The following is a 57671-nucleotide window of genomic DNA, read 5'->3' as shown; positions in this document are numbered from 1 at the left end:
GAAAGCAGATGTTGTGAGTTATTACGAAAAAGTTTTGCCCCGTATGCTGCCCTACGTAAGCCATAGAATTTTAACGACATTGCGTTGTCCCAAGGGTGTTTCTCAAACATGTTTTTATAAAAAGCATCCAACAACAGAGAGTAAAGGCATTGTTAATGTCCCCATTACCAATGGAAAAGGGGAAACGGAAGAATATTTTTATGTAGAGAGTGGGTTTGGAATTTTATCTGAGGTTCAAATGGGAACATTGGAATTTCATACTTGGGGAAGCTCCATAGAAACCCTAGAAAAGCCTGATATGATGGTGTTTGATTTGGATCCCGATGAGGATATGGAATTGGGGCAGGTGCGTCAAGGGGTACTGGATGTTAAAAGCATCCTAAACGAGCTTTCTTTAGATGCATATCTTAAGACAAGTGGCGGAAAGGGCTATCATGTGGTTGTGCCTTTGAAACCTAGTGTTAGTTGGGATACCTTTCATGATTTTGCAAAGGGAGTAGCTGTAGTGATGGAACAAAAATGGCCAGAGCGTTATACAAGCAATGTTAGAAGGGCGAATCGAAAGGGAAAAATATTTATTGACTGGATTCGAAACGGTAGAGGTGCTACCAGCGTAGCTCCCTATTCTTTAAGAGGAAGACAGGGCGCAAAGGTGTCTATGCCCATCTCATGGCAGGAGCTGCATACTATTGCTCCCGATGGCATTGATATGAAACAGGCGATCTTGAGGATTGGGGGGGAAGATCCTTGGCAAGGTTATTTTGAAAATCAACAGATGCTAAAGTCATAAGTATATTCGATTTTTTTCTATGAATGGAATGTTTCGTAAACTAAATCGTAAATGGGTAAGCTTCCTTTACAGAATGCTAAGGCGAGTTGGTTTTGTGACAGATTTCCTTATAGGATATTGCAATCATCTATTTTGGCTGTGGAAAAATCTCTACAGCTTTTTCATTGCAAACAATCTGAGCTTCCACTGAATTCGAATAAAGAAAAGTTCTGGAACAATTAATTTTGATAAAACATTAAGGTCTTGTTATTAATGAAAGAAGAAAAATCATTGCGCTATTTCAATAAAAAGAGTATGATATGAAAAATTTGGAGATATGATGTTGATATAAAAGGAAGTGGTAAAAAGCAAATAGGAATTGTTTGAAACAGCATAGGATCAAGAGGTTAAGGGAGAGATAGCACATGAATATTATAGATTATGCAGAATCGCAAATGGAGGATTTTAAAACCACACCGTTCAATTTGGTGGATAGCCTGATTTTATCTCAATTTGTCTATATCCATTTCAATGAAGTTGTACCAGGAATTGCGGATAAACGAGCGCCGGTAAGAATTGGAGATTTACTCAAAGCGGAACAAATCCCCAAGATGTTGCATAATGTTAGAGATGCAAAAAGCAATCAGCGACTTTTGCTTGCCCTTGGTATGAGCCCAAGGTTTCGAGATATTAGAATGTGTTGTTATTCAGATAGCTTAGATGCAACCATGCAAAAGCAATTTGCGGCTGTTACTTACTTGCTTGATGATGAAACAGCTTATGTTGCCTATCGAGGTACAGATGCTACAATTGTAGGTTGGAAAGAAGACTTTAATATGGCTTTTATTACGCCTGTCCCTGCACAGCAAGAGGGGGTTTCTTACTTGAATGAGGTTGCTGAGCAGTTTCCCCATGCTTTCATGGTTGGTGGACATTCTAAAGGAGGCAACATTGCCGTTTATTCTGCCATGGAATGTCGCCAAGGGGTTCAGGCTCGTATTGTAGGTATTTACAGCCATGATGGCCCTGGATTTAGGGATGAAATATTTATGAGCGAAAAATATGAAAGAATTAAAACAAGGATACACAAAACTTTGCCCCAATCTTCGTTGGTCGGTATGCTTTTGCAACTACAGGAGGATTATGTTGTGGTTGAGAGCAACGAGTTTTGGATTATGCAGCATGATCCTTTTTCATGGGTCATCAATAATGGCGATTTTCAATACACCCAAGGTATTACAGAGGGAGCAGAGCAAATTAATAAGGTGATTAATCAATGGCTCTTATCGCTAGAAGATGAAAAGCGAGAGCTTTTTATATCAACACTGTATAAAGTAATTGAGTCCATGGGGGTTGAGAGTTTCAATGATTTTAACGATGAGTGGCATAAAAAGGTATTTACAGCTATGAGTAGTGTTAGGGGGATTGACCCAGAAACAAAGCGTTTTGTCTTTGAAACCATAATTTCACTTTTTACATTGTATGTTAAGAATTTACGATTTCTTTAAGGAGCACTAGAATTTGTTTTGATACAAAATGTTACATCAAAAATACAATCTTATTTTCTATTATCGGTGGTTAAACCTTTGACTTTCTTGAAAGATAACTTTTCTTCAGTTTTGAATAAGAGACTTCTAAAAATGGTAATAAAAAAAGATAAGACGGTGAGGGATAACCCAAGCCGTCCTAAGAATTATTTGCACATAAGGCATATGCCTTTTAAAGCCATCTGGGTGCTTTGCTTCAACAGTTCCTTATTATCGAAGGAAAGACTCCTTTAATAAGAGTAGGCAATCTTACTTAGATTTATTTGATCTTATCATTTATTATATCTACAATTTGCTGTAATGCACGCTTGGCCTCAGGAATGGGGAATACTGGGAATACATGATTCATTTTAGGATACTCAAAATAATGGATGTGAACATTTTCTTGTTCTGCCAATGCTTTTAATTTTCGGGCATCAGGTAAAAAGATTTCATGGGTACCGATAAACAATGTGATTTTACCAAGTCCACGGATAGGACCATTGATTGGGCTGATCAGATAATTATTTGTTGGTGTATTTCCAGCATAGAGTTTTCCCGAGGCAATCAAAAGCTTTAAATCAAGCATCGGTTCAACTTTCATCAATGATGGTATTTCAGGATGGTCTAAGTTTACATCCAACCATGGAGAAAGAAGAATGATATTGCCGGGCTGAGGGAGACGTTCCTTCAACAGTAATTGTGACAATGCCAAAGAAAGACCACCACCCGCCGAGTCACCCATAATTACAATATCCTTTGGAGATGCCTTTGTTAATAGATCTTTGTAAATTGGGAGAATGCTCTCGAAGGAATCCTGATACTGATGATTTGGAGCTTTGGGATAGATAGGAACTGTTATCGTTCCATTCAGCTTTTTGGTCAGTTTATCTAAAAAACGCCAATGCCAAAACAGCGGTTGTTCAGTATACCCACCACCAGGTATATATAAAATTTGTTTCTCTTTTGATTGAGAAAGAGACTTCATTAAATAAGCATCTATAGAATAAGAATTTAGTTTTATTATGTGATACTTTCGCTGTAATTTGGGTGGCAGGACATATGGGGATTCATTTTCTTTCCTCTTATGCGCCAAAAAGGTATCAGGATCAACCTCTTTTTTAAATAGTTTCAATATACGTTCAACAAAAAAACTTTGCCAACTTCCCATGAAATCAACCTCCTTGCATATTCATTTTACTTCTCTAAAAAACTAGTATTTCCTTGGATGTTTTTTATAATACCACCATCGTATGGCAATTTTCCATCTAAAGAAAGAAAACTACGTAATTTCTTAAAGAATGAACGTTTTTTATAGCATATTTAAAATTGTTCCAAGGACTATTTTTACTTGGAAAAACGCATACTGTCAATACCCTTTCTTGACAGATAAAAACAACTTGTATAATATTGGTTATGGTCATAAAAATTTTAGGGGATTTATTAACGTGAATAAGGAGAAGGGCATTTCTATGAAATCTATTTTATATAATGAAACTTTTACAAGAATATCAGAAGAAAAGCGTAATAAAATTTTACAAACTGCAACCAATGAATTTGCTGAACATGGTTTTGAAAGTGCAAACATAAATACCATAGCGAAAAAATCAGGGATTAGCATTGGGGCAATGTACTCTTATTTCAACAGCAAAGAAAATTTGTTCATAACCATCATACAATATGCCGTTGAAACGCTAAAATCCGTTTTAGATGAGATCATGTTAAGTGATCATGATTTGTTGTTTAAATTAGAGAAAATCATTCAAGCAATACAATTAAATTCAAGAGAAAATGTGCAATTAACAAAATTATATGGACAACTCACAGCTGAAAATAGATCGGATTTAATTTCACAAATTGTATCTGATATGGAAAGTGTTTCGGCTGATATCTATACTAAATTCTTGGAACAAGCGCAAAATGAAAAAATCATTAGGGATGACATAAATGTAAATTTATTTGCTTTCTTTTTAGATAATCTTTTTATCACATTACAATTTTCATATTCATGCGAATATTATAAAAAACGTATGAAAATCTTTGTGGGTGAAGATATCTTCGAAAATGATGATTTAGTTGCTGAGCAGCTTTTAGAGTTTATTAAGAGTGCGTTTTTATTTAATGTCTGACAGAAAAAAGTGATGTTTTCATACACTAATTTTTCTGAAAATCATAAAATCAAAATCATAATTCAAAGTATACGAGCATTATCTATATGAGCGATTAAAGCTGATTACATGAAAAAAGATTTTACAGATTTTAATTATTGCTGTTTTATTGTACAAAAAGATGGGAGTTAGATACTCAATTATCTTAATGTATTGAATTAGAATAGCATTTCGAGTATAACCATATGATTATAAATGGAAAAGAATTGATAAAACGTGTTAGATATTGCAAATGTACTCATGAAAAAAACACTTTGTTATATACAATACTAATGGGAAGCTATTGACATTTTATCCAAAAATGATATAATTTATCTATAAAACGAGCGAGCGCTCGCTCTAAAGCGTAGGAGGTATGTATTATGAACCAGAGCTATGCAATTTCAAAATATCCTGATGTAAAGAAAATTACGAAACAGCTTGATGATTTAATAAAAATGCCTATTTACACTATAACTCCGGAAGCACTGAAACGATATGAAACAGAATACTTCGAAAAAACCTGCGTTCACTCTAAAGAAATGATAGATAAAGCGAAAATCGTTATTCCCGGTGGGGTACAGCATAATCTAGCATTTAATCATCCTTTTCCCCTTGTGTTTACAAAAGCGGAAGGGTGTTACCTTTACGATATAGATGGTAACCGTTATTATGATTTTCTTCAGGCCGGCGGACCAACCGTTCTTGGCAGCAATCCACCGGAAATTAGGGAACAGGTGTTTAAACTTTTAAATGAGTGTGGGCCTTCAACTGGTCTTTTCCATGAGTATGAATACAAATTAGCAAAAAAAATTACGGAATCTATGCCATCAGTAGAAATGTTTCGAATGCTGGGTTCAGGAACAGAGGCTTGTATGGGTGCTATCCGTGTTGCTAGACTTGCCACAAAAAAGAAAAACATTATTAAGATGGGCGGCGCTTATCACGGTTGGAGTGATCAATTGGCATATGGCATACGTATTCCCGGTTCAAAGTGGACCCAGGCTCAAGGAGTTCCAAAGTTTATCTATAAATATACCCAAGAATTCTTCCCAAATAGACTGGATGATTTAGAAAGAAAATTGAGAATTAACCAGCTCCGAGGAGGAACAGCAGCTGTATTAATTGAACCAGTTGGTCCTGAAAGTGGAACCAGACCGGTGGATTTTGACTTCAATAAAGGTGTTGAGCGGTTGTGCAGGAAGTATGGTGCACTTCTGATATTTGATGAAGTGGTAACAGGATTCAGATTGGGTATGGCAGGGGCGCAGGGTTATTTTGGTGTTTCTCCGGACCTTACTATATTCGGAAAGGTTATTGCTGGTGGCTATCCAAGCGCAGGTGGCTTAGGGGGCAAAAAAGAAATCATGAAATATTTGTCTGCGGGAATCAGCGGGGAAGCAAAGCATAAAAAGGCTTTAGTAGGCGGCACAATGGCTGCAAATCCCCTTAGCTGTGTAGCAGGATACTATACCTTATGTGAGATAGAGAGAACAGATGCGGCAAGAAAGGCAGGGGAATTTGCAGATAAACTGATGATTGGTATCAATAACCTTATTAAAAAGTATCGCCTTCCTTTTGTTGCTTTTAATCAGGGCTCAATTTGCCATCTGGAAACTGCGGGAACCATGCATTTTTCCATTGACTGGTCAAGACCTTGGAGGATTCCAGAGGTTTTAAATCAAACATCTCTTCGTAAGCATGAGATGGAGCATGTAGGTGCCGCTTATATGGCGGAAGGGCTGGTTACCCTAGCTGGAAGCCGTCTTTATACCAGTGCTGCTTATACGGATGATATGCTTCCAGATATTTTGGAACGTTTCGAGCATGTATTTTCAAATATATCTCAAAAGATATAAGAGATGGGGTGGCTTTTATGGAATGTCAAGAAGCTAAGGAGTTCGTAGTTAAGGCTGGCATAGAACTTGTTAAATCTGAGCTTATCGCCCGTACATGGGGCAATGTGAGCTGTCGCATTGATGGTGAAACCTTCGTAATTACACCCAGTGGCAGAGAATATCTTTCCTTAACCCCAGATGAAATTGTCGAGGTGAAAATCAAAGATTTAAGCTATGAAGGTACCATCAAACCATCCTCGGAGAAAGGGATACACGCAGAGGTGTATCGGCTGTTTCCGGATGTTAATTTTGTGATACATACCCACCAAGAGAACGCCTCAGCCCTATCAGCAGTAGGGCTTGATGCTATCCCTTTGACTATCAATACTTCAGTATTTTCAAAAGAAATTCTTTGTGCCAAATATGCCCTCCCGGGAACAAAAACCCTTCGGAAAAATGTTTTGGAAGCATTAAAAAAGACAAAGTCCAAAGCAATTATTCTTAAGCATCATGGGGCATTGTGCTTTGGGGAGGATTACGAAAAAACCTTAAAGACGGCTCAGGAACTGGAAGAAATTTGCAAGAATTTCGTGGCTGATAAAAAAGGAAATCAAAAAATTACAAAAGAACAAAAACATGACCGCACCTTGACAAATTCTCAGTTGTTTGTGAAAAAAGAAGCTGTGTTGAACAGACAAGGTGGTTTTATGATTTATAATACAGATCCCGAAGTGATTCGCTATTCCAAGCTTATAAAATCCAAGCCACTAAAGCCATTCTTAGATGATTTTGCACAAATTGTAGGTATAAAGGCTAAGGTTGTAGAGAATAAAACAAAATCCGTTTCAAAAGCACTGCAGCATTCTTCAGCTGTATTTATTAAAGATTTTGGTGCTTTATGCTGGGGAAAAGATGAAAAGGACGCAACAGCAGTCAGTATGATATTGAGAAAAAATTGCAAAACATATTTTACTGCAAAACTCTTTGGCAAACCCACCCCCCTCAATATTCTAGAATGTGCTTTAATGAGATTTGTTTACTTAAAAAAGTATTCAAAGATGTCAGAAAAACCATACTAAGTAATGGGTGGATTTCAAGAAAAGCTTATACCGGTCTCTATAACAATGTTAGCGTTGAAGGCACTTTATCAAAAGGAGTATAAAACGAATGTCAACCTATGTAATTGCTTATGATGTAGGTACAACGGGCATTAAAACCTGTTTATTTGAGATATCAGGTGAAATTACACTGCTGGATAGCGCCATGGCAGGTTATGACTTGTTCGTTCTTGAGAATGGTGGCGTAGAGCAAGACCCCAAGCAGTGGTGGGCTGCCATGTGTCAGACCACAGCTCAGATTATGAAAAAATCAGATATACCCAAAGGATCAATTGCTGGAATTTCTTTCTGTGCCCAGATGCAGGCTTTGGTTTTAGTAGATAAACAAGGGGAACCTGTAAGGCGAGCCATGAGCTACATGGATAGTCGAGCTGAGGGGGAAATGAGAAAAGGGATGATGACGGGGTTGCGCATCTCAGGTTTAAATGCGTATAAGCTGATGCGTGCCGCCCAAATCAGCGGGGCGGCTCCTGCAAGTATTAAAGACCCTATTTGGAAGTATAAATGGGTGGAGAATCATGAACCACAAGTATTTGCTAAAGCATACAAGTGGTTGGATGTTAAAGATTTTCTTGTTTGCAAATCTTGCGGGAAATTTGTTATGTCTGAGGATAGTGCATTTGCCACTTTACTATATGACACAAGAAAAGGGAAAAGAAAATTCAGCGAAGAACTTTGCAAAATGCTGGGCGTGCAAATGAAACATCTTCCTAAGATTTGCAAAAGTACAGATCAAGTAGGTACCATTACGCCAAAAGCGGCAGGAGAGTTGGGATTGATGGCGGGTACCCCTGTGTTTTCCGGTGGAGGAGATGCCTCCCTCATTGGGGTGGGAGCAGGAGCGGTTACGGAGGGTACCACACATATTTATATGGGGACTTCCGGCTGGGTTTCCACGGTTGTGAGAAATCAAAAATTAGATATACAAAACATGATTGGTTCCATAGTTGGTGCGGATCCTCAGTACTTTAATTATTTCGCAGAGCTTGAAACTGCAGGGAAGTGTCTGGAATGGGTGAAAGATCACTTAGCTTTGGATGAAATCGGGCTTTTCTTGGAAAAGAAGAATATTTGGGATGACCCTGAAAGTATTTATGAAGGTTTATATGATTTTATGATGCATAGTGTGAAAGATGTGCCTGCCGGTAGTAATGGAGTTATTTTTACTCCATGGCTGCATGGAAACCGATGTCCCTTTGAAGATCATTACGCCCGAGGAATGTTTTTTAATATAAGTTTGGAAACGGGTAAAACCGAGATGATTCATTCTGTAATTGAGGGTGTTTGCTATCATTTGAGGTGGCAGCTTTCAGCAATTGATAAAACATTCAAAACATCACCGGTCATTCGGTTAGTTGGGGGTGGTGCCTTAGCTCCTCTTACCTGCCAGATATTAGCTAATATACTCAATCGTGAAATTGAGACGGTAAAGAATCCACAAAATATTGGGGCAGTAGGTGCAGCAGCAGTAATGGCTGTGGGGCTTGGTATTATTGATGATATAAAAGAGGTCAATCAGTTAATCACTAAAGATCAAAGTTACACACCTGACAAGAAAAGTGTAGCCGTTTATGACAAAATTTTTCCCGTATTTCAGTCCCTTTACAATAATAATAAAAAAGCATTTAAAAAACTAAACAAAGGGTAGATATAATAAGGTTTTAAAGTTTCCCAATGCCAAACATTACATAGACTTCTCTAATTATATCTATGATAAAGATCGGAGGACACCATGAATACCAAATCTCTCGTCGCACTCCAGCGTAAATATTTTGAAAGTGGAGCAACCCGTTCACTGGAATTTAGAATGAAAGCCCTAAAAAAGCTTCAACGAGCTATAATAAACAACGAAGCTTTTATTGAAGCGGCCATGAAATTGGATTTAAATAAAACACCATTTGAAACATATATGACGGAAACCGGTCTTGTTTTGGAGGAAATTCGATACCATATGAAACATCTTCCGAAGTGGATAAAAAATAAGAGGGTAAAAACACCATTGGCACAATTTCATGCAAAAAGTTTTGTTGCACCTGAGCCCTATGGCGTAACGCTCATTATGTCACCATGGAACTATCCCCTTCAACTCTGTTTGGTACCTCTTATTGGTGCAATATCAGGGGGGAATTGTGTAGTGATTAAACCATCGGCATATGCTCCTGAAACAAGCAAAGTAGTGAAAAAAATTATTAGTGAAACCTTTGCATCAGAGTATATTGCAGTGGTGGAAGGCGGCAGAGAGCAGAATCATACCCTTCTTGAAGAAACCTTTGATTATATATTTTTTACAGGCAGTGTAGAGGTGGGTAAGGTTGTTATGGCTGCTGCATCCAAAAACTTAACACCCGTAACCCTGGAGCTAGGGGGGAAAAGTCCGGTTATTGTAGATGAAACAGCAAACATTAAGCTAGCGGCAAAGCGGATTGCCTTTGGGAAGGTTTTAAATGCAGGGCAGACTTGTGTAGAGCCTGATTATTTATTCATACACAAAAGTGTCAGGGATAGATTTATTCAAGAATTTACCAAAGCCCTAAATGAATTTTTTCCTGATGGTGATCTGTCTGAAATGCCAACGATTATAAATGATAAGCATTTTCAGCGTATTACGCAGTTGATAAAAGGTGAAAAAGCAATCATCGGTGGTGGTTTTGATGAATCACGAAGATTTATTGAACCTACTGTACTAGTAGATATCAAACCTGATTCCCCCATTATGCAAGAGGAAATCTTCGGACCCATTCTGCCATTGATGACGTATACCGACTTGAACGATTGCATCCGCTTTATCCGTGGAAATCCCAAGCCCCTTGCATTCTATTTGTTTACCTCAAGCAAAGCCGTAGAACAAAAAATACTCAATTCATGCTCTTTTGGCGGAGGATGTATTAATGATACCATTATTCATATCGCAAATTCCCGCATGGGTTTTGGTGGAGTTGGATATTCTGGCATGGGTAGTTACCACGGCAAACTCAGTTTTGATACTTTTTCGCATTACAGGAGTATCGTGAAAAAATATACTTGGATTGATTTGCCAGTGCGCTATCATCCTTATAAGGATAGTAATTTCCGTTTGCTCCGCAAATTAATGAAATAATGGATAAACTCTAGTGATATTTAGGTAAGCGGTAATATATAAAGTTGAAGTGTGTAAATAGAAGTTAACACAAAAAGAGGCCTCATTCAGTATAACATTGAATGAGGCTTATATTTTTGCTCAAGTTCATTGTAATTATCGTTTCATGGGTATTCGGCTTTACGGTGAGAGAGGAAGCGTGTTTAGCTTTATAAATATATAGTACACTGATTAAAAATATTGACTTGGAAATTATTAGCGTAATATAATAAATAATAACGAGTGAGTGCTCATTCCATTTTCATTTGTTTTAAAGATCTTTGGAAAATCCGAGGCGTTCAATTTTCACAGAAACCAAAAGGATATAGTCAACACGGTTAATTCTCAAATCAACATTCTCTAGACGAAAGTTTTCATTTTCATACTACAAACTTGAGGAGGTATTACCATGGGAAATGACAGAAAAATATTACTACAAAATGGTTTTATCGTTGACGGAACGGGAGAAAAAGGGTGGATAGGTTCCCTTCTAATTTCAAATGGATATATTAAGGAAATAGCAGAAAGAGAAATGAACATAGATTGTGAAGTGGTTGACTGCACAGGAAAAGTGATTTCTCCCGGGTTTATAGATGTACATTCCCATAATGATTGGTTTCTTCCTCTTGATGATGTTGAAACATTTACAGATCCTTTTGTTCACCAGGGAATAACCACCTCTCTCTGTGGTAATTGTGGCTTTGGTGTGGCGGGTTTCAAGAAAAAGACAAAATACATAGATAAAGTGTGTAATAATCCATTTAAGGCTTCGGGGATTGAAATTAAGTGGTCTACTATGGGAGAGTATTTTGATATACTTTCGAAAAATGGCATCCCAATTAATTTAGCAAACCTAGTGGGCCATGGTACAACAAGGACTTCTATCAAAGGCTATTCTTCCTCTCCTATGACAAAAGATGAAATGAAAGAACTTCTAAAATTGCTTGGAAGAGCTATGGATGACGGCGCCAAAGGCGTATCCATAGGGCTGCAATATGAACCAGGGATATTCTCTACCATGGATGAACTTAGAATGGTAGCAAAGCTGGTGAAAAAGAAGAATAAAGTGCTGACATCCCACGCAAGAGCATCGTCAATTGTATCAGGAACTTATCCCATTAAGCCCTTTGGTAAGGCACATAATATTCTTGCTTTGAAGGATATGATTAATTTGGCAAAAGAAACAGGGGTAAAACTTCAATTCTCCCATCTTATATTTGTGGGAGAAAAAACTTGGAATACTTTTGAAGAGACAATGAAGCTGATAGACAAGGCGATTCTGGATGGAGTTGATATAAAATTTGACATTTATCCATACACTTGCGGAGCCTCAATTCTCTCTGTTGTTTTCCCTGAATGGTTTATGGCAAAGATTCCAGGTGCTTTTGAGAATAAAGGGGATTTAACAAGACTTAAAATCGAGCTGGCAGCGATGAAAAAGATGGTGGGTTTTGGATATGAAGATATCCAGATTGCCTTTATTGATCATCCGGAACTGAAAGAATTCAACGGCAGATTTATTACAGATATAGCAGGGGAATTGAATCTTCCGTTATTTGAGACATTTATGCTTTTTGCAAAGCACAGTAACGGCAAATGCAGGGTAATGCAATATAAGTTTGGTAACCAAAATATCATTGAAGAGCTGATGAAGCACCCTGCTTCTATGTTTATGACGGATGCTTGGGTTGAACGGGAGGGCACCCAAAATCCTGCAAGTTTCGGAAGTTTTCCAAGGTTTTTGCAAATGGCAAATGAAAGGGATATCCTTCCCATTGAAACTGTAATTCACAAAATGACCAAAGCTGTGGCAGATAGATTTGATATTAAAGATCGAGGTGTTTTGAAAAAGGGTAATGCGGCAGACATCACTGTGTTTGATTGGAATGAGGTTCGTGATAACACAAGTTCTGCAAAAATGGATATGCCTCCAAGGGGAATTGAACATGTTTTTATGAATGGCTGCTGGGTATTAAGAGATGGAGAGCCTTATGAAAGGACTCGCGCCGGAGTCATTCTTAAGTAGAAACAAAAAATTAGAACAGGCTTGGGTTAAGGGGAAATTCTACTTAAACCAAGCCTGTTTTTTAATTGTAAATGAAAAGCATATGAGAAAATGTCCAGCTATTATGTATGGATGAGATTTAGGAAAAGGCATAAAGGCGTAAGCCTGATTGTAGAGTTTTCTACATACACAAGTGCTGATTGGGAGGTTTCTAAGGATAATGAAGTATAATCTGAAAATTGAGGTGGGAAACAAGCCACATGTATTTTATTAATAGCGAAAGGTTTTCCAACGAAGGGATTGTTATGTGATTTACAGATACAAATAACTAGACAGTTTTTTTCTGAGCTTATATAATACTATTAAATGGAAAATAATAGATAGAAACTCAATCTCAAAAAATGGGCCCAATTCTTTAAAAGTTACTTGCTTTTAATCATAAAGGGTGCCGTGTTTAATCAGGAAATGAGATGGAGGGAATTATCATCTTTATTGATTGCCCAAGAACTTTTTCTTGAAATGAGTCAAATAAATAATTTTATAATTTTACCTTACTCGAATTTTATGAATTAAGACAATATGGATTGTGATGATTTCCTTTTAAGGAAAATTGATTTGTCAAAATGTGCATTAAATATTATTTAATTTCGTTTGGAGTGTGTATGCATGGATATGGATTTTGTAAATTTAACAACGGAAAACCTAGCTAGTGAGCATTTATGCTGTATTATCCGTAGCAAAAAAAGCCATCCAGGTATTGATGCAAAGAAACAGTGGCTTTCTGAACGACTAAAAGAAGGACATGTCTTTCGGAAACTAAATGCAAAGGCTACTGTTTTTATCGAATATGCGCCTCTCGAAACTGCCTGGGTACCCATAATCGGTGAAAACTACTATTATCTTTATTGCTTATGGGTTACTGGTAGTTACAAAGGAGAAGGGTATGGGGAAATGCTGATGGAATATTGTTTGGCTGATGCCAAAGAAAAGGGCAAATCCGGTGTATGCATGCTTGGGGCAAAAAAACAAAAATCATGGCTTTCTGACCAATCATTTGCAAAGAGGTTTGGATTCGAGGTTGTTGATACAACAGAAAATGAGTATGATTTGCTTGCCCTTTCTTTTGACGGGACAACACCCAAGTTTGCAGAGAGTGCTAAAAAACAAAATATTGAAACTAAAGAGTTGACCATTTATTATGATATGCAGTGTCCCTTTGTGTTTCAAACCATTGAAATGGTAAAACAGTATTGTGAAATACAGGAGGTTCCTGTCTCTATCATTCAGGTGGATACCTTGCAAAAGGCAAAGGAACTGCCATGTGTTTTCAATAATTGGGCAGTATTTTATAAAGGGAGTTTTGAGACAGTGAATTTGTTAGATGTAAACTATTTAAAGAGAATACTGAAAAAATAAGGATGGGCGTTGGCTTTTTCATAATTCCCTTTTTTGCAATACCCCTCGCAAATATTCATGTTGAGTATTGCTATAATTTGCATTGATTTCTTGCCTTAAAGCAATGAAAGGTTTTCGGCAATATATTTGTCTGCATCGATTTCTTTTTCTAAAATGGGGGTTAGACTCTCAACCTTATGAAGGAACTCTTCGTACCAAAGCTAGAAAGCGTCATTTGAATTGATAAATTATATTTCGCAGAAAGGATTCCAAGCAATAAATTGGAAAGGACTATAAATCCCCACCAAAGAATTCGGATTTTCTGGATTTTCTTTCTGTTTTTTTTAAAAATTGTATAACCTCTTTTCGAGATATTCTATATGATAATCTGATTCTTTCTATTTCTTGTAGTGGCTTTTGGATTCTTCGTTCTTTTCAAGCATCGTATCTAATTTGATTATAAAATTTCCTGAATTCTTCCTACTTGACCGTCGTCTAACATAACTTTGATACCATGGGGGTGGGTGGGACTATTCGTCAGTATTTTTTTTACCGTTCCTTCTGTTAGTTTTCCGGTCCTTTGATCAGCCTTCAAAACAATTTTAACTGTTGCACCAATTTTAACATTAGATCTATTTTGTCCGTTCATAGTTTCTCCTTGTATATTAAAATGTTAATGAAATTAATTTTGCCATCTCTTGTTTTACATTAACAATGATTATTTGACTATTGTTTTATTTTCTTATCAGAAAATGTTATTGTAATTGCAACACCCTCGGTGCATTCCAAATTCCATACTGTTTTTATTCGTTCCCCACATTACCCACATAGGGATTTCTTCATTTAAACTTATTTGAGTGGGCTTTGTAATTCGTTGGGATGCAATGGAAATAGAATTTTTTAATTCCATGCCGCCTCTATTAAGACCATATTTTATATAATCTCCTGTTTTATCAAATGTAAATATATCAACGCCTGTTTCTTTGAGATGAATGGCAAGCCTATTGTTCATATCTAATTGGCGTTCACTATTAGACACGCTTCCACCACTCACCCATTTTCCATCTTCGTATATCCTTTTGGGTTTCATTTGAAAATCTAGTTGGTTGTATTATCATTCCAGTTTGATTTTTCATAATGTCACTGCAAGATGGTAATAAAAATGCTACGATCAAAGCAAAGAAAAGCAATCTTTTTTTCATAAATACCACCATTCAGACCCTAAAAAGAATGGTCTTAATCACCTAATAATAATGATACATAGTGAGTATAGCATAATTTTCAATTTTTGCAAAATTTTGAGTTTGAGAAAATCATAGCAAGCAATTGACATTTCAAGGAAATTCCTCTGGTTGAATGTAAATGCCTATTTTGCTATAATATGGATTAATACAGAACAAGAATAGAATTTACACTTTCATTCATATGAATCCATTTTATAATAATAGGGGTATAACCATGGCAAACACGAAAATTCACAATACGAAAAGCTTATATTTTCCCCATAGAACAACCCAAGAAATAAACGAAATTTTGGAATATCCCCTTACAATTGTTGAGGCGCCCATGGGGTATGGAAAGACCACGGCTGTGAGAGAATGCCTTAAAAATTTTGATGGGGACATCAAATGGCAAAGAATTTATGATAGTCTAACCCACGGTTTCTGGGAAGGCTTTTGCAATATGGTTCGTGAGCTTGATGTTGAGTGTGCCAACAACCTTAGTCAATTGGGTTTTCCTGATGATGGTGTTTTATTGCATGAGGCGGTGGGCATCATGGAAGGAATTGCATTCTCTAATACCACAATCCTGGTGATTGATGATTATCACATTTGTGAATGTGTTGAAAGTGATGCCTTTATAAAATATCTGATTGAGCACCAAATACCAAATCTCAAGATTGTATTAATTGTAAGATTCATAAAATTTGAAACCCTTGAGGAATTGAAATTAAAGGGTTATCTAAAATACATAGCAAAGGAAACCTTTGAATTTGATGTAAAAGAGATTCAAGCTTATTATAAGCTATGTGGTATAAACTTAAAGGTGGCTCAAGCTGAACAACTGTATGGTTTGACGGAAGGCTGGATTAGTGCCATCTATCTGCTGTTGCTAAATTATTTGGAGGATGGCAGTTTTACCAGTACGGAAAATATATATAAATTATTGGAAAGCACATTATATAGTTCTTTTTCCCATGAGGTAAAGAGTTTTCTCAACGTAATTTGTTTTTTTGACTATTTCACGCTAGAACAGGCTAGCTTTGCTTGGCAGAAGGAGGGTGCAGATAGGCTCCTTTCGGAAATTATAGGCAAAAATGCTTTAATCCGATTTGATGAAAAGACAAAAATATATCATATCCACAGCCTTTTTATAAAACTGCTAAGAGAGAAGTTCCAATTCCTAGGCGAAACGGAAAAGAAGAATATTTATCAAAATATGGCTCTTTGGTATAGGAGCAAAGGAGACTATTTTTCAGCACTGAAATATTTTTATAAAATTAAAGACTTTGATATGCTGATGGAAGTGTTGGAGTCTGACCGAGGGGACTATGTTTTTCAAAACGGGAAGGACTTATTTATTAAATTTTTTGAGGAATGTCCCTTTGAGATTAGAGAAAAACACCCAGTAGCACTTTTGATTTACGTCATAAATTTATTTATGATCAATGAATTTGAACGGTTTGAAAAGGCATGTATTGAGCTTGCCATGGTGATTGAACAGTCAAAAAGCTTGGATGCCTCAAATCGCAAATTACTAATGGGTGAATTTCAGGTGCTTTTAAGTATTTCAAAATTTAATGATGTACCTCAAATGCTGGAGCATATGGAAATTGCAAATGAATTGCTGGAGCAGCCCATCCGTTTTTTTGATACAAAATTTGGTTGGACCTTTGGCTCACCCTCGGTATTATATATGTTCTATCGCAAAGCAGGCCGCTTGGAGCGGGAGCTAGGGGATGTAAAACAAGTATTGCCCCTTTATTGTAAAATAACATCCGGTCACGGAAGCGGCGGAGCCAGTGTGATGGAAGCAGAGTGGTACTTCAACCGAGGTGATTTTGTAAATGCAGAAATTTTGGCTCATAAGGGTTATTATAAAGCAGTTGAATATGGGCAATATGATATTATGCTTTCTACCTTGTTTTTACGAATGCGAATAGCCTTATTAAAAGGTGATACATTATTTGTTTACGATACTCTGGATAAGATGTATGAGGAAATGAAGCAGGAAAGACAATATGACCATATCCATACCATTGACCTTTGCAAGGGATTCCTGTTGGCTTTTTTGGAGAAAGAACCTCAAATTGCAAGCTGGATAGAAAATGGAGATTTTGAATCTAGTAAACTGTATTATCCGTCAAAGGCATTTTTGAATATTGTTTACGGCAGGGTACTGCTGATACAGAAGGAGTATTATAAATTGTTGGGGATTGCAGACCAATTTATAGGTGTTGCATCGGTATTTCCCAATGCCCTTGGAGAAATTTATACAAGGATTTATGTTGCCGCCGCTTATGAGAAAATATTTAGGCGTGAGGATGGGATAGCGTCTTTAAAAATTGCAATGGAGATGGCATTTCAAGATAAGATATATATTCCTTTTGTGGAAAACTGTGATTACATAAAACCGCTATTGTTATTGCTTAGGGAACAAGACTTTTTTCCGGAGGATATAAACCGCATTTTGGATATTTATCAACCCTATGAAGCGCAAATAGTTCTTAAAAGCGCTGAAACGTCATACGAAAATAAGCGAGAGCTCAGCCAGCGGGAAATGGAGATAGCCTTTTTGGCGGCGGAGGGTTTTACCAATAAAGAAATTGGAGAAAAGCTGTTTATATCTCAAAATACTGTAAAAACCATGTTGAAAAGAGTCTTTGAGAAATTGAATGTCAATTCGAGGGTTGTTTTGAAACAGCATTTTAAAGAAAAAAATAGATAATTTTCTAAATATTCACCCTATGGGGGACAGACGTCGTAAAAAATCCGTTATACAATTTATGTATGATGGATTTTTTGTTTTATGGAGGTGAAAATGTGAGTGGGATAAAAAAAGTAGTTCCCTTAGAGGATTACAAGCTTGAGGTTCAATTGGAAAATGGATGCAGTGTTGTGTTTGAAATGGAAAGCAGGCTAAAAACTTTGAGATTCGGAATTCTAATGGATGAAGAATTATTTAAAAAGGTAACTACAGATGGAGTCTGCATTTTCTGGGGAAATGAAGTTGAAATCTCCATTCATGAGTTATTTCAAATGGTTCAAAAGTGAAAATATTTTTGAAGGAAGGGATATAAAAATGAAAAAAAAGAAATTGCTATCTTGGGTTATGACTGTAGTCATGTTACTCAGTGTTACCCTTGGCACCCAAACGGCTTTTGCATTTCAGCCCACTATTTCATCAAGCTCAACCTTGTATGCAGGGGAGGACGGATTTGATAAGGTGGTGTTAACCCTTGAGAATGATACTTTTCTCTCAACAATTACAAAGGAAGACATATCAGTATCAATTGGAGGAATAGGGGGGAGCTTTGATTTTACACTGGATGATGAGACACATATTACCATTGAGAAAATAAAAAAGGATGTGGAATTGTTAGAGGCTGGTGATGAAGTTGAGATATTCATTAAAGACAGTGGGGTGGGGTCTAATACCATAAGCAATGTCTTATCTTTAGCAGTTCAGCCCACCAGAAATGTGAAGTTGGAAACGGAAAATCCCAAAATGGGAAAGGTGGGTGAGACATATTCTTACACTTTTACGGCAGAAGGCATTGTAAATATTGCTACTTTTAAACTTTTAGAAGGGGAGGTGCCGGATGGGCTAACATTGGGTGAATCTGGAAATTTGACCGGTACTCCTTCAAGAGCAGGTAGTTATACTTTTACAGTCAAGGCAACGGATGCTGATATAATCACCAAATCAGACACCCATGAATATACAATGATCATTGAGTCAGAAGGGGAGGCACCTATCATCAGCACGGACTCTGCGTTATATGAAGGAGAAGAAGATGAGGCTCCTATCATCAGCACAGACTCCGTTTTGTGTGAAGGGGAAGACGAAAATAATTATATGTCAGTATTCATCAACGTGGAAAATAATATTTTTAAAAACCAGCTATTAATACACTTTAGTGCTGAAGATAAGGAAGGCAATAATATTAATAATGGCTTTAGTTTAGGTAGCCGTTTAAAGAAACAGGTAAATCTAAACATATATAGCGTAGATGGAAACAGGTTAAAGGAAGGGGATAAGATATCCATTTATTTCGAAAGTGGTGCTTTTGAAAACACAACTAATAAATCAAATACCATTATACTTACTGTACAACCCACTAGGACTTTAGCATTAGATAAGTCGCCTATGGCTCCAGCAATAGAAGGAAAGTACTATATCCATCAATTCGAAGCTGCGGGGGGAACGGGGGAAAAAAGTTTTAAGGTAAGCAGAGGGGAATTGCCTAGGGGATTGAAACTGAGCAATTCAGGTGAGTTGAGGGGAATTGTTGGTGAAAAAGCAGGACAATTCACCTTTACAGTAATGGTAACAGACGATGCAACGCCTGCAACTACTGATAGCTATGAATATACTTTAATAGTAAAAGACGAAGAAACAGGGGGGGATTATTTACATATAGATGGCAGAATCATAAAATACGTTGGTAGAGAGAAAGATATTGCCATTCCGTCTGAAATTGATGGAAAGCCCATAACTGTCATCGGAAAGAATGCCTTTGAAGATTTTGATATAGAAAATATCATTGTACCAGATGGTATAGAAACGATAGAAAAACAAGCATTTGCGAGTTGTCCACAACTAAAAAGCGTTGTAATAGCCAAAAGTGTTAAATACATAGGTCAAGATGTTATTCGTTGTTCTGGGAATAATTTTATGAAGGTGATTTTTACGGGGAAGCCCCCTATGATGGATTACGATGCTTTTTGGGATTGTAATGAGAATTTTAAAATTTATTATCCCAGCAATGAAACGGGGTACGGCCCTAACTGGCAAGGCTATACTTGTATAGCCTATGATGCAACAGCTACATATAATGTTATTTATGATGGTAATGGAAATAGTGGTGGGGTGCTCCCTAAGGATAATAGAGAATATTATACAGGGGATTCCTTTACAGTACCCCTTTGTGATATAACAAAGTTAGAAAATAGATTTAATGGCTGGAATACGAAGGCAGATGGTACAGGAGAAAATTACGATTCGGGTGATATCGTTACAGTAGCTGCCGAGAATATAACCCTGTATGCTATGTGGGATAATAAAACATACACAATTACCAAGGATCCAACTTTGAAAAACGGTAGCATATCCATTTATGTAAATGGGAAAGAGGCTTCGCAAGCGGCGAAAAACGACAAAGTGAAAATTGTAGTGAGACCCAATCAGGGCTATCGCTATGAACCGATGACCCTTTGTTATTATATTAAAGAAACAGAAATCATCAATAGTATAGATGATTCTTTGATTATGCCTTTGGAACCTACAGAAACAGAATATGAATTTATAATGACTGACAATAATATAACTGTTGATGCCAATTTCGAGCCAGATACTACAAAGTACAGTAAAGTTAATATTGTTGACTATATCTTTATTAAAAGATATTATGGTTCTGGTGGGAATATCTTTATTTCCTCTTCCATAGATGGAAAGAAAGTTTTGGCATTGGTTGGAAGAGTATTTTATAATCAGTACAATTTAACAGGCGTATCTTTACCACAGGGGATTATACAAGTGGATGGACCTGTCTTTTATGGGTGTCATTCCTTGAGGGCAGTGGAACTGCCAGAAAGCTTGGAAGTTATAGAACGGTTTGCTTTTAAAAATTGCGGAAGTCTGGAAAGCATTCGAATTCCTAATATAGTTCATCGCCTTGGAATTGAGGTGTTTAGCCAATGCCCTATGCTTCGTCAAGTTTGCTTTGAAGGGGATGCACCTGAAGAGGTGTTGCAAAACACTTTTAAAGGTGCAAATCCAGACTTGGTGATTTACTACCGAGAGGGCGCTAAGGGATTTAACGTGGCACCATGGACAGATTTCACAACAAAGAGCTATAAGCATTTGGTGAAATATAAAGATAATGGAGCTGAAAGTGGAATTGTCCCTCGGGAGCATATTCTTATTGATGATAGTTTGATACAAATAAAAGAAAATAGCGGTGGATTGGTTAAATCGGGATATAAATTTGATGGCTGGAATACCAAAGCAGACGGAAGTGGCACAGATTACGCCGTGGGTGAATCCATGAAAGTCTCCGAGGATATGGTGCTCTATGCTAAATGGACGCCTAAAAGTAATGGCGGCGGCAGTTCCAGTGGCACAAAAATCCAGCCAACAGCGACAACGAAGGCAACTGGTTCAAGCAATGTAGAAGTAAAGGCTGATCAAAATGGTAAAGCCATAGTGGCGGAAAAACAGATTTTAGATGCTATGGCACAGGCTGAAAAAAACAGTGAAGGTGTTGTAACGATTACAGTAAATACGACAAAAGATATAAAATCGATAGAAACCAAAATTCCTGACACAGCAATTGCTTCGCTTGCAGAAAAAATGTCAAAAGGGATAGGTGTAGTTACACCTGTCGCAGAACTGAATTTTGACCAAGGAGCATTAAAGAGCATAAAGAATGGGGCAATAGGAGATTTAAAAATCTTGGTTGAAAGGGTTGAATCCAATACGCTGTCTCAAGAAGGGAGACAGTTGATTGGGAATAGACCCATCTATCGATTTAGCGTCACTAGGGGAGATAAAGTAATTTCCCAATTTGATGGAACGGTTACTGTATCCATTCCATATATACCTAGCGAAGATGAAGATGTAAATGCATTGGTGATTTATTCTATCAATGAAGACGGTAAGTTGGAAATGGTAAAGGACTGTGTATATGATGCAAAAACAGGGAGGATTATTTTCAAGACAAATCATTTCTCCCAATACGCCGTGGGGAACAATAAGGTTGTTTTTCATGATGTAACGGGTTGGTATAAGGATTCGGTGATGTATCTTGCATCCAGAAATATAATAAAAGGAAAAAACCAAGGTTACTTCATGCCAAATGACAATATAACTAGAGCTGAATTTGTTCAAATTTTAGCGAATATGTCAGGGGCTGATGTAAGTAAATATGGGTATTCTGCTTTTGGTGATGTAGGAGACAAAGATTGGTTTTTCCAAGCTGTTGCATGGGCAAAGGATAATGGCGTTGTAAGTGGAAGTGGCGGCGATTTTAAACCCAACGCTTACATTACCCGTGAGGAAATGGCGGTTATCATAGAGCGTTATGTAACAAAAGTAGCAAACAGACGCTTGGAGGTTATAGATAATTCCAATAAATTTGCTGACGAAGATGAAATCGCTGATTATGCAAAAACAGCCGTGGAGACAATGAAAAATTCAGGCATGATTGCCGGAAAAGAAAATCATACATTTGCGCCTAAAGAAAATGCCACAAGGGCAGAAGGGGCTAAGATGTTGTCCACAGTAATGCAACGTTTCATAAAAGATTAATATATATAACAAAAACAGGCTGACTCAAATATAATTTGGATCAGCCTGTTTTGCTGTGACGGGTAACAGCCTATCACAAAATGAAATAATAATAAATAGGTAGTTAGGAATTGTATAAAAATGCTTAAGACTCGATCAAGATGTTAAGGGTATATGATTGAGATTAAGCTATTTTTAGTTTGATAATTTTATATCTTCTCAAGATTTTCTACGGTTTTTTCGTTGACAACATCACCTGTATTTAAGGTAGTCTTTGCTTCTACCAGCATTATATGAGCCTCTTGTTCTGCCACAGGCATATGCTCGATTCCTCTGGGGATAACGATGCACTCCCCTTCGCTTAGCTGGACATCTTTGTCTCGGAACTTGATTGTTAATACACCTTTTACCACAAAAAACATTTCGTCCTCATTTTCGTGGGTGTGCCAAACAAAGTCACCTTTAAACTTAGCTAGTTTTACGTAAGAATCATTTACTTCACCAATTATTCTCGGGCTCCAATATTCATGAAAGAGCTCCAGTTTTTCTGCAAGATTTATTTTTTCCATTGTAAAAACCTCCAAATAAATAAATTTTAATAAAAATAATGTTATGTTTCTATTGGTAATAGGCAGACGAATTATTATGAACGAGATGAATTTTTATTTTGCAGGAATAAAAATAAACCCAGCCCGATTAGCGTAACTGTTATGCCTATCCCTTGCTGAAGGGAGAGTACCTCGTCTAATATAAAATAAGCAAGAATACAGGTTCCTACAGTTTCACCCAGAATGCTCATAGAAATGGCTGAGGTACTTAACCACTTTAAAAGCCAATTGAAAACCATCTGACCGAAAATTGTGGCAAACAAGGCTAATCCAATAAAGGCTTTCCATGTGGAGGCCGGATAATTAACAAAAGACACATTCTGAGTGAATGCATAGATCGCTAAAAAGATTGTACTGCTAGAATAACCCAATATGGAATAAGGTATGACCGCCAAATTTTTTCTTATGTGTTGGCCAACAAAGAAATAGGCAGTAATGACTCCTGCGGCGATAAAGGCAAGCAGGTCGCCAAATAATGCTTGGATGCTTACCTCGAAATCTCCCCACCCAATGATGAAACAACCAATCAATGAGACGAAACTAGCGGCTATTGCTCCCTTGCTATAGCGTTCTTTAAATAGGAAATAACCTCCCACAAATGAAAAAAGCGGCTGTAATGTGACAATAACCGTTGCGCTTGCAACAGAGGTATAGTTTAGGGATTCAAACCACAAGACATAGTGAATTGATAATAATAGGCCTGATAATAGACCTAAACCCAACTGCTTGCGAGACAAGGAAACCAGAGCCAACCAATTTTCTTTGTTCTGAAATAAAAATGGCGCAAGTATCAATGTGGCAAAGAGAAGCCGATAGAAAGCAGTTATTGAAGATGGTGCATGAGCCAGTCTTACAAAAATGGCTGATGTGGATAAGGCAAAAACCCCTAAAAACAGTATAAAATACTGCATACTTTTTGATTTCATTTTCTTTTGCGATTCCTCCATTCTCTTGTTAATTATAAAATACATGGTATACTATAATGTATAAAAATTATAGTATATTTTTTTGGTGAAAGATAGTCTTTTTTGCCATATCCATTATGTTAAAACAAATGGGGGTAAAAGCTTATTATTATGGATAGGAGAAAGTTATGAATTATAATCGACTGGGACAAACAGTTTTGAATTATCGAAAGAAAAAAGGAATGACAATACGTGAATTTGCGAATTTCGCAGGAATCAGTACATCCCTAATCAGTCAAATAGAAAGGGGGCAGGCGAACCCTTCATTAAGTGTTTTGGAACTTATTGCGCAAGCCCTCAATGTACCCCTTTATACCCTTTTTATCAATGAAATTGATACAGAATCTCTTATTTCCAGAAAGAAAGACCGAAAAAAGGTCTATAGAGAAAATAGTGACCACATAGTTTATGATGTATTGACACCTGATTTTATGAAAGCACATATAGAGCTTTTAATGATGGATTTAAATGCCCATGCCAATACCACGGAAAGCACATATTCCCATATGGATAAGGAAGAAATTGCAGTGATTATGAAGGGTGAAGCCTATGTGGAATTGGAGGATGTTTCATATTTCTTGGAAGAGGGGGATGTGGTTCGCATTCCTCCCAATGTGAGGCATAGATTTTTGAATAAAGGGGATGAGCCCAATCACATTCTGTTTGTGCTTACACCAACACTCTATCCCTCATAATGCCTTTTGTTTTAGCAGTGCATGAGGATAAAAAAATAGTGGTTTTTTAAAGTGCTTTGTATTTGTGAAAATAATATATCTCACCTATGTGGATGAAGATTCAAAAGAAGGGAGAAGCCTATGAACAATATGATTTTATTGTTAGAAGATGATATTAGTTTGGTAGACGGACTGAAATATGCATTGACACGTGACGGATTTGAGGTAGAGGTTGTCCCCACTGTGGAAGAGGCCTTAGGCCGTATGCCTGCAATTGACCAGTATGACATAATGATTCTTGATGTAACCTTGCCGGATGGAAGCGGATTTGCAGTTTGTGAGGAAATCAGAAAACATGGAAGTCTCATTCCAATTATTTTTTTAACAGCCTCTGATGAAGAGGTGAGTGTGATTCGAGGATTAGATTGTGGAGGGGACGATTATATTACAAAGCCTTTTCGGCTGGGAGAGTTGTGTTCTCGCATCAGAGCCTTATTGCGAAGAACTGCAATAAGCAATCAAAATAAAAGCACTTTCATTTTATGTGGAGACATTTCCATTGACCTATTAGAAAGCTGTGTCAAATTGAAGGGAAAGCGGTTGGAATTAACAAATGGAGAATATCGCCTCATTTCTTTGTTGGTAAGAAATGCAAATCGAGTCATAACAAGGGAACATATGTTAAATGAACTGTGGGATAACACAGCAGATTTTGTAGATGACAATACCCTTTCGGTTTATGTGAGACGGCTTCGAGAAAAAATAGAGGTTGATCCGTCCAAGCCGGAACATTTAATTACAGTCCGTGGATTTGGCTATCAGTGGAGAGAGGTATCATTATGATTTATCGGGATAAACAGATAAGGCATTTCTTTTTCTTTCTGCTTTTCTTTGGGTTACTACTTTTTCTTTGTGGAGGGATATTAAATGCCATACAGGCAAAGGCCATACAAAATCTATTTCTTTCTCATAACAATGCTGTTGCCACTTCACTCTTAGAACAGGGGGTTTCAGAAGGTGTGGTTGCTCAAGCAATTACCAATACCACCATGAGCCAAGAGGGTAGTGATTTACTTATAAAAATTGGAGTAAAAGAAACTACAAAGATTGAATTATTGCCTTTTATTGACTCCCTTCAGAAAACAACAGGATATTCCATGATGTTAATGGGGGCGTTTCTATCCATAATTCTCTTTGGCGGATCAATTTACTTTTTTCAGAAAAGGGATTGCCTTTATCAGCAGGGTCTACAGGTAGTATCCCGTTTTACGGAAGGTGATTTTTCCTGTAATATGCCTCAATTGGAGGAAGGGACAATATATCGTCTTTTTACATCTGTTGAGCAGCTTTCAACCATATTACAATCAAAAAGTGAAACAAAACATAACGCAAAGATATTTCTTAAACATACAATTGCTGATATTTCTCATCAATTAAAAACTCCTCTAACAGCTCTTTCTATGTACCGTGAAATTATCTCTGATGAGCCGGAAAATGTCGATACCGTAAAGGAATATTCAGAAAAGATGGGGCAAGCACTGGAACGCACGGAACAACTGATACTGTCTATGTTGAAAATTACCCGTTTGGACGCTGGTAATATTGTTTTTGAAAGGCATCCCTATAGAATAATTGAGCTGATAGAAGAAGCAATTGGGGAACTGACGACACGGGCGGAAAAAGAGGGAAAAAATATTGTTTTAGATGGGTCAACAGAAGCTACTTTGCTTTGTGATAAACAGTGGACCAGAGAGGCCATAGAGAATATAGTAAAAAACGCCTTAGATCATACGTGTTGGGGCGGGAGGATTCATATTTCATGGGAGTGCACGCCAATTGTGAAGCGAATTTATATAAAAGACAACGGAGCTGGCATATCATCTCAGGATTTGCATCATATTTTCAAACGGTTTTATCGTAGCAAAAAATCCCTTGATACCCAAGGGGTAGGACTTGGTTTATCTATGGCAAAATCTATTATTGAAGAACAGGGAGGTGTTCTTTCTGTTCAAAGCGGTTTGGGAGAAGGTACTGTGTTCATTTTATCTTTTCTTACAGAACTGTAAGCTTACGATTCACCTAAATGTAAGGTTTATCTGCTATTCTTTATAGAAAGGAGGTATGCGGCATGGAGGTTTTAAAAATACAGCATTTAAGTAAAACTTATGGATCAGGTGAAAGTCGTGTTGAAGCCTTAAAAGATGTATCTTTTACGGTGAATCAGGGTGAATTTGTTGCAGTGGTCGGGGAGTCTGGCTCAGGAAAGAGTACATTATTAAATTGCATTGGTGCTTTAGATACCCCCACTTACGGAAACATTTATATTGATGGAAATGAACTGTTATCTATGAAAGAAGAACAGCGCACCATTTTTAGACGCCGTAATATCGGCTTTGTGTTTCAGTCTTTCCAGTTGGTTTCTGAGTTAAGCGTGGAACAAAACATAGCGTTTCCTATTCTTTTGGATTATCGCCAACCAGAGCGAGAGAAAGTGGATGAAATTTTGGAGGTTCTGAACTTAAAGGAACGACGACATCATTTGCCCAGCCAATTATCAGGGGGACAGCAACAGAGGGTTGCAATTGGAAGAGCTTTAATTACTCGACCAAAATTAATTCTTGCCGATGAGCCTACTGGAAATTTGGATAGTAAAAATAGTCGAGATGTTATGGATTTGCTGATTCGGGCATCTCGTCATTATCAGCAGACGATTTTAATGATTACCCATAATATGAGCTTGGCTGCATCTGCTGACCGCGTATTGCGTGTATCTGATGGAATCCTTACAGATTTGGGAGGGAAAGTTGATGAAAAGTTATCTTGACCTTGTACCTATTTCTTCGAGACTCCACAGAAAGCAAAACAGAATGTCTATCTTTTGTATTGTTTTAGCTGTGTTTTTGGTTACTGTTATTTTTGGAATGGCAGATATGTTTATCAGAAGTCAGATTATGCAGGCTCGTATGGAAGATGGGAACTGGCACGTGTCATTTCGTAATATTAGCGAGGAACAAGCAAGGTTGATTTCAGCACGGCCTGAGGTTGAGGCGTCTTCTTGGTATGGCGTTCTGAATTATAGCGGGGAACAGGGGTATTCCCTGCAGGGTAAGAATCTAATTCTTTGCGGTAGCGAAGAAAGTTGGATTACTAAGATGCAAACGGACATGATTACTGAAGGTGCATTTCCCAAAAAAGATAATGAGGCATTGATGAGTGAGAATGCCAAAACTGCAATGGATTTAAAAATTGGAGATTTGGTTTTTGTGGAAACCCCTGTGGGAAAATTTCAAATTACCATTTCAGGCTTTTTAAAGAATGTTTCGAAAACAATGGAAGAAGATTCATATGGTGTTTTTCTGACTACAGATGGATTTCGCTCCATATATCAGCAGACTGAAAAGGATGATTCCACATATTTTAACAGTATATATTTTGTTCAGTTTTCCAACCGCTGTAATATAAATAATACAATCAGCGATATAAAAGCCCAATTAGGGCTTTCGGGTAATCAGGTTTCCGAAAATACCAAGCTTCTCGGCTTACTTGGTCAAAGCGGAAATTCTTTTATGCTCCAGATTTATGGTTCGGCATTCATACTGTTTTTGCTGGTATTAATGGCAGGGGTCATGATGATTGCAAGCAGTTTGAACAGCAATGTTGCGCAACGCACTGAATTTTTCGGTATGATGCGATGCATCGGTGCTACGCCAAAACAAGTGATGAGACTCGTGGTGAAAGAGGCTTTTGGTTGGTGTAAATTTGCCATTCCTGCCGGGGTTGGGGCAGGTGTGATAGTGATTTGGATATTGTGTGCCATGCTGCGCTATCTAAGTCCTGAGTATTTTATTGGGATGCCTGCCTTTGCCATTAGTTTTCCCAGTGTTATCTCTGGTATCTGTATAGGCGCTTTAACTGTTTTTTTTGCCGCCCGTTCACCGGCGAAAAAAGCATCGAGGGTTTCACCTTTGGCAGCTATATCAGGGATCAACAATAAATTGTTTCATGGAAAGAAAGCAGCTAGTACCGCTTTCTTTAAAATTGATACTGCATTGGGTATTCACCACGCCAAATCAAGTAAAGGGAATTTTGTGTTAATGGTGGGTTCCTTTTCACTAAGTATTATTCTGTTTCTCTCGTTTTCCGTTACCATTGATTTTATGAACCATGCGTTAAAGCCTTTAAAACCTTGGACACCGGATATTTCCATTGTAAGTCCTAATAATAGCTGTTCTATAAGCAATAATTTATTGAAGGATTTGGAAGAAAATCCGGCGGTAAAAAAAGCATATGGAAGGATGTTTGCCTACAACGTGCCTATTCAGTTAAATGGTGTTGATAAAACCGTAGACCTAATTTCCTACGAGGAACACCAATTTGATTGGGCAAAAGATTATTTGTTGGAGGGTTCATTACAACGGGTTCAGAACGAGGTAAATACTGGCTTAAGCGTATTTAAACAGCAAGGCACTCCAAAAGTGGGGGATACAGTGACGTTTGTAGAGAACCGTTCTGTGGATATTGAAATTGTGGGCACTCTATCGTCCAGCCCTTTTCAAAATGTTCTTGATGTTGGGACAATCATTTGTTCTGAAAATACCTTTAGACAGTTAACCGGAAATACTGACTATACAATTATTGACCTGCAATTATTAAAAAGCGCAACCCAAAAGGATGTGGATCTAATTCATGCAGCCGTGGGATCTGAATATATCTTTTCAGATGAACGATTGGGAAACCGCAGTGTATTAGGCTCTTACTATTCTTTTGGGCTATTCATTTATGGATTTATGACTTTGATTGCTTTGATCACCATTTTTAATATTGTAAATAGCATTGCTATGAGCGTTTCAGCCCGCATGAAAGAATACGTTGCTTTTCGTGCCATTGGATTAAGCAATCAGCAGATGAAAAAGATGATTGTTGCAGAAGCTTCAACGTATGCAGTTGTAGGAGGTTTTTGGGGAAGCGTTTTGGGATTGCTTTTCAATAAGCTTCTCTATGAAAAGATGATAACATTTTATTGGGGAGAGCAATGGAAGATTCCTTTCGTTGACCTGGGGATTATACTTGGAATTGTAATTATTGCTGTTATGATTGCCGTAAATGGCCCTTTGAAACGAATACGTAAGATTTCTATTGTAGATACAATGAGTGCCCAATAAGACAGGGAAAGTACCAAAGTTCATTATTCTTTCATGGCTATGTTAGGGGATTTAGAGGATCATTTGACTAGGCATGGAGAATTTAGCTGGATAATAAGATAATAGACCCCAATCGACTAAGTTTTAAGATTATTAGCATATCTTAAAGCTTAGTCGTTTTTAAATTTCAATGGAAAACAACAGGCTTGTAATATAACATAATGTTTATTCTAACATTTGTTACGTAGAGGATTTTTACTACAAATACTTCTGTTTTTGAATGTCTTTTATATGTATTTAGTAATATAGCTTTTGTATTGACAAGTGCATTCGGTAGCTGTATACTCTCATTACCATTGGTAACTAACATTGGCTTTGCTAGGAGGTGTAGTATGAAAAAGAATTTAACGAAAGAACAAATTGTGGAAACGACATTGAAATTAATATGTGATAAAAACGATTTACGTGGGCTTAATCTTAGGCAAATCGCACGGACATTAGGATGCGCCCATACGAATTTGTATAATTATTTCCCCTCCTATAATGAGTTGTTGTGGGAAACGCATATGGCAATACAGAGGATTTTTATGGAAATGCTCATAGAAAAAATAAACATGGCGAGAAAGGCAGAGGAGAAACTTACTTATTTTTTTCAGGCCTTTGCTGAAATGTATATAAATAATAAGGGGTGGTTTTGGTTATCATGGCATGAACATATTGATGAAAGCCGCCCCCAAAAAGATGTGGAGTTGCTAGAGCAAATCAATCAAAAAATGAATCAAATTATTTGTGAAATATGGAAAGAGATTTATGGGCAATCTCCTGATGAAGAGAAGACAAAGCGAGTGCTCCATAATACCCATTGCTATATATTGGGAGAAATTTCAAATCATCTTTTGGGTAGAGGTTTGATTGAAAAAGAAGATGACTTAATAGACTACATTGAACGAGAAGCCACCGGTATGTTTCGTCTGTGTCTTGCAGGCAGTTATTCTGAAGAATCCTTTGGGAATAGAGTGGACAATTATAGAAGAGTCTAAAGAATAGCCTAGGAAGCTTGCTACAAAAATTAGAGTGAGGTGTTAATTTGGAAAACTTTGAACAGGAGCAGACCGTTGAACTTGCCCATTACCATAACATTCGCCAAATACTTTCAGAACAATTAGAAGAGGCGAAGAATAACAGCGTGAAAAATAGGGAAGCGTTGCGAGAAACAAACAAAGAGATGTGGGAAAATGCTTCTCATTCAGCAGACGATTTTGATGGTGCCATTGGGCTGAGTCAATTTTATCAACCCCTTGCCAGCAATGCATTTGCAATAGAATCCGGCACGAAAAAGATAAAGCTTTATGAGCGTTTGTTGCAATCAGCCTATTTTGCCAGAATTGACTTTTGCACTAAAGAAGAAGAATGGCGGGAAGCGGTCTATATTGGCAGAGGAACATTATTTCATGATACAGACGAAAAAATCTTAATCTACGATTGGCGTTCTCCTATTGCCAGTCTATTTTATCGTTTTGAAACGGGAATTGCCTATTATGATGCGCCGGGAGGGCGTATTTCCGGTGATATCACCCTAAAACGTCAATATGAAATAAAGAAGGGAGTCTTTAAATATTTTTTTGATGCGGATGTTCAGATTGCAGATGAGTTTTTACGAAAATTATTGTCAGGAAATGCATCCACCAAAATGAAAACCATTGTAGAAACCATTCAGAGAGATCAGGATATTGCCATTCGGAATATGAGCCACGATTTGCTTATGGTGCAAGGAATTGCGGGAAGTGGTAAAACGTCTATCGCTTTGCATCGTGTGGCTTATTTAAAGTATCAGGGTTTGTCAAATCGATTACAATCCTCTGATATCATCATTTTGTCACCCAATACACTTTTTGAACAGTACATTTCCAATGTATTGCCGGAGTTGGGTGAGGATGAAGTGAAGTCTGTTGTGTTTGATGATTTGGTTAGGAATAGTTTATCGGATAAAATAACATTTTGTACCCGTTATGATCAAACGGAGCAGTTGATTTCTTGTGAGAATGCCACAGAAAAAGAATTGAAAAAGCAAGCTATGACCTTTAAAATGTCGGAAGCATTTATAAAAATATTAGACAGATACGGGAAAGAAGTTCCTTTATCCCATATTTCCTTTACAGATATTGAATATGATGGGAAAGTTATCTTTACGGCACAGCAACTGAAAGAACGATTGCTGCAAATGAATGAGTCCATGAGTTTAGCTGTGAAGATGAGTCATCTTCGTTGGTATATTTTTGAGGAAATTCATGAATTGCGTAAAGAACGTATGCCCAAACTGTTGCGACAAACAAGAGAAGACCCGGAACATATTTACGACTGGGAAGAATATGCAAGAGAGCTATCTATAGAAGAAAGCACGCAGCTTGCCCAAAAGGTGGATGGGTTTATCAAATTGAACGGATTTGCTCTTTATAAAAAGCTTTTCATTAAGGAAGGCTTACTGGAGTCCCTTTCTGATGGCGTTTCATTGCCGGGGAATATTGATGAAATATTGAATTATTCCAAAGAGAGACTTTCGGGGAATATTCTTGAAAATGAAGATGCTTTGGCAATCATGTATCTGCAGATGTTAATTGGTGAAAATACCATGGCTAATGAGGTCTATAGACCCATTCGGCAGGTCATTATTGATGAGGCTCAAGATTATTATACCCTGCATTTTAAGATCATAAAGGGTCTTTTTCCAAATGCAAGGTTTACCGTATTAGGTGACATTAACCAAACGATTGAAAAACAGGAAAATATGGATCTTTATGAGAGGATAACGGAAATCCTCAAGCCCAAAAGTTCTTGCTTAATGGTTATGAATAAAAGCTTTCGCTGTACGAAAGAAATTCTCAATTTCAGTATGCAGTTCTTGGATGAGGATACCCCTTTTGAGAGCTTTAATCGCAGTGGTGATGTACCTTTGATTATTGAAGCAAAAAACACAGAACTACTTGATGAAAAGGTGATGAAAGAAGCAATATACAGCGAAAAACAAGGTTTTGCCTCTATAGCAATTTTATGTAAAGACTTAAAGGCGGCGGAAGGGCTTTATGAGCGCTTGAAAGAGAAGATTGAAATACATTTGGTGCGCTCTGGAGATAACCTGAACACAGCAGGCATCTTTATTATACCAATTACCATGTCAAAAGGGCTGGAATTTGATTCTGTATTGGTTTATGGTGTGGATGAGAGCCATTATCATACGAAGGATGATAAAAAGCTATTATATATCGCCAGCACCAGAGCCTTGCATCGTCTTAACCTTTTTTACACTGGAGAAAAAAGCTCCATTTTTCAAGGAGGTATCCAAAAATGACGTTAGAAATCATTATTTCTTTATTGAGTGAAATCATAAGTGTTCCCGAAAAAGATTTAAGAGGCAAAACGAAATTGATACCGGAATATAATATTGAATCTATTGATATTGCAAAATTAATGATTGAAATAGAAAAACGTTTTGAATTGACCATTTTTGATGAAGATGTGCACTCATTCCAAACGATAGATGATGTAGTTGAATATGTGGATGCACTGCTCGCTGAATAGGAGGAGAACAATGAAGAAGATTATCTTTGTAGAAGGCATGAATCACATACAAATAGGCAGTGCCGTCTGCCACATTTTAGAAAGTGTCAATGGTGTGGATAGGGTGAGGTTAAATTTAGACGAAGAAGCTGTGGTTGTGGAATGTGCAGCAAATCAAGTAACGGATGAAGAATTGTGTGATGCAATCAATGAGGAAGGCTTCCAAGTTGTAGAAATATTTAACGAAGAGGAGTAATAGAATAATTTTAAAAACTTACCCTACCTCCATTCATAAACGAGGTAGGGTTGCTTTTCAATGTTTTAATGAGTTAGAAATAACTAAAAGATTGATTTTTTTTTCAAGAGATAAAAAAACACAAAACGGTAATTTTATTTTTTTAAATAAGACACAAAATCGATTTTTTTTAATAAAATAAATTACCTTGTTTTTGAGAAGAGCTCTTTAGATTTATAATTTAAGCTTAAAATTGACCCATGAAGTTGTAGACGTTCAGATACAAAAGGAAGGCAATCAATAGAATTTATAGATTTATAGTGCAGAATAATGTAAATATATGACATGATTCCGGTTTTATTGTGAATTTAGATGATAGACAAAATGCAAGTCTGGGTATATGATATGTTAAAGTTGCGTTTTGCAAATAAAGATAAAGGAGGTGAAATTATGAGGAAGCATTCTGCAATTCATAAAAAATTGTTTTTATTTTTTATATTTTTATCATTGGTTGTTACTTCTTTCGTACTGCGTGATACCGCAGCAAAAGTAAGTGAAATTTTCCGTGAAGAAAAATCTGAAGAATTAAGCTTGTTGAATGCTGGCATTAAGATCCCTATGGACAACTTCGTAGATTCTAACCAGAACTTGAAGTATGTTAGCGATAGCAGCTTTTATTCTAATCGGGATATAAAACAAATCACCATTCAAAAAGTGGTTTTTGATAATGTTTCTTATGATGATTTGCAACAAAGTGAAAATAAAAATTTCTATTCTCTATTCTTAAAGCTAATAATAATACCGTCGTGTTCCTTATTTTGTTTATTTATAAGGCGATGGATTATTTTGGTGTCTAATTTTGGAATTGGATTTATTATTATCCGTTATTTACACCTCAAAGACGGAAAGAAGCAAACACTCTCATTTCGATAATCCAATTATTCCCATTGAATTGTACTTATTTTTTGTGCGCCATTGTAGCAAAACTACTGGTGTGTTATTTGTGTACGCAAGATTTAAAAAAATTGCATAGTTCCAAGAAGTGGAGGTGAATTTTATGCAAGATGTTGCCTCACGGTTAGTTGAAACGCTGGGTGGCAAAACAGTGTCTTTTCCTGAGCTTCAGGGGCTATCTATTCCCGAATTTGTAATTACCAGTTGGGGAATTATGGCATTTATTATGATTATGACACTACTCTTTACCCATAATTTAAAGATTGTGCCCGGAAAATCACAAATTGTTGTTGAAGGGATTTATAACTTTATTCATAATTTCCTTAGTGATATTTTAGGGAAAAAGGGAGAAAGGTATATTCCGTATTTAGGCACGGTTTTAATTTATTTGGCGGTTTCAAATACAATTGGCTTGTTTGGGCTGACCCCGCCCACAAAAGATTTAAATGTTACGGCGGGACTTGCTTTTATGAGCATTATTTTAATTGAATATTCAGGGATGCATCAAAAAGGAATTGGGGGATACTTTAAGAGCTTTGCCCATCCTATGCCGGCGATGTTACCGTTTAATATCATGGAAATTTTTATACGTCCGTTATCCCTATGTATGCGACTCTTTGGAAATATTTTTGGGGGTTTTGTTATTATGGAATTGATTCGGTTGATTGTACCGGTGATTATTCCTCTTCCGTTTGGTTTTTATTTTGATATTTTCGATGGGCTATTACAGGCGTATGTATTTGTGTTTTTAACATCACTTTTCATGCAGGAAAAAATAGAAGAGTAAGGGTTAAAGCACAATGGGGAAGGTAGATCTTTACAGAATAAGGAGATGAAGCTATGACAGCATTGATTGGAATAGGAGCAGGTATTGCAGTATTTACTGGTATTGGAGCAGGTATCGGGATCGGGATTGCCACATCCAAGGCAACAGAGGCCATTGCGAGGCAGCCGGAAGCAAAGAGTGAAATTAATAAAACGCTTATTTTGGGCTGTGCGCTGGCGGAGGCAACTGCGATTTATGGTTTGGTAATTGCATTTTTAATTATCTTTTTCTCGAAATAATTATTTATAAAAAGGAGATTATATTATGACAGCATTAATTGGAATAGGGGCAGGCATTGCAGTATTTACAGGTATTGGGGCAGGTATTGGCATTGGTATTGCCACTGGCAAAGCAACTGAGGCAATTGCAAGACAGCCGGAAGCAAAGAGTGAAATTAATAAGACTCTTATTTTAGGTTGTGCATTGGCGGAAGCAACTGCAATTTACGGCTTGGTAATTGCATTTTTGATTATCTTTTTTTCAAAATAAGATTTAGGAGGGGACCGTGAATGTTTCATGTAGATGTATCTTATATAATAATTAGCATGATTAATATTCTTGTTTTATTTCTTTTCCTAAAGGTGTTTTTATTTCAGCGCGTAGGTGCGGTAATTGAAGAGAGACAAAGAACCATTGAGCGTTCCTTACAGGATGCTGATCTTAAAAAGACAGAAGCCTATCAGTTAAAGCAAGATTATGAAAATGATTTGAAACAAGCTGGCAATCAGGCGGGTATCATTCTGAAAGAGGCAAAAGAAAGAGCCGAAATAGAATATGTTACAATCTTGAGTGAAGCCAAAAAAGAAGCAGCTAAGACCATGGAAGAGTCTCGTAAGGCTATTGAATTGGAAAGAGAAAAATCTGTGGAAATGGCTAAAAGTGAGATTGCCAGTGTTGCACTGTTAGCAGCTTCCAAGGTGGTTGGTAAGAATGTGGATGATGACACCAACCAACAGTACCTTGGTGATTTCTTAAAAGAAGTAGGTGCTGCTAAGTGATTACCCAGAGAGCGTTAAATTATGGAAAAGTACTGAATTCATTGCAAGTGAAAAAAGAAGTGATGGATGCTGCAGACAAACTTCTAAATGACAGTAGCGCTTTGATTGAAGTACTGGAGAACCCTGTAATAAAGAGAAAAGAAAAGTATGCAGTGATAAATGATATCTTTGAGCCTGAAATAGTGAATTTTATGAAATTATTATGTGACCACAACATGATTGGCGCCTTTGGTGAAATAAAGGAAGCATATGATGCTTTGTTGTTTGAACAAAGAGACATAATAAAAGCAAAACTTCGCTATGCAACAAGGCCGCAAGATGTGCAGTTGGAGCAAATAAAGAGCATGCTGTGCCAAAAATATAATAAAAAAGAAGTGTTTCTTGAACTGGTAGAAGACGCTTCCCTAATTGGTGGTTTTGTTTTATATGCAGAGGGTACGGAGTTTGACAAAAGCATTAAAGGTGCATTATCAGAGTTGCAGAAAACTTTAATTGGGAGGTGGCACGTTTGAGCAACATAAATCAGACGGAAATTATTTCTGTTTTAAAAAGTGAAATAGAAGATTATGAAGTAAAAACAACGGTAAAGGAAACCGGAACCTTAATCCGTATTGGAGACGGCATCGCTAGTGTTTATGGATTGGATCAAGCGATGTATGGAGAATTGGTTGAATTTGAAACCGGTGTTCGAGGGATAGTTCAGAATTTAGAAGCAAAGTCAGTAGGCTGTATTTTATTAGGCTCTGATTATGGTTTGACAGAAGGCGCAAAGGTAACCAGAACGAAAAAAAGAGCAGGTGTGCCGGTATCAAACAAATTGATTGGGCGTGTTGTAAACGCATTAGGAAGTCCTATTGATGGAAAAGGCCCCATAGAAGCTGAGGATTATTTCCCAATAGAGAACGAAGCTTCCGGTGTCTGCACCAGAAAACCGGTAACAGTGCCCCTACAGACGGGAATTTTGTCTATAGACTCTATGTTCCCCATTGGTAGAGGACAGCGTGAGTTAATCATTGGAGATCGCCAGACGGGTAAAACATCCATCGCCATGGATACCATTTTAAATCAAAAAGGGCAGGATGTAATCTGTATCTATGTTGCCATTGGACAAAAGGCATCCACAGTTGCCAAGCTGGTGAATACTTTGAACAAACATGGTGCAATGTATTATTCCATTGTAGTTTCTTCTCCCGCCAGTGATTTGGCATCATTGCAATATATTGCACCCTATGCGGGCACTGCCATGGCAGAATATTTCATGAAGCAAGGAAAGGATGTTTTGATTGTATATGATGACCTATCAAAGCATGCTGTAGCTTATCGTACGATGTCCTTGTTGTTGGAGAGATCTCCTGGTAGAGAGGCATATCCTGGAGACGTTTTTTATCTCCATTCAAGATTATTGGAGCGTTCTTGCCGTTTGGACGAAGCCTATGGTGGCGGTTCCATTACAGCGCTTCCTATTATTGAAACGTTAGCCGGGGATGTATCAGCATACATACCCACTAATGTAATTTCCATTACAGATGGTCAAATCTTTCTGGAAAGCGAGCTGTTTTTTGCAGGAAATCGTCCTGCTGTAAATATTGGACTTAGTGTTTCTCGTGTTGGTGGTGCGGCACAGACAAAAGCCATGAAAAAGGCTGTTGGAAGCCTTCGAATCGATCTTGCTCAGTATAGAGAGATGGAAGTATTTACCCAGTTCGCTTCCGATTTGGATAAAACAACAAAAGAATTGCTGGAGCATGGTAAACATCAGATGGAATTGCTAAAGCAGCCATTATCTAAGCCTTTGCCACTTCATGAGCAAGTAATTTTACTGGTGGCAGCGAATCATAAAGTGTTTTTGGATGTTCCGCTGAAGGAAATGAAAACCTTCCGCAGTGATTTAATTGATTATTTTAAAGCAAAACACAGTCAAATTATTCAAGAGATTGATGATACAAAAGTACTTAGTGATGAATGTACTGAGCAGATTATAAGCGCAGCAAAGGAATTTAAAAAATATAGAGGAGAACGGTAGTTTATCGTGGGCTTCTTTAGTACGGATAGATGCCTCTGGGCATCGTGGAGGTTATTATGGCTAATGCGAGAGAAATCCGGTCCAGAATCAAAAGTATACAGGATATTATGAAAATAACAAATGCCATGTATCTGATTTCATCGTCAAAATTAAAAAAAGCAAGGAAAAGCCTGCAAGCAACCCATCCATATTTTGAGGCACTTCAAGATACCATTTATGATATTTTGGTTCGTGCCCCTCATGTAAACTCTGTCTATTTCAGAAGGAATGAGCATATTCCCATGGAGGAGAGAAATATTGGATATTTAGTTGTGACTGCGGATAAGGGACTGGCAGGAGCATACAATCATAATGTGATTAAAAAAGCTGAAGAAGAAATGAGCAAAGGCGGAAAGAATTCACTTTTTTTGATTGGTCAGGTTGGAAGACAATATTTTATGCGAAAGGGAAAGGCTGTAGATTGTGAGTTTTTATATATTGCCCAAGAGCCTACCCTATATCGTGCCCAAATGATTTCAGAAACAATCATGGAATTGTTTAAAAATGGACATCTGGATGATGTGTATGTCATTTATACAGAAATGATTACATCAATGAAATCAGAGGTGAAAATGATAAAGCTTCTTCCATTGGAACGGAAGAAGTTTGAACAAAGAAAAATGGGATATCCCCATGCATTGTTTGATCCCTCTCCTGAAATTGTAATGCAAAAATTAGTACCCAACTATTTAAAGGGTCTGCTATTTGGTGTCTTGGTGGAGTCCTTCTCCAGCGAGCAGAATGCAAGAATGACTGCTATGGAGGCTGCAACAAAAAGCGCTAAGGATATGCTGAGGAATTTGGAGTTGCAGTATAATAGGGCTAGGCAGGCGGCAATAACACAAGAAATTACAGAAATCGTCGGTGGGGCGAAAAGCTTGAAAAAATAAAGGAAAGGGGAACGGATGACAGTGATGGATAATGGGAAAATTCTACAGGTTTTAGGACCTGTTGTTGATGTTGAATTTGAAAGCGGTAAGCTGCCAAATATTAAAGATGCGCTGGAAGTATATATGGAAGGAAAGCGGCTGGTAATGGAAGTTGCCAGTCATATCGGAAATGGCATTGTGCGTTGTATTATGCTTGCCTCAAGTGAGGGGTTAACCAAGGGTATGGAGGTTATTCCTACGGGAGCATGCATTAAGGTGCCCGTTGGTAAGCAAACCCTTGGACGTATGTTTAATGTTTTAGGTGATGTTATAGATAATGGTGAGCCTGTGGCTGGTGAAGAGCAGTGGAAAATACACAGAGATCCTCCCAGCTTTGCAGAGCAAAGTCCTGTTGTAGAAATTTTAGAAACAGGTATTAAGGTAATTGATTTGCTGGCGCCCTACGCTAAGGGTGGAAAGATAGGTCTTTTTGGTGGTGCCGGGGTAGGAAAAACAGTGCTGATTCAGGAGCTGATTCGAAATATAGCAACAGAGCATGGTGGATATTCTATTTTTACCGGTGTTGGTGAGCGCTCTCGTGAGGGGAATGACCTTTGGCGTGAAATGAAGGAATCAGGGGTTATCAACAAAACGGCATTGGTGTTTGGTCAAATGAATGAGCCACCCGGTTCCCGTATGCGTGTTGCCCAGACAGGTCTTACCATGGCTGAATATTTCAGAGACAAAGAAAATCAAGATGTGCTGCTGTTTATCGATAATATTTTCCGCTTTGTGCAGGCAGGCTCTGAGGTATCAGCATTGCTGGGCCGTATGCCTTCTGCAGTGGGTTATCAGCCAACACTGGCAAATGAAGTTGGGGAGCTGCAAGAGAGAATTACATCAACCAAAAACGGTTCTATTACGTCGGTTCAGGCAGTATATGTGCCTGCAGATGACTTGACTGACCCTGCTCCTGCCAATACCTTTGCCCACCTTGATGCGACAACGGTATTATCTCGTAAGATTGTAGAGCAAGGAATTTATCCTGCTGTAGATCCTTTGGAATCTACATCCAGAATTCTTGAGCCTGATGTAGTAGGTGAAGAACATTATGAGGTAGCAAGAAATACCCAGGAACTCTTACAGAAATATAAAGAACTGCAGGATATCATTGCCATACTTGGTATGGAAGAACTGGATGAACAAGATAAGCTTGCAGTATACCGTGCAAGAAAGATTCAAAAATTTCTTTCTCAGCCCTTTAATGTGGCAGAAAACTTCACAGGAATGCAAGGGAAATATGTTCCTCTTAACGAAACAATCAAAGGTTTTAAAGCCATTATTCAAGGTGAGATGGATGAATATCCGGAATCTGCATTTCTTATGGTGGGCACCATTGATGAAGTGAAGGAAAAGGCTAAAAAGATGGAAGAAGATTAAAAGGGAAGAAACTGGAGCAGTGATGCATCAGTCTTGGAATAGGAGGAGCTATGGCTAAGACATTCAGGATTGAAATTCTGGCAAGTGATCATCCCTTCTATCAGGGAGAATGCGAGATGGTTATTTTCCCTGGAATAGATGGAGAAGTCGGCGTGTTGGCAGACCATGAGCCCATGGTAACCTGTATAATGGCCGGTGAAATGAGATATAAGGTTGACGGAGAATGGCATTATGCCGCAGTCACAGATGGTATTGTGGAAATCACACCGAATCATGTTGAAATTCTTTCAGATACTATTGAGAAACCTGAGGATATTGATCGCCACCGTGCTGAATTGGCAAAACAGAGAGCTGAGGAAAGACTGCGTCAGCAGTTAAGCAAGCAAGAGTATTACCAAACAATGGCGGCGGTGAATCGTGCGGTAAATCGTTTGAAGGTAAAAGCAAGACATAAATAGTTATTAAGTCAACTAAAAAATACTAGAAAAGACTTTTTATAAAACCCACAAGGATTTTGTAAAAAGTCTTTTTTCTTACCTACATTTTAAGTAAGCTTTTGATTTAAAGAGTTATTCATTTAGTGTCTATGAAGTGTATATAGTTTCTTTTTATAATAATTAGGAATTAACATAGTTCTGAAAAATAAAAATAACTCTGCATCATAATTCACAGAGTTATTTTTATTGGTTTGCAATTTGGATAGGCAATACCATTAGGTCACTTTTGGCATAGTTAAAAACTTATAGAAATGTGAATGTTTCACCAAAAATGTCTGAGATGATTTTTTAGTATTTTCCTGAGCCATGGATACTTCCATATGAAACGCCGTTACTTACATGCAATGCCGAACTTTTTTCCTCCTTATAGGAAAATTCGGAATATCCATAGGTATCCATAAGCTTAAACCTGCTGACTTCCTGTTGGAGCGTTTGTGCTTGCGCAGCTAACTCCTCACTAGAAGCAGAGCTCTCCTCAGCCGTGGCTGCATTTGTTTGTACAACGGCAGATACTTGATTTAGTCCTTCATTAATCTGCTCTACGGAAGCTGCTTGCTCTGTAGTTGCATTTTCGATTTCCTGAATGGATTGTACAGCCAAGTCTGCTTTTTCGGAAGCGGAGATGAGTCGCTTTAATGTATCTTCTGCCAGTTGTTCACCTTGTGATACAATCGTCACTGATTTTTCAATGAGCTCGGAGGTTTGTTTTGCCGCCTCTGCAGAGCGTGCCGCAAGGGTACGTACTTCATCGGCTACAACGGCAAAGCCTTTTCCTGCATTACCAGCTCTTGCTGCTTCTACCGCGGCATTTAGCGCCAATATATTGGTTTGAAAAGCAATATCTTCAACAAGCTTTGTGATTTTTGAAATTTGTTGAGAGGACTCCCCAATTTCTCGCATGGAGACATTGAGGCGTTTCATAAACTCATTACTGCTTGAGATTTCTTGACCAGCTTGACCTACATATTCCACAGCATTATGCACGCTGGTAGTATTCAGCTCTGCTTGTTGAGAAACACTTGCAATGGAGGCATTGAGTTCTTCCACAGTTGCCGCCTGTTCCGTTGCGCCGGAGGATAATGCCTGTGCTGCTGCCGCAACTTGTCCTGCACCGGAATTCACCTGATCTGCTGCGGTACGGATGAGTTGAAGGGTTTCGTTTAGGTCGTTTTTAATTTTCTGTAAAGCTAGACCAAGTGTATCCTCATTTGATCTGAGGGGAACGGACTGAGTAAAGTCACCGTTACTGATTTGTTCTGCCACTATAACCTGTTTACGGATACCATCAAGCATTTTTGTGAAGGAGGCCGCTAAAATTCCGGTTTCATCTTTAGAATCTAAATCACTTAAATCAATATCTACGTGACCCAATGCCAAAAGCTCGGAAGCGTCAACCACCCGACCGATGGGTGTACTAATACTTTTAGAAATCTTACGACTCAGTATAAATGAAAAAATTGCACCTAATAAAATTATAATTCCAAGTATAGTAATCAATATAAAGGCGGTGGTTTCATTTGTGTCACTGGTTTTCTTTGCAGATTCCATACGGTTATCTGTGAGTGTATCAAAGCAGGTTTGCATTTCAGTAACCTTAGCAGTAGCGTTATTAATTGCGGCAGTTGCTTCACTGGGTTTATTTTCTCCAGCCAAGACAACTACTTGTTGTACGACGGGGATATATGTATTATTAAATATCTCAATCATTTTATCATAGGCAGTGATGCTACTGGAATTGGTGATACTTGGACGATAAAGCTGCATTTGTTCTAAAAAGATGGATTCATTTGATGCATTCCTTTGTTTTATCTTTTCAATTTCCACTGAATTTCCAGCGAGAGCAGTCGCATTTCTTACATCAACACGTAATTCGTTCAGTGCTGTCATAGCTTGAATTAGATTATTAAATGGAGCCGTTTGTTTCTCGTATAGATAGGTATCCGAATTATTAATTCTTACCATACCAAAGATGCCTACGCTGCCTACAATAAGCATTACCAGTACTAAAGCAGAAAAGCCAGTCGTAAGTTTGCGAGAAATACTAAAATCTTTAAAATTTTTCATATGTAGGTTTCCTCCTAGATTGTTGTACAATTGGCACTGTGTCGATGAATTTAAATAATTTCATTTAATCATAATTGCATTTTACGGGAGCTTTGCGTATTATTAGCCTTTGAGGTTATAATAAAAATGTTGGGAGTAGACATAAAAGTCGCAGTTTACCCGAAACTAAGATAAAACTCAAATATCAGCTGATTTAGATGTCACTGGTGAAGGTATGACCATGGAATTGACGGTGAATTCGGGAATTTGCATATGCAGTCTGTGCATTTCATTAAACTTATCTATGGCAATTCTTTTTTGCTCCATCAACGAATGTGCATAAATGTTTAATGTGATGCTGACATTAGAATGTCCTAGAATTTCACTTAAAGTTTTGATATCCACGCCCAATTCCAATGCTCTGGTGGCAAAGCTATGGCGGATCGCATGAAATTTTCTATCTCTTACCCCGGCTTCACTTAATAGCTTTTTATAGACCCTCTGGTATACTCGTGGGTCAAAGGGTTCTGCTTTTCCCGAGAGAATGGAGGAGTTTTCATCTTGGGAATCTAATTTGCTTTGCTGCAGCAACTCCAGTAGAAAAGCAGGTAAAGGAATTCTGCGCAAGGAGGTTCTGCTTTTTGGAGTACCCACACTTAGTTGCGTTTTTGCGCCGTCAGAATTAAAGTTTTGAATGCGTGATACCGTTCTTGATACCATCATAATACCGGCATCCATATCAAAATCACTCCATTTCAGAGCGCAAAGCTCACCAATACGCAATCCAGTGTAGAAGCACAGAATAACACCTAAGCATCTTTTGTCTACAGAGCGCTGGGCGGCATACTCAATAAGTCTCTGTTCTTTCATGGTAAAGACAGGTACCTCTTGCTGTGTCTTTACACTAGGCAGTGTAATATTGGTTACTACTGATGTGTATTCTGGACTATTCTTAGAAATTTCCCGCAAAGCCGTTTTAAAAATAGATAGAATTTTTCGCTGATAGGATTTAGATATTTCATTGTTTTCTTTCATTTGTTTTACAAAACGTACCACGGATATATCAGTCAATTGCTCATTTCCAGATTGATTGAAATAGGGAAGCACATATTTATGCATACACTGATAATAGCTTTCATATGTTGAAGGTTTTAAACGCTCTGAAAGTCCATTGTTAAGCCAAGATTCAAATAAATCAGTGGCGCAATTTTTAGAACATGGAGGAAATATAGACACAGGTTTTTCCTGTGGTTTTATGTTTCTCATTTTTTCCCGAACTTCTCTGTAAGACTTTGCATAAAAAGAATAGTATTTTTTATTTTGCATGAGGACTCTGCCTTCCCAACGACCATCCTTTCGTTTATAGATGTTTTCTCCTTTGCGTGCCATTGTCTTGTTCTCCTTCCGATTGACGTAATTATTGACGGCTGATTTTTTGTTAAGTACTTAAAATATTATTAATTTTTGTAATGGATTGGTCCTTTTAAAGCTTTTTAGCACCTACTTTCATCGCATTGACAAGTAAGATTGAAAGATATATAATAAAAATTGTCATATTGCGTCGAAAAAACGAATCTTAGTTTCGGGTAAACTGCGACTTATTTTGTATTTTTATGGAATTGATAGAGGAACGAATCATTTAATTATTTGTTAAAAAAGCAAGTCCGCAGTTTTAGTCTGTGGGCTTGTATTATTTTACTTTACTAGAAGAGTATATCTGTGGATTAGTACATACAAATTGTTGAAGGCTTTGCATTTAGCAAAAGCTTTTTTTATTTAATAATAGAGTTAAAAAAATAGTACGTAGATCATTATGTATACTGAATATTTTATTTGTATTATTATAAGCTACAGTTTTTGCAAAATCAAGTAAAGTTTACATAAAAATGCAGAAATTGTATATTACACTTGAATATTTTTAGGAGCTGGTGGTATGAATGAAATCTATTTTTTAAAGAAATTTATGATTGTAAATTAGTTCTTAAGTTTACTTATTATTGATAAGTTCTTTACATAAAAAGTGCAGAGATTAAGCACATATGAGATGCTTAACTACTGCACTTTGTTTGTGAATATGCAAAAAAAGGTTGTTTTTGTATGGAATAAAAATTTAAGATGAAATAGAGGGAATATTGTAGAAAAAGAATGGCTTTTATTCATTTGAAGTGTGGCGAATCAGTACCTCTACCATTTCGCTAATCATTTCCATTTGGTTTGGTGTTAGGTGCTTCAATTGTATATGAAGCTGTTCCACACTTTCAGGCACAACTGAATGCTCCAGCAAGTCACCTAAGAGAAAATCAGAAGATACATTAAGGGCATTACAAATCTTTAGAAAAAGTGAAAAGCTTGGTTGGCTTCCGCCACTTTCAATTTTTCGAATGTGTACTGCATTCACACCGCATAATTCAGACAATTGTTCAGAAGTATATCCCTTTTTCTTGCGCAATTGATTGATTCTTTTACCAAAAGTATTGTTTTTCATAAAAAAACCTTCTTTCTTGTAGCTTATAAATTATTAATGTATTTTTGTATATTACATTGACGTGAGTATTGGTAATAGTATTATATATGCTACAAAAAAAAATTCAAGGATACAATCAAAGACTGTAAATTCATTTTTCGTGTATATTTTCTGCAAAGCTGATAGATAAAGCCTCGCTTATTTAAAATAAATAAAGTAATTCCAAATTCCGATAGTTGAAAAAGTTTTTCTGCTCTATGGCACAATTATCCTCTAATATTTATAGATTAGTTTACTTAATCATGAAATATAAAGAAGGGCTCTTTGATTGTTTCTTGAGTTTTTTTGTGATAAAATGGCTATAGTTTGATTTTAAAAGTTAATAGGAGAAGATTTTATGGACGAAAATATTTCTTGGTATATGGAAAAACAAGTTGAAAAAACTTTGGATGGATTAAGTAAAAATAATATGAAGGGAATCTTCGTAAAAGATGAAGATGAACTTTTGAAGGTAATTAAAGAACTGATAGCGGAAAATTCTATTGTAGGCGTAGGTGATTCTGCTACACTCTTAGAAACCGGTGTACTTGATTTATTGCGAAATGGGAAATACAATTTTTTAGATAAATATCAACAAGGACTTACCAGTGAGGAAAAAAGGGAAATCTATATTCAGAATTTTTCGGCAGATACTTTTTTGTGTAGCACCAATGCACTTACAGAGGATGGCACGTTATATAATATTGATGGAAATGGAAGCCGGGTTGCCCCTATGATTTATGGACCGAAACAAGTGATTATTGTTGCCGGTATAAATAAATTGGTTCAAAATAAAGAAGATGCTGAGAGAAGAGTGAGAAACTATGTAGCTCCAATTGATGCAAAGAGATTAAATAAGGATACACCCTGTTCAAAAATTGGTCATTGTGTTGATTGCAAAAGTCCAAATAGAATTTGCAATGTATTTGTTACTATAACAAGGCAGTTTGTAAAAGATCGCATTAAGGTAATCATTGTGGGACAGACATTGGGTTATTAAGAAATAGTAGAATAACAAATTTATGATACTTAATTAAATAGATTGAAAAAAAGCCACTATAATCAAATAATCTGTGGCTTTTTTATTTTGATAAATGTTACTATAAAACAGTAGTATTAAAAATCCTCAAGACATTGAAGTGGTTTTTAAACGAGACGGACATTCTCAAAAAGTTTTATAATATTATGCTAAAGGCAAAATCAGTAAAAATTTCTTTTACGGTTATACTAAAGAAGAAACGTATAGAGAGGAGTGTTAATTTGTCACAACAAATTTATACAAATAAATTGATTGAAGAAACTTCACCCTATTTGCTGCAGCATGCCCACAATCCTGTGCAGTGGTATCCTTGGGGAAAAGAGGCCTTCCAAAAAGCAAAACTGGAGGATAAGCCGGTTTTTTTAAGTATTGGCTATAGTACCTGTCACTGGTGTCACGTTATGGCTCATGAAAGCTTTGAGGATGAGAAAGTGGCAGAGCTTTTAAACGATTCTTTTATTGCAATTAAAGTTGATAAGGAAGAACGTCCTGATATAGACAGTATCTATATGACGGTTTGTCAGGCCTTCACAGGAAGAGGCGGCTGGCCTACCAGTATTTTTATGACGTGGGAGCAAAAACCTTTTTTTGCTGGAACCTATTTCCCAAAAGAAAATGGGTATGGAATTATGGGTTTTAAAAGCTTGTTGAGAGCGATACATGAAAAATGGGAAACCAGCAGGGAAGAATTGCTTCGTTCCGCCGAGGAAATTGTGACAGTTTTTCAAAGGGAGAATTCATTGAAGGAAGAAGCGGACTATACTTTAATTGACACTGCCATAGAGCAATATTATAAAACCTATGATGAGGCATATGGTGGATTTGGAGTTGCACCTAAGTTTCCTGCCCCTCATAATTTGCTGTTTCTATTGCAGCAATATGAAAAAAAGGGTGATAAAAAAAACCTTGAGATGGTAGAAAATACCTTAACTCAATTATATAAAGGTGGGATTTTTGACCACATTGGATTTGGCTTCAGCAGGTATTCCACTGATCGCCAATTTCTAGTGCCTCACTTTGAAAAAATGCTGTATGATAACGCACTGCTCATTCTTGCTTATTGTAAGACTTTTGAGCTAACGAAAAATCCTTTTTATCGAAGTGTTGCTGAGAAAACAGCAACTTATATTCTCAGAGAAATGACCTCTTCAGAAGGAGGTTTTTATAGCGCTCAGGATGCGGACAGTGATGGGGAGGAAGGTAAATATTATGTGTTTGAGCCTACGGAAATAGTTAAAATTCTGGGTAAGGAGAAAGGTGAAGCATTTAATAAATATTACGACATTACACAAGGAGGAAACTTCTTGAGAAAAAACATCCCCAATCTCTTACAGAACCATGATTATGCGGAGGATTTCCAAGAAGAACTGCCAAAGCTCTATGAATATCGTAAAAAAAGAAATCAGCTTCACTTAGATGATAAAATCCTTACTTCATGGAACTCGTTAATGATTGGAGCTATGTGCTGGCTTTATCGTATTAGCGAAAACAGAATTTATTTAGATGCGGCACAAAAGGCACAGCATTTTATTGAAGAAAAGCTCTATGATGATGGTGTTTTGTTTGTGAGCTACCGTGATGGGAAAAAAAGTAAGCAAGGTTTTTTGGATGATTACGCAAACAATAGCTTTGCACTGTTTTCACTATATGATGCTACCCTTGATAAGGGGTATCTAAACAAGGCTAAGGAGTTAATAGGAAAAGTAGTAAATGATTTTTATGATGAAAAAAAAGGTGGATTTTATCTTTATGGAAAAGACAGCGAAGCTTTAATTTTGCGTCCAAAGGAGAGCTATGATGGAGCTATGCCAAGTGGCAATTCCATGATGGCGTATAATTTGATTCGACTGAGTCAATTTGAGTCAGACGATAGCTTTGACCAAATAATAAAGGGTCAGTTAAATTTTATGTATGGACAAGCAAAGGAGTATCCATCTGGTTTTGCTATGTATTTGATTGGTCTTTCAGATTATTTTATGCCGCCACAGAGCATTACAGTTGTACCTAAAAATGAACAGGACTTAAAAAGTCTGCCGTTTCAGGCTTCACTAGGAAGTGTGGTTAAGGTAGTAAAAGAATCGACGGAGGAGTATAAGCTTTTACATGATAAAACCACGTATTATATTTGTAGTAATCACTCCTGCATGCCCCCTGTGAATGAATTGGGTTCATAAACAAATGTAATGCTGGGGCGGCATCCTTAGAATAATGGAAGAAACAAGTAGAACAATGATGGTATCCTCATTTTCAAATAATTGGCTAAGTAAGAATGGGGAGTTAATTTATTTCATGTAGTTATTAAATTGTAATAAGAAATCGGCGAAGAAAAGTTTTTTCGCCGATTTCTTATTATATTTAGAATTGTAGGGGCTAATGAATGGATATTTAATTATTATTTTTATAGAGCTAATAACAAATGGAGGAATAGCAGGTACAAGTCAATGGCTATTCCAAAAGCAGTATGGTGTTTTTTGTTAGTAATTTTTATATCCTTTTGTGTGATGGGTGTATTTCTTTATTTGGTTTTGGCAAGCCATAATTGTTTTTGGGTAGGTGTTCTCTTATTAGATTTAGTTGCAGCTATAACAAGCTTTTTAATAATGCTCATAAAGAGGTTATCACAAAATTACGAAAGGAAACCTGAATGACATAAATGGATTGCTCTACAAACTACATTTTTGTTGAATTTTAAAAAATTTCATGGTAAGGTTTGGAAATGCTTTAGTTATGGGTATAATGTCTGAAGGACAAGAGGTGCCGGATACTTAGATATAGGTCAAGTGTTTATCAATATAATCTCTTATTGATAATTTTTATGATTACACTTTTGTGGAAAAGACTTGACATGAAAAAAAGGATTGATTATAATCATTGTTGCAAATGCAAATCATTTCTATTTGCAACTGCTAGAATGGATTCAGGAGGGTTATATAATATGAAAAAAGCAGGCTTATTTGGTTTTCTAGCACTGGCAACGGTGTCCTTTATGCTGTCTGGTTGCGGAAAAGATCAAACCAATGGGGATATTAGTGAAAAAGGGGAAGAAAAACCTATTGTAGCAGTAACCATAGTCCCCGAGCAGACCTTTGTAGAAGCAGTTTGCGGTGATTTAGTAAAGGTGGTTACCATGGTTCCGCCGGGAAGCAGCCCTGAGAGCTATGAACCAACACCGAAAGAGATTGAGCAGTTTAGCAATGCGAATTTGTATTTTACCATAGGAGTTCCCTCAGAAGAAGCATATATTTTGCCAAAGGCAAAGGAAATAGATAATATAAAGATTGTTCCTCTTCAGGATGATGTAGCTAAGGTTTATTCGGATCGGGAGTTGGCTCCTGGGGAAAGAGATCCTCATATTTGGCTTTCTCCCAAAAGAGTTATTGTAATGGTTGAAACCATTGCCCGGGAAATGGGAGAAGCTGATCCTGCAAATAAAGAAACGTATGCAAAAAATGCACAATCCTATATAGAAAAACTTAAGACATTAGATGGTGATATTCAAACTGTCTTAGCAAATGTAGAGAATAAAAAATTTGTTGTATTTCATCCTGCATTTGGATATCTTGCAGATGATTATGGACTGGAAATGTTCGCATTAGAAGAGGAAGGCAAGGAGTCGACGCCTCAGCAGATGCAGAAAATGATAGACTTAGCAAAAAAAGAAAATATCAAAGTAATTTTCTATCAGGCGGAAATTTCCAGCAAGCAGGCAGAGGCATTTGCAGAAGAGTTGGGTGGAAAAACAGTTCAATTGGAACCTCTTGCACCTAACTATACAGAAAATTTAGAAAATATGGCAAAGCTTATGGCGGAGGTTATGCAATGAGTAACACAAGTAATGTGAGCAATAAAGGATATCAAGCAGAAGCAATTTCCATTGAAAACCTCACCGTTACGTACGGAGAAACACCTGCAATTGCAGGTGTTTCTCTTCATGTAAAGAATGGAGATTTTTTAGGGATTATCGGGCCCAATGGTGGTGGAAAAACCACCTTACTGAAAGCAATTCTGGGTCTCATTCCTGCACGGTCGGGAGAAATCTTTGTATATGGAAAAAAAGCGGGCAAAGTGGGGAAACTAATTGGCTATGTACCTCAAATAACAGTACTGGATAAAAGTTTTCCCATAACGGTTCATGAGGTTGTGCTGACGGGTTTATTGAAGCCTTCTTTTACTCTATTTCATAAATACACGCAGCAAGATAAAGATAAAGCGGATACTTATTTGAATCAAGTGGGGATATATAAGCTTAGAGATAGAATGATTTCTGACTTATCTGGGGGAGAATTTCAAAGAATGCTGATTGCCAGAGCATTGGCCGCTGAGCCCAAGCTTCTGCTTTTGGATGAGCCCACGGCAAGTGTTGATGTAAATTCCAGTGATCAAATCTTTTCTCTTCTGAGAGAGTTGAATAAAAGCATTACAATTGTTATGGTGACCCATGATTTGTTTGCTGTTGCTTCTCATGTAAAGACTTTGGCGTGCGTGAATGGAACATTGGTTTATCATGGGGAACCTCAGTTGAATGAAGAAATTGCACAAGCATTATATGGTTGTCCCATTGACCATATTACCCATGGGATACCCCTTAAAACCGTCGATAACCGTAAGGAGGAAATGTGATATGATAGCAGCTTTGTTTCAATACCAATTTCTTCAAAATGCAGTTATTGCCAGCATTTTAGCAAGTATTGTGTGTGGTGTAATTGGTGTTATCATTGTGGAAAAGAAGCTTATTATGATGAGTGGAGGCATTGCCCACACCTCTTATGGTGGCGTAGGCTTGGGGTATCTGCTTGGTTTTGAACCTATATTTGGCGCTCTTTTTATATCTATATTAGCGGCTTTGGGCATTGGCTATATCAAAAGAAAAGGCGGAACTCGCTCAGATGTGGTAATTGGTCTTTTTTGGTCCCTAGGAATGGCCCTCGGGATTATGTTTATTGCCATGATGCCCGGATATCCTCCTGATCTGACTTCTTACCTATTTGGTAATATTTTGTCTGTAACCCGTAGTGATCTTTATTTTATGGCTTGTTTTACATTGATTATTGTCCTGGTAATTTCCGTTTTATTTAATTATTGGAAGGCTTATTTATTTGATGATGAATTTGCATCCATTATTGGGATAAAAACGGGATTTATGGAATATCTTCTTTTTGTACTGATTGCCATATCCGTTGTGGTATTAATTCGAGTTGTTGGAATTATTCTCGTGCTAGCATTATTTACCGCGCCTACTGCTATTGCAGGGTTAATTGCCAAGAGCTTGAAATTGCGTATGGTATTGTCTATAATCATTGGAGGTTTATTTTGCTTTTTAGGTTTATGGATATCCTATGCGTTAAATGTTGCATCGGGAGCAGCAATTGTAATACTGTCTTCAGTAGGCTATTTGCTTGCTTATTGTGCCTCTTCCATCAGAATGGGGAGGAGAATAAAAGGTTTATAAAAATATTTTGTCGGATGGTGATTTAATGGAAGCCAATCAATATAAAGAAATCTTTCGTAAAAACAATATTAAAGCAACAAAGCAAAGGGAGGTGGTATTAGATATTTTGATGAATGCAACTGTACCCCTTACCGCAGAGGAGATTTATGTTAAGCAAATGGAAGGTGAAAGTAACATCAGTTTATCTACCATTTATAGAATCCTCGATGTTTTTGTGTCCAAGTGTCTTGTACAAAAGAGTAATATTTCTGATAATAAAGCCATTTTTGAAGTGATTGGTATGGGACATAAACATCATTTGATTTGTCTTGCCTGTGGGAAAATCATTGCGCTAGATCATTGCCCCATGGGTGCGTATGAAAAGGCTCTGGAGGAAGAGACGCAGTTTGAGATTACCAGTCACAAGCTTGCTTTTTTTGGTTACTGTCCTATGTGCAAACAGAAAAATAAAGGGACTCCTGTAACATGACGAAAATAGACATTGTTTCTGGCTTTTTAGGCTCCGGAAAAACCACCTTAATTAAAAAAAGAGACCTTTGAAGGAGAAGCCATGTCGGTTATTGTAGTGGAACAGATTGAGAATACAAAAAAGCCAAATGAGTATGTATATCCTTATTACAAAAGTACATCAAAAAGGTGTGTTATGAAATATGTGAAATGCAAATTATCTGTTAATGAGGCAGAGTTGCACAATTAGGAGTAAATTAGAATGGATAAAATCAGAGAAAAAATCATGGGAATAAGCAAAGATCCTGTTTTGCTGGTTGCCTTTGCAGTGGCAGTGCTTTCCATGGCATTTGTTCCACCATCAAAAAGTTATTTTGACTATATTGACTTTCATGTATTAAGTTTATTGTTTTCTATGATGTTGGTTGTTGCGGGATTGCAGAAGGCCGGAGTATTTGGATGCATTGTTGACTATTTATTAAAATTCGTACATAATACCAGAGTGCTGGCCTTCGTTTTAATAGGGGTCTGTTTTTTTTGTAGTATGCTGATTACCAATGATGTAGCACTGATTACTTTTGTACCCCTTGGGATGTTAGCTTTGGCTCAAACCAAACAGCAGAAACTATTGATCCCCATAGTTATTTTACAGACGGTAGCTGCAAATTTGGGCAGTATGTTTACGCCCCTTGGTAATCCACAAAATTTATATTTATATTCGGTTTCCGAAATGACAATGGGGCAGTTTTTGGGAATCATGGCAATGCCATCAATCATATCCTTCATCCTGCTAACCGTTTGTCTATTGTTCATTCAACCTGAAGAAATTCAGCCATCAACGGAGTTTAAGAACAAAACGGAGTGGCGTAAATTGATTCCCTGGTGTGTAATGTTTCTTGTATGCCTGTTTTCGGTTCTGCGTTTCATTCCTTATGGAATTGCATTAATGGTGGTGATTGCAGGAGTCATCGTTTGTGATCGTAAAATATTGTTTTCTGTAGATTACGGGTTACTGTTTACCTTTATCTTTCTGTTTATTTTTATTGGAAATATGAAAAATATTCCGTCAATTAGCAATGCATTATCTGCGTTGGTTGGGGGAAGAGAGATTGTTGTAGGTATTCTCCTTAGTCAAGTCATTAGTAATGTTCCAGCGGCAATGCTTTTGTCAAAGTTTACTATGAATTATTCTGCCTTATTAATTGGAGTTAACCTTGGGGGATTGGGGACACTGATTGCTTCAATGGCCAGTGTCATTTCTTACAAGCTATATGCCTCTGCCAGTGGCGCACAGACGGGTAAGTATCTTGCTGCGTTTACCGGAGTAAACATTCTTTTTTTAGGAATTTTGTGCGGCACTATGGGACTTATTGCAGGCATTTGAAATGGAAGAAGGGAATAAGTGAACATCTGAAACCATTTTTTATTATTAATTGACTTCCATTTTCAATGTAAAATTGTATATCCTTTGCCATTTTGCAAATACTTGTTTCGAGGTGATAATAATGGCAAAGGATAGTCAACTTGATCCAAAACAAGTTCGTAAGGAGAAATCCAAAGGCGGTCCTACAATGGCGGAAAGTGCCCTGGATGGAGAAGGTAGAAATAACAAAAAGCAATCTGGCAGCCGCCATAAACCGGGAGCAGATAAAAGCTGAGAAATAGGGGAACACATCTAAAAAAAGAGAAGTAATTTATAAAAAGGCTTTCCATGAGTATATGGAAGGCCTTCTTTTGGGAAAGAAACCATGCAATCACGCGTTTTACGTGTGGATGTTTTTTTGTAGGATACGTACATAAATTGGAAGGAAAGGGATATATTGCAATATTTGTGACATCATCACAGAAAATCAGGTGACTTAATGCTACAATAGTATCAATAAAGATACTTTGTAAAAATGAAGGGGTTGTCACCATGAGTATACTAAAAATAACGAAACAAAATTTCGAAAAAGAAGTACTGCAATCCGAAAAACCAGTTTTGTTGGATTTTTGGGCAGGTTGGTGTGGGCCATGTAAAATGATAGGGCCTATTGTGGAACAGGTGGCGGAAGATACAATGAATACAGTACGAGTGGGTAAAATAAATATAGATGAGGAGCAAGAGCTTGCCCAAGCATTTCAAGTAATGAGCATTCCAACCTTGGTTGTAATTAAAAATGGAAGGGTTGAGAGAAAAGCAGTAGGGGTACAGTCTAAGCAGGCCCTGCTATCCATGCTTCAATAAATCAATCAAAGGCAGAATGTAATACTTCTGCCTTTTTTCATATAGACAAAAAGGATGATGGGGAAAATTGTTATACGAAATGGGTGATAGAATATGAGACTTATAAAAAAGCTTAAAGCCTTGTTGAACCGCTTGTCAGTGCAATTAGTATTGCTAGTATTGATTATTATCGCTATGATGGAATTCGTTTCGGTTTCTGTGTTGATAGCGGATTTACTTAAGAATCTAAACATAAATACTAACCACGAGATTGTAAAGCTTTTTTTAATTAAAATTGTAGTCATTAATGTAAGTATGCTCTTGCTTTTTGTAATAATTGTATTGCTGGTATCACGGGTGTTTAAAAAGATTAATAGCTATGCATTTTACAGTTGTACCACAGGGCTGCCAAACAAAAACTATATGATGAATAATTTGCTGAAGGAAATTGCTACTAATGGATCTTTTGCAGCGCTAATTAGTTTGGATATGGATGATTTTAAGGCGGTGAATGACACATTGGGACATCTTGCTGGGGATGAATTGTTAAAGCAGGCAGGTGAACGTTTTGAGCAGGTTCTAGGTGAAGGGGACTGTGTGTGTCATATTGGTGGAGATGAATTTCTCTTTTTTGTAAAGTCTGTAAAGAATAAGCATGAGACAGAAATGTTTGCAAAAAGAATCATGGAGCGGTTCTCTCAACCGTTTTATATTGAAAACCAGAAAGTGGATTATGTTACTGCAAGCTTAGGTATTGCATTAATGCCAAAGGATGGAATTGATTTTCAAACCTTATTTAATTGCAGCGATGACGCAATGTATATGGCAAAAAGACTTGGAAAAAGCAACTTTGTTTTCTATGAAAAAAATATGAATTTTCATTTGTATGAGGATACAATTAGAAAAAAAGAAATTAAGCAAGGCATCAGGCAAAAAGAGTTTAAGGTTTTTTACCAACCTAAATATTCAACAAATGGTGAATTCGTTGGTGGGGAAGCTTTGGCTAGGTGGATAAAAGAAGATGGCACAGTTTTACCACCCTCTGCATTTATTGAATTTGCAGAGAGAAATGGATTGATTGTGGCGATTACGGACTTAATTGTGGACGAAGTATGCAAAGATAGCCTTACTTGGATACAAGATAAAAAAGAGGTTATCATATCTATTAATATCACATCTGAACATATAACCAATAGGGATTTGATTGAAAAACTAATACAAAAAATCAGCAATTATGGTGTCCCCACATGTTATATCGAATTTGAAATTACAGAATCCATGGTTATAGAGGATTTTCAGAAAGCAGTGGAGAATATTGCTCGCTTAAAATCCTTTGGAATTAGAGTAAGCATGGATGACTTCGGAACGGGTTATTCGTCTTTAAATTATTTAAAAAGGCTGCCTATTGATATACTGAAAATTGACAAAACTTTTGTTGATACAATCAATCAGGACGAAAAAGATAGAGTGTTATTAAAAAACATTATTAACATAGCCCACGGGTTTCATTTACAAGTGATTGCTGAGGGAATTGAAACAGCAGAGCAACTGTTCATACTAAAGGATATGGGTTGCGACATGTTTCAAGGCTATTATTTCGGAAAGCCCATGAACAAAAAAGAGTTTGAAGAAAAGTTTCTATAAAGAATGAGGCTTATTTGTAATTAATTACAAATATAAAATTTGTATACAAGAGCTTGTGTTTGTATTACAATAGCCAGTATAAATCTTTCATAAAGTGATAGCTTTAATAATTGTTTAAATGTGAAAGGAGTAGATAAATTGCGTTTCATATCTGTAGATTCAGAAAAATGTATCAAATGCGGTTTGTGCGTGAAGGAGTGTCCCGGTTATGTATTGAAGCTTGGGAAAAGTGGACCGGAGGAGGCTTTCCCAGAGGCTTGTATGGTTTGTGGGCATTGTGTTGCGGTTTGTCCCAAGGAGGCAATAGACCATATTAATACGCCTTTGTCAAAACAAACCAGCATAAAGAATTTTACGCAGTTAACCCCCGAACAAGGAGAACTTTTTCTTCGCTCCCGACGTTCCATCCGAAATTATAAGGAAGGAGCAGTGGAAAGAGAAAAACTCCAAGCTCTGGTGAATGTTGCTCATTATGCCCAAAGTGGGCATAACCTTCAAGGAGTATCCTATGTTGTGATTGAGGATAAAAGCATACTACAGCAAGCTGTCGCTATTGTAATTGCAGCCTTCGAGAAGTATCATGTTCTTGACCATATTACAAAATTATATCATGAAGAGGGAGTAGATCCTATTTTAAGGGGTGCACCCTGCCTTGTTCTTACCATTGCCGATGGGAGTTTTGAAAGAGGAAGAGAAAATTCCATTATAGCCCTTACTTATTTAGAGCTATATGCACCAACACTGGGCTTGGGTTCCTGTTGGGCCGGAATGCTTGAGAGAATTGCAATGATGGAGGGATCCCCTCTCTTGGAATTGTTTCAAATTCCTGAAAATAAGAAAATTACCGGAGCTGTTATGGTAGGATACCCAAAATACACTTATCCAAGATTGGTGGATAGAAATCCACTGGATGTTACCTTTATCAATCAAAAAAATTAAAATAAGTATCATTTTTAAGCCTTGTCGTTAAGGGATGGTGCGAGATGCTTCCTAACTTAACTCATCTAAATTGCAAAGTCATAATTTGGCTTTGCATTTTTTTGTTCGCTTTAGCTTGACAAAACCACCGGCTATGCCGGTGGTAGGAAAGGT

The 57671-nt window shown here is 37.2% G+C and carries 52 protein-coding genes (1 of these 52 running past the window's edge); 43 read left to right on the top strand and 9 right to left on the bottom strand.

Going from position 1 to position 57671, the window contains the following annotated elements:
* Positions 1 to 790, top strand: the end of a protein-coding gene (gene ligD / locus NE558_RS13105) for a DNA ligase D (protein WP_256150581.1). Its footprint begins 1649 nt before the window's first position; 790 of the gene's 2439 nt are visible here — the last part of the coding sequence; its start codon lies off the left edge, out of view; the stop codon is at positions 788 to 790.
* 404 nt (positions 791 to 1194) lie between these two features.
* Positions 1195 to 2277: a DUF2974 domain-containing protein gene (locus tag NE558_RS13100; protein ID WP_256150580.1), complete on the top strand. Its 1083-nt coding sequence runs from the start codon at positions 1195 to 1197 to the stop codon at positions 2275 to 2277.
* 298 nt (positions 2278 to 2575) lie between these two features.
* On the opposite strand, the gene NE558_RS13095 is transcribed toward NE558_RS13100, so the two are convergent.
* Positions 2576 to 3466: an alpha/beta hydrolase fold domain-containing protein gene (locus NE558_RS13095; protein WP_256150579.1), complete on the bottom strand. Its 891-nt coding sequence runs from the start codon at positions 3464 to 3466 to the stop codon at positions 2576 to 2578.
* 301 nt (positions 3467 to 3767) lie between these two features.
* Here NE558_RS13095 and NE558_RS13090 point away from each other — a divergent pair, with 301 nt between their 5' ends.
* The 7 genes from NE558_RS13090 (at position 3768) to NE558_RS13060 (ending at position 13934) form a co-directional block, all read left to right on the top strand.
* A complete protein-coding gene (locus tag NE558_RS13090; RefSeq protein ID WP_256150578.1) occupies positions 3768 to 4424 on the top strand; it encodes a TetR/AcrR family transcriptional regulator in 657 nt (218 codons plus the stop codon).
* 401 nt (positions 4425 to 4825) lie between these two features.
* Positions 4826 to 6301 (top strand): aspartate aminotransferase family protein, encoded by a 1476-nt coding sequence (locus NE558_RS13085; protein WP_256150577.1) that lies wholly within the window; start codon positions 4826 to 4828, stop codon positions 6299 to 6301.
* A gap of 17 nt (positions 6302 to 6318) precedes the next feature.
* The gene (locus NE558_RS13080; RefSeq protein WP_256150576.1) at positions 6319 to 7359 is read left to right on the top strand and encodes a class II aldolase/adducin family protein; all 1041 of its coding nucleotides are present in this window, start codon (positions 6319 to 6321) and stop codon (positions 7357 to 7359) included.
* An 88-nt stretch (positions 7360 to 7447) separates the two neighbouring features.
* Positions 7448 to 9046, top strand: a complete 1599-nt coding sequence (locus NE558_RS13075; RefSeq protein WP_256150575.1) for a xylulokinase — start codon at positions 7448 to 7450, stop codon at positions 9044 to 9046.
* 84 nt (positions 9047 to 9130) lie between these two features.
* Complete coding sequence (locus NE558_RS13070) at positions 9131 to 10495, top strand: aldehyde dehydrogenase (protein WP_256150574.1); 1365 nt, start codon at positions 9131 to 9133, stop codon at positions 10493 to 10495.
* Between the two features lie 427 nt (positions 10496 to 10922).
* On the top strand, positions 10923 to 12539 hold the full coding sequence (locus NE558_RS13065; protein WP_256150573.1) for an N-acyl-D-amino-acid deacylase family protein: 1617 nt from the start codon (positions 10923 to 10925) through the stop codon (positions 12537 to 12539).
* A gap of 645 nt (positions 12540 to 13184) precedes the next feature.
* Positions 13185 to 13934 (top strand): GNAT family N-acetyltransferase, encoded by a 750-nt coding sequence (locus NE558_RS13060; protein WP_256150572.1) that lies wholly within the window; start codon positions 13185 to 13187, stop codon positions 13932 to 13934.
* 436 nt (positions 13935 to 14370) lie between these two features.
* Here the strand turns inward: NE558_RS13060 and NE558_RS13055 are convergent, their stop codons facing one another.
* The 3 genes from NE558_RS13055 to NE558_RS13045 all read right to left on the bottom strand — a co-directional run bounded on the left by NE558_RS13055 (position 14371) and on the right by NE558_RS13045 (position 15115).
* Entirely contained in the window at positions 14371 to 14562 is a 192-nt protein-coding gene (locus NE558_RS13055) for a YwbE family protein (protein ID WP_256150571.1), read from the bottom strand.
* A 96-nt stretch (positions 14563 to 14658) separates the two neighbouring features.
* The gene (locus NE558_RS13050) at positions 14659 to 14952 is read right to left on the bottom strand and encodes a hypothetical protein (protein WP_256150570.1); all 294 of its coding nucleotides are present in this window, start codon (positions 14950 to 14952) and stop codon (positions 14659 to 14661) included.
* Positions 14945 to 15115: a hypothetical protein gene (locus NE558_RS13045; protein ID WP_256150569.1), complete on the bottom strand. Its 171-nt coding sequence runs from the start codon at positions 15113 to 15115 to the stop codon at positions 14945 to 14947. Before NE558_RS13045 ends, NE558_RS13050 begins: the two co-directional genes overlap by 8 nt.
* A 256-nt stretch (positions 15116 to 15371) precedes the next feature.
* Here NE558_RS13045 and NE558_RS13040 point away from each other — a divergent pair, with 256 nt between their 5' ends.
* The 3 genes from NE558_RS13040 to NE558_RS13030 all read left to right on the top strand — a co-directional run bounded on the left by NE558_RS13040 (position 15372) and on the right by NE558_RS13030 (position 22445).
* Positions 15372 to 17861, top strand: coding sequence for a helix-turn-helix transcriptional regulator (locus tag NE558_RS13040; RefSeq protein WP_256150568.1), 2490 nt, complete (start codon positions 15372 to 15374; stop codon positions 17859 to 17861).
* 95 nt (positions 17862 to 17956) lie between these two features.
* Positions 17957 to 18187: a DUF2442 domain-containing protein gene (locus NE558_RS13035; protein ID WP_256150567.1), complete on the top strand. Its 231-nt coding sequence runs from the start codon at positions 17957 to 17959 to the stop codon at positions 18185 to 18187.
* Positions 18188 to 18215: 28 nt separating this feature from the next.
* The gene (locus NE558_RS13030; RefSeq protein ID WP_256150566.1) at positions 18216 to 22445 is read left to right on the top strand and encodes a leucine-rich repeat protein; all 4230 of its coding nucleotides are present in this window, start codon (positions 18216 to 18218) and stop codon (positions 22443 to 22445) included.
* Between the two features lie 188 nt (positions 22446 to 22633).
* Here NE558_RS13030 and NE558_RS13025 read toward each other — a convergent pair whose 3' ends face one another.
* Both NE558_RS13025 and NE558_RS13020 read right to left on the bottom strand, forming a co-directional pair.
* The gene (locus NE558_RS13025; RefSeq protein WP_256150565.1) at positions 22634 to 22993 is read right to left on the bottom strand and encodes a cupin domain-containing protein; all 360 of its coding nucleotides are present in this window, start codon (positions 22991 to 22993) and stop codon (positions 22634 to 22636) included.
* A gap of 74 nt (positions 22994 to 23067) precedes the next feature.
* Positions 23068 to 23958: a DMT family transporter gene (locus NE558_RS13020; RefSeq protein ID WP_256150564.1), complete on the bottom strand. Its 891-nt coding sequence runs from the start codon at positions 23956 to 23958 to the stop codon at positions 23068 to 23070.
* Positions 23959 to 24125: 167 nt separating this feature from the next.
* On the opposite strand from NE558_RS13020, the gene NE558_RS13015 reads away from it, so the two are divergent.
* The 19 genes from NE558_RS13015 (at position 24126) to atpC (ending at position 41209) form a co-directional block, all read left to right on the top strand.
* Positions 24126 to 24692 (top strand): XRE family transcriptional regulator, encoded by a 567-nt coding sequence (locus NE558_RS13015; RefSeq protein ID WP_256150563.1) that lies wholly within the window; start codon positions 24126 to 24128, stop codon positions 24690 to 24692.
* Positions 24693 to 24812: 120 nt separating this feature from the next.
* Positions 24813 to 25514: a response regulator transcription factor gene (locus tag NE558_RS13010; protein ID WP_256150562.1), complete on the top strand. Its 702-nt coding sequence runs from the start codon at positions 24813 to 24815 to the stop codon at positions 25512 to 25514.
* Positions 25508 to 26737: a sensor histidine kinase gene (locus NE558_RS13005; RefSeq protein ID WP_256150590.1), complete on the top strand. Its 1230-nt coding sequence runs from the start codon at positions 25508 to 25510 to the stop codon at positions 26735 to 26737. Before NE558_RS13010 ends, NE558_RS13005 begins: the two co-directional genes overlap by 7 nt.
* A 62-nt stretch (positions 26738 to 26799) precedes the next feature.
* Positions 26800 to 27495 carry an ABC transporter ATP-binding protein gene (locus NE558_RS13000; protein WP_256150561.1) on the top strand — a complete coding sequence of 232 codons (696 nt, stop codon included), beginning with the start codon at positions 26800 to 26802 and terminating at the stop codon, positions 27493 to 27495.
* Positions 27479 to 29833: an ABC transporter permease gene (locus NE558_RS12995; protein ID WP_256150559.1), complete on the top strand. Its 2355-nt coding sequence runs from the start codon at positions 27479 to 27481 to the stop codon at positions 29831 to 29833. The genes NE558_RS13000 and NE558_RS12995 overlap by 17 nt, the downstream gene beginning before the upstream one ends.
* A gap of 371 nt (positions 29834 to 30204) precedes the next feature.
* A complete protein-coding gene (locus NE558_RS12990) occupies positions 30205 to 30852 on the top strand; it encodes a TetR/AcrR family transcriptional regulator (protein ID WP_256150558.1) in 648 nt (215 codons plus the stop codon).
* A 47-nt stretch (positions 30853 to 30899) separates the two neighbouring features.
* The gene (locus tag NE558_RS12985; protein WP_256150556.1) at positions 30900 to 33158 is read left to right on the top strand and encodes a HelD family protein; all 2259 of its coding nucleotides are present in this window, start codon (positions 30900 to 30902) and stop codon (positions 33156 to 33158) included.
* Positions 33155 to 33388 (top strand): acyl carrier protein, encoded by a 234-nt coding sequence (locus NE558_RS12980; protein ID WP_256150555.1) that lies wholly within the window; start codon positions 33155 to 33157, stop codon positions 33386 to 33388. Before NE558_RS12985 ends, NE558_RS12980 begins: the two co-directional genes overlap by 4 nt.
* Positions 33389 to 33398: 10 nt before the next feature.
* Positions 33399 to 33623, top strand: a complete 225-nt coding sequence (locus NE558_RS12975; protein ID WP_256150554.1) for a heavy-metal-associated domain-containing protein — start codon at positions 33399 to 33401, stop codon at positions 33621 to 33623.
* A 429-nt stretch (positions 33624 to 34052) separates the two neighbouring features.
* On the top strand, positions 34053 to 34535 hold the full coding sequence (locus NE558_RS12970; RefSeq protein WP_256150553.1) for a hypothetical protein: 483 nt from the start codon (positions 34053 to 34055) through the stop codon (positions 34533 to 34535).
* A 124-nt stretch (positions 34536 to 34659) separates the two neighbouring features.
* Positions 34660 to 35343: a F0F1 ATP synthase subunit A gene (locus NE558_RS12965; RefSeq protein WP_256150551.1), complete on the top strand. Its 684-nt coding sequence runs from the start codon at positions 34660 to 34662 to the stop codon at positions 35341 to 35343.
* A 53-nt stretch (positions 35344 to 35396) separates the two neighbouring features.
* Positions 35397 to 35621 carry an ATP synthase F0 subunit C gene (gene atpE, locus NE558_RS12960; RefSeq protein WP_256150550.1) on the top strand — a complete coding sequence of 75 codons (225 nt, stop codon included), beginning with the start codon at positions 35397 to 35399 and terminating at the stop codon, positions 35619 to 35621.
* A 25-nt stretch (positions 35622 to 35646) separates the two neighbouring features.
* Complete coding sequence (atpE, locus tag NE558_RS12955; protein ID WP_256150549.1) at positions 35647 to 35871, top strand: ATP synthase F0 subunit C; 225 nt, start codon at positions 35647 to 35649, stop codon at positions 35869 to 35871.
* Positions 35872 to 35891: 20 nt separating this feature from the next.
* A complete protein-coding gene (gene atpF / locus NE558_RS12950) occupies positions 35892 to 36380 on the top strand; it encodes a F0F1 ATP synthase subunit B (protein WP_256150548.1) in 489 nt (162 codons plus the stop codon).
* On the top strand, positions 36377 to 36892 hold the full coding sequence (atpH, locus tag NE558_RS12945) for an ATP synthase F1 subunit delta (protein WP_256150547.1): 516 nt from the start codon (positions 36377 to 36379) through the stop codon (positions 36890 to 36892). Before atpF ends, atpH begins: the two co-directional genes overlap by 4 nt.
* Complete coding sequence (atpA, locus tag NE558_RS12940) at positions 36889 to 38403, top strand: F0F1 ATP synthase subunit alpha (protein ID WP_256150546.1); 1515 nt, start codon at positions 36889 to 36891, stop codon at positions 38401 to 38403. The genes atpH and atpA overlap by 4 nt, the downstream gene beginning before the upstream one ends.
* 56 nt (positions 38404 to 38459) lie before the next feature.
* Positions 38460 to 39332, top strand: coding sequence for an ATP synthase F1 subunit gamma (gene atpG / locus NE558_RS12935; protein ID WP_256150545.1), 873 nt, complete (start codon positions 38460 to 38462; stop codon positions 39330 to 39332).
* A gap of 24 nt (positions 39333 to 39356) precedes the next feature.
* A complete protein-coding gene (atpD, locus tag NE558_RS12930) occupies positions 39357 to 40751 on the top strand; it encodes a F0F1 ATP synthase subunit beta (RefSeq protein WP_256150589.1) in 1395 nt (464 codons plus the stop codon).
* A gap of 50 nt (positions 40752 to 40801) precedes the next feature.
* Entirely contained in the window at positions 40802 to 41209 is a 408-nt protein-coding gene (gene atpC, locus NE558_RS12925; protein ID WP_256150544.1) for an ATP synthase F1 subunit epsilon, read from the top strand.
* Between the two features lie 327 nt (positions 41210 to 41536).
* Here atpC and NE558_RS12920 read toward each other — a convergent pair whose 3' ends face one another.
* The 3 genes from NE558_RS12920 to NE558_RS12910 all read right to left on the bottom strand — a co-directional run bounded on the left by NE558_RS12920 (position 41537) and on the right by NE558_RS12910 (position 45776).
* Positions 41537 to 43312 carry a methyl-accepting chemotaxis protein gene (locus NE558_RS12920; RefSeq protein ID WP_256150542.1) on the bottom strand — a complete coding sequence of 592 codons (1776 nt, stop codon included), beginning with the start codon at positions 43310 to 43312 and terminating at the stop codon, positions 41537 to 41539.
* Between the two features lie 177 nt (positions 43313 to 43489).
* A complete protein-coding gene (locus NE558_RS12915; RefSeq protein ID WP_256150541.1) occupies positions 43490 to 44680 on the bottom strand; it encodes a tyrosine-type recombinase/integrase in 1191 nt (396 codons plus the stop codon).
* Positions 44681 to 45443: 763 nt separating this feature from the next.
* The gene (locus NE558_RS12910) at positions 45444 to 45776 is read right to left on the bottom strand and encodes a helix-turn-helix domain-containing protein (RefSeq protein ID WP_256150540.1); all 333 of its coding nucleotides are present in this window, start codon (positions 45774 to 45776) and stop codon (positions 45444 to 45446) included.
* 376 nt (positions 45777 to 46152) lie between these two features.
* On the opposite strand from NE558_RS12910, the gene NE558_RS12905 reads away from it, so the two are divergent.
* From NE558_RS12905 to NE558_RS12850, 12 genes are all read left to right on the top strand, one after another.
* Complete coding sequence (locus tag NE558_RS12905) at positions 46153 to 46794, top strand: lactate utilization protein (protein ID WP_256150539.1); 642 nt, start codon at positions 46153 to 46155, stop codon at positions 46792 to 46794.
* A 260-nt stretch (positions 46795 to 47054) separates the two neighbouring features.
* A complete protein-coding gene (locus tag NE558_RS12900) occupies positions 47055 to 49007 on the top strand; it encodes a thioredoxin domain-containing protein (RefSeq protein ID WP_256150538.1) in 1953 nt (650 codons plus the stop codon).
* Between the two features lie 761 nt (positions 49008 to 49768).
* Positions 49769 to 50656 (top strand): metal ABC transporter solute-binding protein, Zn/Mn family, encoded by an 888-nt coding sequence (locus NE558_RS12895; RefSeq protein WP_256150537.1) that lies wholly within the window; start codon positions 49769 to 49771, stop codon positions 50654 to 50656.
* Positions 50653 to 51453 carry a metal ABC transporter ATP-binding protein gene (locus NE558_RS12890; protein ID WP_256150536.1) on the top strand — a complete coding sequence of 267 codons (801 nt, stop codon included), beginning with the start codon at positions 50653 to 50655 and terminating at the stop codon, positions 51451 to 51453. Before NE558_RS12895 ends, NE558_RS12890 begins: the two co-directional genes overlap by 4 nt.
* 1 nt (position 51454) lies before the next feature.
* Positions 51455 to 52282: a metal ABC transporter permease gene (locus tag NE558_RS12885; RefSeq protein ID WP_256150534.1), complete on the top strand. Its 828-nt coding sequence runs from the start codon at positions 51455 to 51457 to the stop codon at positions 52280 to 52282.
* 25 nt (positions 52283 to 52307) lie between these two features.
* Positions 52308 to 52751: a Fur family transcriptional regulator gene (locus NE558_RS12880; protein ID WP_256150532.1), complete on the top strand. Its 444-nt coding sequence runs from the start codon at positions 52308 to 52310 to the stop codon at positions 52749 to 52751.
* On the top strand, positions 52748 to 52822 hold the full coding sequence (locus NE558_RS14695; RefSeq protein ID WP_256150588.1) for a GTP-binding protein: 75 nt from the start codon (positions 52748 to 52750) through the stop codon (positions 52820 to 52822). Before NE558_RS12880 ends, NE558_RS14695 begins: the two co-directional genes overlap by 4 nt.
* A 169-nt stretch (positions 52823 to 52991) precedes the next feature.
* Positions 52992 to 54113 carry an SLC13 family permease gene (locus NE558_RS12870; protein WP_256150531.1) on the top strand — a complete coding sequence of 374 codons (1122 nt, stop codon included), beginning with the start codon at positions 52992 to 52994 and terminating at the stop codon, positions 54111 to 54113.
* 121 nt (positions 54114 to 54234) lie between these two features.
* Positions 54235 to 54387, top strand: coding sequence for a hypothetical protein (locus NE558_RS12865; RefSeq protein ID WP_256150530.1), 153 nt, complete (start codon positions 54235 to 54237; stop codon positions 54385 to 54387).
* Between the two features lie 257 nt (positions 54388 to 54644).
* Positions 54645 to 54956: a thioredoxin gene (gene trxA, locus NE558_RS12860; RefSeq protein ID WP_256150529.1), complete on the top strand. Its 312-nt coding sequence runs from the start codon at positions 54645 to 54647 to the stop codon at positions 54954 to 54956.
* Between the two features lie 93 nt (positions 54957 to 55049).
* Complete coding sequence (locus tag NE558_RS12855) at positions 55050 to 56579, top strand: putative bifunctional diguanylate cyclase/phosphodiesterase (RefSeq protein ID WP_256150528.1); 1530 nt, start codon at positions 55050 to 55052, stop codon at positions 56577 to 56579.
* A gap of 138 nt (positions 56580 to 56717) precedes the next feature.
* Positions 56718 to 57518: a nitroreductase family protein gene (locus NE558_RS12850; RefSeq protein WP_256150527.1), complete on the top strand. Its 801-nt coding sequence runs from the start codon at positions 56718 to 56720 to the stop codon at positions 57516 to 57518.
* The last annotated feature ends 153 nt before the right edge of the window (positions 57519 to 57671 follow it).

Source organism: Anaerotignum propionicum (genome assembly GCF_024461735.1).
In the GTDB taxonomy this organism is placed as follows: Bacteria; Bacillota; Clostridia; order Lachnospirales; family Anaerotignaceae; genus Chakrabartyella.
Note: the sequence above shows the minus strand (reverse complement) of the source record. Positions and strands in the feature narration are given on the sequence as shown.

Bases quoted from the DNA above. Each gene is read 5' to 3' on its own strand.
- NE558_RS12920 (WP_256150542.1), bottom strand. From the start codon at position 43,312: ATGAAAAATTTTAAAGATTTTAGTATTTCTCGCAAACTTACGACTGGC.
- atpF (WP_256150548.1), top strand. From the start codon at position 35,892: ATGTTTCATGTAGATGTATCTTATATAATAATTAGCATGATTAATATT.
- NE558_RS12980 (WP_256150555.1), top strand. From the start codon at position 33,155: ATGACGTTAGAAATCATTATTTCTTTATTGAGTGAAATCATAAGTGTT.
- NE558_RS13045 (WP_256150569.1), bottom strand. From the start codon at position 15,115: ATGAAAAAAAGATTGCTTTTCTTTGCTTTGATCGTAGCATTTTTATTA.
- NE558_RS13015 (WP_256150563.1), top strand. From the start codon at position 24,126: ATGAATTATAATCGACTGGGACAAACAGTTTTGAATTATCGAAAGAAA.
- NE558_RS12865 (WP_256150530.1), top strand. From the start codon at position 54,235: ATGGCAAAGGATAGTCAACTTGATCCAAAACAAGTTCGTAAGGAGAAA.
- NE558_RS12995 (WP_256150559.1), top strand. From the start codon at position 27,479: ATGAAAAGTTATCTTGACCTTGTACCTATTTCTTCGAGACTCCACAGA.
- NE558_RS12855 (WP_256150528.1), top strand. From the start codon at position 55,050: ATGAGACTTATAAAAAAGCTTAAAGCCTTGTTGAACCGCTTGTCAGTG.
- NE558_RS13060 (WP_256150572.1), top strand. From the start codon at position 13,185: ATGGATATGGATTTTGTAAATTTAACAACGGAAAACCTAGCTAGTGAG.
- NE558_RS12990 (WP_256150558.1), top strand. From the start codon at position 30,205: ATGAAAAAGAATTTAACGAAAGAACAAATTGTGGAAACGACATTGAAA.
- NE558_RS12870 (WP_256150531.1), top strand. From the start codon at position 52,992: ATGGATAAAATCAGAGAAAAAATCATGGGAATAAGCAAAGATCCTGTT.
- NE558_RS12895 (WP_256150537.1), top strand. From the start codon at position 49,769: ATGAAAAAAGCAGGCTTATTTGGTTTTCTAGCACTGGCAACGGTGTCC.
- NE558_RS13075 (WP_256150575.1), top strand. From the start codon at position 7,448: ATGTCAACCTATGTAATTGCTTATGATGTAGGTACAACGGGCATTAAA.
- NE558_RS13095 (WP_256150579.1), bottom strand. From the start codon at position 3,466: ATGGGAAGTTGGCAAAGTTTTTTTGTTGAACGTATATTGAAACTATTT.
- trxA (WP_256150529.1), top strand. From the start codon at position 54,645: ATGAGTATACTAAAAATAACGAAACAAAATTTCGAAAAAGAAGTACTG.
- NE558_RS13080 (WP_256150576.1), top strand. From the start codon at position 6,319: ATGGAATGTCAAGAAGCTAAGGAGTTCGTAGTTAAGGCTGGCATAGAA.
- NE558_RS12885 (WP_256150534.1), top strand. From the start codon at position 51,455: ATGATAGCAGCTTTGTTTCAATACCAATTTCTTCAAAATGCAGTTATT.
- NE558_RS13000 (WP_256150561.1), top strand. From the start codon at position 26,800: ATGGAGGTTTTAAAAATACAGCATTTAAGTAAAACTTATGGATCAGGT.
- atpD (WP_256150589.1), top strand. From the start codon at position 39,357: ATGGATAATGGGAAAATTCTACAGGTTTTAGGACCTGTTGTTGATGTT.
- NE558_RS12905 (WP_256150539.1), top strand. From the start codon at position 46,153: ATGGACGAAAATATTTCTTGGTATATGGAAAAACAAGTTGAAAAAACT.
- NE558_RS13100 (WP_256150580.1), top strand. From the start codon at position 1,195: ATGAATATTATAGATTATGCAGAATCGCAAATGGAGGATTTTAAAACC.
- NE558_RS12890 (WP_256150536.1), top strand. From the start codon at position 50,653: ATGAGTAACACAAGTAATGTGAGCAATAAAGGATATCAAGCAGAAGCA.
- NE558_RS13070 (WP_256150574.1), top strand. From the start codon at position 9,131: ATGAATACCAAATCTCTCGTCGCACTCCAGCGTAAATATTTTGAAAGT.
- NE558_RS13040 (WP_256150568.1), top strand. From the start codon at position 15,372: ATGGCAAACACGAAAATTCACAATACGAAAAGCTTATATTTTCCCCAT.
- NE558_RS12880 (WP_256150532.1), top strand. From the start codon at position 52,308: ATGGAAGCCAATCAATATAAAGAAATCTTTCGTAAAAACAATATTAAA.
- NE558_RS13020 (WP_256150564.1), bottom strand. From the start codon at position 23,958: ATGAAATCAAAAAGTATGCAGTATTTTATACTGTTTTTAGGGGTTTTT.
- NE558_RS12970 (WP_256150553.1), top strand. From the start codon at position 34,053: ATGAGGAAGCATTCTGCAATTCATAAAAAATTGTTTTTATTTTTTATA.
- NE558_RS13085 (WP_256150577.1), top strand. From the start codon at position 4,826: ATGAACCAGAGCTATGCAATTTCAAAATATCCTGATGTAAAGAAAATT.
- NE558_RS13010 (WP_256150562.1), top strand. From the start codon at position 24,813: ATGAACAATATGATTTTATTGTTAGAAGATGATATTAGTTTGGTAGAC.
- NE558_RS13090 (WP_256150578.1), top strand. From the start codon at position 3,768: ATGAAATCTATTTTATATAATGAAACTTTTACAAGAATATCAGAAGAA.
- atpG (WP_256150545.1), top strand. From the start codon at position 38,460: ATGGCTAATGCGAGAGAAATCCGGTCCAGAATCAAAAGTATACAGGAT.
- NE558_RS12975 (WP_256150554.1), top strand. From the start codon at position 33,399: ATGAAGAAGATTATCTTTGTAGAAGGCATGAATCACATACAAATAGGC.
- NE558_RS12915 (WP_256150541.1), bottom strand. From the start codon at position 44,680: ATGGCACGCAAAGGAGAAAACATCTATAAACGAAAGGATGGTCGTTGG.
- NE558_RS13055 (WP_256150571.1), bottom strand. From the start codon at position 14,562: ATGAACGGACAAAATAGATCTAATGTTAAAATTGGTGCAACAGTTAAA.
- atpE (WP_256150550.1), top strand. From the start codon at position 35,397: ATGACAGCATTGATTGGAATAGGAGCAGGTATTGCAGTATTTACTGGT.
- NE558_RS12965 (WP_256150551.1), top strand. From the start codon at position 34,660: ATGCAAGATGTTGCCTCACGGTTAGTTGAAACGCTGGGTGGCAAAACA.
- NE558_RS13030 (WP_256150566.1), top strand. From the start codon at position 18,216: ATGAAAAAAAAGAAATTGCTATCTTGGGTTATGACTGTAGTCATGTTA.
- NE558_RS13065 (WP_256150573.1), top strand. From the start codon at position 10,923: ATGGGAAATGACAGAAAAATATTACTACAAAATGGTTTTATCGTTGAC.
- NE558_RS13025 (WP_256150565.1), bottom strand. From the start codon at position 22,993: ATGGAAAAAATAAATCTTGCAGAAAAACTGGAGCTCTTTCATGAATAT.
- NE558_RS12910 (WP_256150540.1), bottom strand. From the start codon at position 45,776: ATGAAAAACAATACTTTTGGTAAAAGAATCAATCAATTGCGCAAGAAA.
- atpE (WP_256150549.1), top strand. From the start codon at position 35,647: ATGACAGCATTAATTGGAATAGGGGCAGGCATTGCAGTATTTACAGGT.
- atpC (WP_256150544.1), top strand. From the start codon at position 40,802: ATGGCTAAGACATTCAGGATTGAAATTCTGGCAAGTGATCATCCCTTC.